The sequence below is a fragment of the Diaphorobacter aerolatus genome, assembly GCF_014489535.1.
Taxonomy (GTDB): domain Bacteria; phylum Pseudomonadota; class Gammaproteobacteria; order Burkholderiales; family Burkholderiaceae_C; genus Diaphorobacter_A; species Diaphorobacter_A aerolatus.
Genome location: NZ_CP060783.1, coordinates 288,358 through 346,028 on the forward strand (window position 1 = coordinate 288,358; position 57,671 = coordinate 346,028).

Sequence of the window (57,671 nt, forward strand, 5' to 3'; positions counted from 1 at the left end):
GATGCGGGGCCGATCATCATGCTTGCGGCGGGCGGCATCTGGGCCGAGATCATGAAGGATCGCAGCATCCGGCTCGCCCCGGTGACGGTCGAAGTCGCGCAAGAGATGATCGGCGAGGTGCGCATGCTGCAGACCGTCGCCGGTCTGCGTGGCACGAAGAAAGGTGACCTGCGGGCGCTGGCGCAGACGATTGCCAACCTGTCGAATCTGGCGGTCAGGCCGGAACTCAAGGTCAGCGAGGCCGAGGTGAATCCGCTCATGGTCATGCCCGAAGGCGAGGGCGTGCTCGCGGTGGACGCATTGATTCTTCAGGCCTGAAACCGGGACCGGCGCATGCACGAAGAAGATCAGGAAGTACGCACCATTCCCGATGAGGTGACTGCGCAGCTTGCGCGATCCCGCGAGCGCACCACGCAGTACGCAGGCCGCAGCGTGCATTGGCGCGAGTGGTGCCGAGAGCAGGACCAGGTGCCGCTCATTGCGCTGCACGGCGGTCATGGCTCATGGCTGCACTGGCTGCGCAACATCGAGGCATTCAGCGCCAATTACCGCGTGCTGCTGCCCGACATGCCGGGGTTTGGCGAGTCGGAGGACTTTGATCTTGCGGCACGCGATCCGGCACGCCTCGATCTGCTGACCGAGGCGCTGTGCCAGGGCATCCGCGATTTGGTGGGCACGTTGACGCCGTTTCACCTGATCGGATTCTCGTTCGGCGGCCTGATCGCGGGCATGGTCGCGGCGCGCATGCCGCAGATCCGCACGCTCACACTGCTGGGCACCGCAGGTCATGGCTTTCGCCGCGCAAGCGAGCCGCCGATGCGCAACTGGCGCGACTTCGATGGCGATCAGCGCAAAGAGGTGCTGCGCGACAATCTGCAAGCCTTCATGCTGGCCAGCCCAGCGGACGAGACCGCGTGCTGGATACACGCGCAGTCGTGCGAAAACACGCGTTTCTACAGCAAGAGCTATTCTCGCAAGGCCTCGCTCGCGGCGTCTCTTGGCGATGTGAAGGCGCCGGTGCTCATGCTCTGGGGCGAGAACGACGTGACCGCCGAGCCGGTGATGGCTGCCGAGCAGCTGGCTCAGAATCGCACGGAACGCGAATGGATGATCATTCCGAGCGCCGGCCATTGGGTGCAATACGAGGCCGCGGCCACCGTCAACGTGCTGCTCGCATACTGGTTATCCCAACGCTGAAATATGCAGGCCCAGGCCGTGCGCTTCTACAATCAGGCCATGTCGAAAAAGCTCCCTCCGCTCAACCCTCTGAAGGTTTTTGACGCCGTCGTGCGTACCCAGAACCTGACCAAGGCTGCGCAGGAGCTGCACATCAGCCAGTCCGCCGTGAGCAAGCAGCTCAACGTGCTGCAAACCTATCTGGGCATTGAACTCTTTCGGCGCGAGCGCCATGGCATCAGCCTCACGCAAGCCGGATTGCAATATGGCGAGGAAATCGCGCCCGCGTTCGAGGCGATCTCGAAGGCCACGGCCGAGATCATGCGCAGCGGCTCGGACAACACGCTGCGCATCCAGACCTACACCACCTTTGCCGCCAAGTGGCTGATTCCGCGCCTGTCGGATTTTCATGCGCGCTACAAGGATGTGTCGGTGGTTATCACCAACTCCGTCAAGCCGGTGGATTTTGATCGCGACAACGTCGATCTCGCCATCCAGATGGGAAACGGCGCATGGCAGGGGCAGGATGCCGACTTTCTGTTCGAGGACATCATCGAGCCCGTGTGCAGTCCGGATTTCTTCAAGAAATTCGCACCCGATCCGGCCTATCCGCGCGCGTTGCTGCGCACCTGTTTGCTCGTGTCGCATTACCGGCAGGACGACTGGCCCACCTGGACACGCCTGTGTCGCTATGGCGAGGACATTGCCGAGACCGAGCGCATGCGTTTCAGTACCTCGGTGCTGACCTGGCAGGCGGCAGTGGAGGGCCTCGGCATCGCCGTGGGACAGACTTCGTTGCTGGCCGATGACCTGCGCGCGCAGCGTCTGGTGCGGCCATTCAATCTGCCGGTGCGCACCGGCGCGTCGTATTATCTGGTGCGTCCACAACTACAGCGGCATGCGCGCAAGGTCATGCTGTTTAGGGAGTGGATCAAGGAGCAGATTGCGCAGTCGCTGGCAGCGGCCCATCCCCCAGGCTACTGACACCTCAGGCGATGCGGTGGATCGAGCTTCCGGGAATGTCGAGCCGCTCGAATCTCTCGCAAACCCGGGGATCGTGCCCGGGAATGATGTTAGCGTCGCCGTCCGCGAGCTGCCTGATCAGCCCATAGCCGGTCATCATGTCGGCCTTGCTGAAAATAGCGGGAAATGGATTCATGCGCGCAAGATTCTCGTAGTAGTGCGCCGCATCGGACGCGAGCACCACCCAGCCTTTTGTCGTCATCACCCGCACGATCTGCAGGCCATCGGTATGCCCGCCCACGCGGTGGAACTCGATACTCGGCGCAAACGCGTGCGCCCCGTCGATGAGACGCACCTCGCCCTCATAGAGGCGCTTGAGCACCACCGCAATGTCGTCGAGCGCGAAGAAATGATTCTGCTTCCTGTCGCACATGCATTTGCCTGTGGCATAGGCGATCTCGCGTTCCTGAAGCCAGACCGTGGCATCGGGAAACTGATTCACGTTACCCGCGTGGTCGTAGTGCAGATGGGTGAGCACCACATGCTTCACGTCGCTGGCCTGAACACCCAGGGCCGCAAGGGCAGCGACAGGCTCCTGAACAAACGAGCGATTGCGCGCGAGCGCGGAAACCCGGCTGAAGCCGGTATCGATCAGCAACAGTTGATCGCCGCCGCGCACCAGCCAGACGAAGAAATCGAGCGGCATCGGCGCGTCGGGATCACCATCGACCGGTTCGAGAAAATTGCTTTGCCGCGCGCGCTCGACGCTGGCGTACTTGATCGCATACACCTCGTAGCTGTCGATTGAGCCGCTTGCCATGCCGGGCCTACTTCTTCACCAGAGCGCACTTGCTCTGTGCAAGGCCCTCGAAGGCTTCGCTGCCGGGGACGGTCTCCTCGATGCTGTAGTAGTCCCAGGGTTTCCTGGACTCTGCAGGGGTCTTCACCTTCACGAGAAACATGTCGTGCACCATCTTGCCGTCGTCGCGCAGCTTGCCATTCTTGGCGAACGCATCGTTGATGCTCATGCGCTTCATGGCCTTGATGACTTCGGTGACGTCGTCGGTCTTCGCCTGTTCGACGGCCTTCAGATACGTGCGGATGGCGGAGTATTGACCGGCTTGGAGCGCGGTCGGCATGCGCTTCATCTTCTTCATGAATTTCTCGGCGAATTGGCGCGAGGCGTTGTCGTAGTCCCAGTAGAAGGACTCGGCAAACATCATGCCACCGGCGTTCTTGAGCCCGAGCCCATGCACGTCCATGATGCTCATGAGCATCGCAACGCTGGCCTGTCCGCCAGTGCCCAGGCCGAATTCGCGGCCCTGCTTGATCGCGTTCTGCAGATCGAGGCCCGCCGTGGCAATGGCCACCGCGCTGGCCTTGCTCTCGTTGGCCTTCACGATGTAGGAGGCAAAATCGTTGCCTGGGAACGGGTAGCGCGACGAACCCACGACCTTGCCGCCCGCATCCTCGATGAAACGCTTGCCATCGTTTTCCAGAGAATGGCCGAATGCATAGTCGGCGGTCACGTAGTACCAGGTCTTGAAGCCCTTCTTGACCAGCGACTTGGTGCCGACATTGGCGAGCGCGTAGGAGTCATAGACCCAGTGCACGTTGTTGGGAGAGCAGTCCTCGTTGCTGATGCGCTGCGCGCCCGCGCCGGTCACGATGGACATGCGGCCCTTTTCCTGCGCAATCTTCATGGCCGCAAGCGCCACGGCACTGTTGCCCAGCTCGGTCACGGCGTCCACCTTGTCGCGGTCCAGCCATTCGCGCGTCTTGGTCGAGGCGATGTCCGCCTTGTTCTGGTGATCGGCGGTCACGACTTCGATGGGCATGCCCAGCACCTTGCCGCCGAATTCTTCCACCGCGATTTCGGTCGCAACGATGGAGCCCTTGCCGACGTTGTCCATGAACGGGCCATTGATGTCGGTGAGCACGCCAATCTTGACGATGCCGTCGGAAATCTTTGCCGTGCCGGTTTGCGCATGAGCGGCACCGAACAGCACGCTGATCGCGGAAAGTACCGCTGCCGATGAGTATCTGAATTTCATGGTCTTGTGTCTCCTGAACGGGTATGTTTTTCTATTGAATCTGCGCGAGCACCGGAAGCAGGTGCTCGATGAATTGCGCAGGCGATTCGCTCATCGGGAAATGCCCGAGTCCCGGCATGATCGTGAGCCTTGCGCCTGCAATGTCCTTCGCCAGCGCCTTGGAGTCCTCGGGGTGCAGGAATAGTCGTATTCGCCGGTGAGCAGATAGAGCGGGCAGCGCGCCGTGTCGATCTTGCTGACCATCTCGCGCAGATCGCCTTCGGCCTTGTAGAAGTACAGATCGCCTTTGAACACACCGGGGCCGCCCTGCATGTAGTGCCACAGCGTTTCCCAGCGATCAACGGAGCTGGCATGCGGGCCGATCAGGCCCGAGACGATTCCCGCGCAGACTTCGCCACCGTGCACGTCGGGCCGATGCAGCCATTCGAGGTTGTAGTAGGGCGCGACATGCGCTCCCGATTGCAGCCCGATCAGCGCCTTGAACCGCTCCGGCGCCTTGAGCGCGAGGTGCAGCACCACGCGGCCGCCGATCGAGCAGCCCATGGCAACGGGGTTGCGCACGCCAAGCGCGTCCATCACGGCGAGTATGGTGTCTACGTAACGTTGCGACGTGAGCTGGTATTCGTGCGTTTCCCAGCCTTCGGGCGGCGACGACTTCCCGTGGTAGGGCAGATCGAAGCAGATCACCTGAAAGCGGTCGGTGATCCGCTGGCTGTTCATGATCGCGCGATACTGCCGTGAATCGCTGCCCGCAGTGTGAAGACACAGTAGCGGCTGTCCCTTGCCCGCCGTTTCAAAGTAGATGCGGTGGTTCTTGCCATCGATACCGACGTTGACGTATCCGCCGGTGATGGGTTCGATAGGGGAAGCGTTCATTGCACGACACCTCCGAGCGACTTGATGAGGTCCTTGAAGTAGAGAAGGTTGCTCATGAACGTGTGCTGATCGCCTTCGAGCTTCAGTTGTTTGAATTTGATCATCGCCATCAGGTCGTGAAAACCGGGCGTGGGTGTGGGCGCGTAGTATTTCTCCCAGGACTTCGCATCGGCGCTGAGCCGAAAAGTCCAGCGCGGCATCACGAACGGTCCGGTCTGCATGCTCTCGATTGCGCCGTCATGAATGCGGATGAGCCATTCCTTATCGCCACTTTGAAGCAAGAAAGTGACGTTCACGAAACGGCCCCGGTATACAAGCCAGTCATCCATAGAAAGGGGAGAATTGCTCATGACGCACCTCCGGATCTGGCGATGACGCGGTACATCACCGGGTAGTAGTTGTCGCCGAAACCTGCATTCACCGATTTCTGCAACTGGTCTGCGGTCAGTGCGGTGGCTGGATTTGCGAGTTCAACGGTCTCGGAGAGCGCGAGTGCGAGCTTCAGGTCCTTGAGCGCATAGGCCGTGGAGAACATCTTTTCGGGGAACACATTCTTGGCCAGATAGTTCGCGCCCGTCAGCTTGAGCGCGAACGAAGCCGCCGAGCCAAGCGACAGCGCATCGGCGAGCAGGTCTTTCGAGACCCCGGATTTTTCGGCCATGGCAAAGGCCTGCGCCAGGGTGTGCACCGTATTGAGCAGCACCATGTTGTTCAGGATCTTCACGACCTGACCGGCTCCGGTGGGGCCGCAATGCAGCACGTCACTTCCCATGCATTCGAGTTGCGGCTTGATGACCGAGAATTGCGCAGCGGTGCCGCCAACGGTGATCAGCAGCGTCCCATTGTTCGCGGCCTCGCGACTGCGCGCGACCGGCGCGTCGATGAATTCGATGCCGGATTGCGCGAGCGCCGCAGCGAGTACCCGGCTGCGTTCGACGTCGCTGGTGCTCATGTCGACGATGGTCTTGAGTGTCCTGGCCTGGGCAGCGAGACCGTCCGCGCCCGTGCAGACCGCTTCCACATGGTCGATTGCGGGCAACGAGAGAAATACGATGCTCGCGTTCTCCGCGATTTCCCGGATGCTGCTCGCGACCACGCCGTCGTCGGCAAGAGCGCGCACGTTGTCTAGGTTCAGGTCGGTGGCCAGCACCGTGCAGCCCGACTTCTGCGCGAGATTGCGGCACATGCCCATGCCCATCACGCCCACGCCGATGAATCCAAGTACGGGTTTGGTCATGCTGTCAGCCCTCCCTGGCGCACGCACTTGACCTTGAGGAATTCGCGAAGTCCTTCGATGCCGCCCTCGGAGCCGAGGCCGCTGTCCTTGTAGCCGCCAAACGGTGTCTCGGGCAGCGATGCCTGCAACTCGTTGATGCAGACGACGCCGCTTTCGATCTCGTTGGCGAAGCGGTGCGCAAGCCGCATGTCGTTGGTGAAGGCATAGGCCGCAAGTCCGAAAGGCAGGCTGTTGGCTTCGCGCAGCGCCTCGTCGGCGTCTTTCACCGGAATCAGCAGTGCCACGGGACCGAAAGGCTCGATCCGTGAGGCATCGGCCTTTTTGTCGCGCAGCGCGAGCACGGTGGGTTCGTAGAAAAAGCCCGGTCGGTCACTGATTGCCTTGCCACCGGCGAGCAGTCTCGCGCCGTTTTCCCTTGCGTTGCTCACCAGTTGCTCGATGGCCAGCAGGCGGCGCCGGTTCTTGAGCGGGCCCATTTGCGCATCGGCATCGAAGGGATCACGCACGCGCAGCTTCATCGCCTGTTCGGCAAATTTCTCGCAGAACGCGTCATAAATGCTTTCGTGCACCAGAAAGCGCGTCGGCGACGTGCAGACCTGCCCGGCGTTGCGGTACTTGGTGGCGGCGGTAGTCGCGGCCACTTTGTCGATGTCCACGTCCTTCCAGACGATCACTGGCGCATGGCCGCCGAGTTCCAGCGTGGCGCGCTTCATGTGCAAAGCCGCCTTGGCGCCGAGCTGTTTGCCGACCTCGGTGCCGCCGGTGAAGGTGATCATCGCGATGTCCGGCGCGCTGCAGAGCTGATCGGCAATCGCTGCCGGGTTGCCAAACACCATGTTGACGAGACCTGCGGCAGCGCCCGCGCGCTCGCAGGCCTGGGCGATCAGCAAGGCCACACCCGCCGTTTCTTCGGACGGCTTGATCACGATGGAGCAACCTGCGGCCAGCGCCGCGCTGATCTTGCGCGATGGCGTGATCGCAGGCGCGTTCCAGCCCGAAAATCCCGCGACCACGCCAATGGGTTCGAGCTGGGCAATCTGCTGGATGCCCGGCGAGCGCGCGGGGATCACGCGGCCATAGAGCCGCCGCGCCTCTTCGGCGGCCCACTCGAACATCTCGGCGGCGGTGTCCACTTCCTTTTGCGCCTCGCCGTAGGGCTTGCCGAGTTCGCTGGCGATCTGCGTGGCGAAGTTGTCCCGGTCGGCGCGCATTTCCATCGCAATCCCGCGCAGCAGTTCCAATCGCTGCGTCGCGCCGCTTTTTTTCCAGGCCGCGTGCGCCTGTTTCGCGCATTCGATGGCACGCGCGACATCGTTCGCGTCGGCCATCGCATAGCTTCCAATAGGCTTGCCGCTGGCTGGCGAGATCACCTCGAACTGCTCGGCCGACGAGCCCGCGCAGAACGCGCCGTTGATGTACTGTGAATATTGCATGTGCCTGTCTCCGTCCTGCCTGGATTACTCCAGCACGATGTTGGATTTCCTGATCACGTTGGCCCAATGCGTGGACTGCTTCTGGATGTAGTCCTTGAACTGCGCCGGCGTGCTGGTGAACGGGTATTGGTCGAGCGTCAGCAGCTTGGACTTGACCTCGGGACTCGCCATGATTTCGTTGACCGCGGTGTTCAGCTTGCTGACCACGTCGGCAGGCAGGCCCGCTGGGCCCATCAAACCGTTCCACGGCTCGGCCGCAAAGCCCGGAAGCTTTTGCTGGCCGATCACGAGCGTGTCCTTGAGGCCCTTGTCCGCTTCCGAACTGGCGGAGGCCAGGATGCGCAACTTGCCCGCCTGCACCTGGGGAATCGCAACCACACCGGCGAGAAACGCAAAGTCCACGCGCCCGGCGACCAGGTCGGTGATCGCGGCGGAGTCGCCCTTGTAGGGCACGTGCAGCGCGTTGATTCCGGTTTCGTTCCTGAACCATTCGCCCGCGAGGTGATTGACCGCGCCATTGCCCGCCGATGCGTAGGTCAACTGGTTGTCCTTCTGGCGCGCAAAGGCCACCAGTTCGTCATAGGTCTTGAACCGCGAGTTCGGTGGCACGGTCAGGTAGTACGGGTAGCTGGCGACCAGCGCGATTGGCGTGAAATCCTTGAGCGAGTCGTACTGCACGCCTTTTTGCACGAAGGGAATGATCGACAGGGTGCTGCTGCTTCCGATCATCAGCGTGTAGCCATCGGGTGCGGCCTTCTTCACGAGATTCGCGGCAACGGCGCCGCTGGCTCCGGCCTTGTTGTCGATGATGAAGCTCTGGCCGAATTTCTGCGAGAGCTTTTCGGCGAGAACGCGCGCGACGACATCGGTCGGCCCGCCCGCCGAAAAGCCGACCATGATGGTGACGGGCTTCTCGGGATAACCGGCGGCGGTGGCGAGCGATGCGCCTGTCATGGCGGCGATGGCAACGGCGTGGGCCAGCGTGCGGCGTGTGATATTCATTTTTGTCTCCTGATTTCTCAAAGGCGGTGCGTGGGGTCGAGGCGCTGCGTTCAGAGCCGGATTTTTTCCATGCCGTTGGCCTCGGCCCAGAAGTCGGTCAGGCACGACGTGTCCTGGCCGGCCTTGCCCGCAGCGAGCGCCATGCGGAAGATGTTCTTGGTGGTGTCGCAGACCGGAAGGGCGACCTGAGTGGATGCGCCCGCGCTGGAGGCCAGCGAGATGTCCTTGTAGCCCAGCGCGAGATCGAAACCCGGCGTGAGGTCTCCGGCGAGCACCTTCTTGGGCCACTTCTCCTTGAGTTGCCCGTTGCTGGCCGTCGTGTTGGTCAGCACATCGAAGGTCTTCCGCACGTCCAGGCCCAGCGCCTTCGCGAGCACCAGCGCTTCGGAATTGATCTGGCAGTAACTCAGCACCATCATGTTGTTGATGATCTTGGTGCGCGTGCCGCTGCCCGCGCAGCCGCAATGGTGGATCGTGGTGCCCATCTGGTAGAGCACCGGCTCGACGGTCGGCAGATGCTGCTCATCGATGCCGAGCATGAACAACGATTCGCCGCGATCCGCATGCATCGCCAGGCGACCCACGGGCGCATCGCCGAACGCGATGCCAGCGGCCGTGAACTCTTTGTTGAGCAGATCGACGGTATCCACGTCGATGGTGCTCATGTCGATGTAGATGGCTCCGGGTTTGAGGTGGCTGATGATGCCGTCGTCGCCCAGTGCCACTTCCTTGACCTGCGTGGGCCCGGGCAACATGGTGAACACGAGATCGGATTTCTGGCAGAGCGAGGCCACGTCCTGCGCCACTTGCGCGCCCTCGGCCTTGAGTTGCGCAGAAGCCGCCGCGTGGATGTCGAAAACGATGACGTTCTGTTTCTTCGTGACGAGCGAGCGCGCGAGCGAAAGGCCCATGCGGCCCAGGCCGATGAATCCGATTTGCATGAATTGTCCCCTGTTGATGGGGTCAATTTATCTAGATCACTGGAGCGCCTGCGAGAGATTTCATCGTTTTGATATGAATATTTCGCACATCTGAGAGCCCTCAGACGGTGGGAGGAGGCGCGCGGCAGGCATCATCAGGGTTATTTCTGACCCACCGACCGATCCCTGCGCCATTCCTGCGGAATGAATTCATAGAGCGGAGTCACGTCGCGCACATACAGCACCGGCGTGGGAGGTGAGGAGAAGTTCAGGATTGCGCCCTCGGCCGTCACGTCCATGCTGGCGAGCTGGCGCATCCACGCGACGTTGACCGAGCCACCGGGAGCGGGGCGCGAATAGATGAGTTCGAGCATGCGGCGTGCGGCGGCATTGCCCCCCGCTGCGGCCAACTGGTAGAGGCGGATGGCCTCGCTGTAGTTGGACGGGACACCATCGCCACGGTGATAGCGGCGCGCCTGTTCGTACCAATCATCCGGGCTTTTTTTCTTTGCGGCGGAGTTGATCGATGCGCCCGTTTGATTCTGCTCGATGCGAACGCTCAGCAGTTTGGCATTCGAGGCGGCGGCGGGCGAGCGCGCGGCGGCCTTGTTGAATTGCTGTAGCGCGAGGTCGTAGCGCGACGCGGTCACGTTGATCAGGCCAAGCTCATTGAAGGCCGATGCGTTGCCAGCCTGCGCGGCCTGCTGCAGCAATTGCAGCCGCTGCGCGTCGGGGTCGCTGAGCAGCGCCTGCGAGGCGTTGCCGCCGTGAACCGGCGCAAGGCGGTCCTGGATCTTCCAGTCCAGAAACAGCGCAAGGCCCGTGTTCGCGTTCCTCAGTGGCGCGAGATAGGGACGCGCCGCGCCCGGCGATGGCGCGCCGGTGCAACCATCGATCTCGCACCACGCGAGGCCCGCGTTCGACAGCGGTTCGTTGAGCGTTCGGGCGCGTTCGAACCAGGTTCTGGCGAGCGCGCGATCAACCGGCGCATGCTCTCCATGCAGATAGAGCAGGCCCAGCAACCAGGCGGTGCGTGCGGCGGTGCGTTCCGCGGCACTGCCGCGTTTGGGATTGCCTTGCGCCACGGATTGCAGCTTGCGGATGCGCTCGGCGTCCGTGTCGTTTTCGTCCGGCTCCATGAGCTTGGGTGCGGCCGTGCCCGGCGTGCCGGTGGGCTTGATCGCCGGTTGGCGAACGCTGGTTCCTGCCGGCTGGATCGCCGCGGGCCGGGAGACGCCTGCGGGCTGCACCGGCGCTTCGCCCACGTGTGACGGCTGAATGGGCGCTGGCGCGACGGCGCGCACCGTCGCGTCGGCGCGTCCGGACAGGCATGCCAGCGTGGCGACCGACAGGCAGACAACCGCAACACACGCGCGTTTCACGCCAAAGGCGACGGCATCCTCATGCATGAAATACCTCCTCTCGTGACTGCGATGGTTGTCGTCTGTGGCGCAGCGGGCGTGCTTCTTGTCTCGCGATGGCGCGCCCCGATCCCTGTACGCTCTTTTCTTGCTCAGACGTTGGGCGCGGGCTTTGCGGAGGTCGGCTGCTGCTGCACGGGCTGTGCCTTGCGCGGAATCACACGCCACTCTACTTCGGACTTGGAGTACGGTGCATCGCCGAGTGCATGACGGAACGCCTGCTCGACATCGTCGACGTTGCGGTAGCCGGGAATGTTGACCACGCCCGTGCCTTGCAGCGGTGCCGGCAGCTTGTCCAGCACGTCTTCAGCGGTCGCCAGACACGCGAGGCGCTCGATGCCGGGCTGGCTTGCATCCATGATGAAGGCCGGGTTCGGCACCAGCCAGTCGGGCAGTCGCAGCACGGTGTTGGCGGGCACGAGCGAGCTGCGGTTCGTATTGTTGGGCGTGAGGCGCATGACGTTGCCGACCGCATCGTTGAAATAGCAGTACACATGCGACGCCCGGGACACCGTGGCGGAGGCGAAGACCTGTTCGCCGACCTCAAACGTGGGCTTCTCGCCCGGCACGAGCGGGTTCTTGATCTGCACGTCGATTTCGCGCTCCGGCGCGGTCAGCGACGTCAACTGGATTTCCTTGGAACCCTTCACTGGCAGATAGGCCATGTACGACTTGCTCTCCGGCTCGCCGCCATTCGGGCCGGACGGCGTCCAGCCGATTTGCCGCAGGTGGCCGGAATTGTCCAGCGTGACGAAACGGTTCAGCGCCCGTTCGTAGGTGCGGAAGTCCATGGTGCCGGTCGGCACGATGCCGTTGTCGGTCTGAAAGCGGCCCAGCGCATCGCGCAATTCGCGCGACTCCTTGTCGAGCACGTCGATGCCCGGCGGCAGGTAGCCCTGCGCGATCAGCGAACTCTGGATCAGCTTGGCCTGGGCGACGCCGCCACTGTCCACATACCATTCGCGCATCTGGCGCTGGAAATCGGGGTGTGTCTGATCGAGCGTCAGGCACTGCCAGTAGGGCACGCGCGACCACTTGCCGATGAGTTCGATGGTGGCCAGATCGACCAGCGTGCGCAGCGCGCCGCCCGCGCCGATGGCATAGTCCCGGCCCACGTTGAAGGTGACGCCGTAAGTGCCGATGCGCCCGGCCAGATCCAGGCCCTGGCCGCTGCCACCGATCACCACTTCGTTGGCCGAGTCGAGCCCCGGAATCAGCGTGCGGGTGCGAAAGTCGCCGATATGCACCTCAAGACCGATCACGGTCGCGGTGCGGCTGGCACTCACGCCGAGATCGATGCGCGGCCCGAGAGACCTGCGTCGTTGCGGTTGCTCATGACGCTCTGGTCCACAAACGCAATCGCGCCCGACATGTACAGGGCAGGGCGCTGCAACTGCATCTGGTTGTTGTTGAGCAGGATCGTGGTGAGGTTCTGCACCGTGTCCTGCTGGACGATGTTGACCTCGTAGTCCACGTAGCGAAACGCATTGGAGCGCCGCGACATCTGCGACAGCGCCGTGATGATCATCTCCTTGATGCCCACCGGCACGCGCGTGGAGTAATCGGTGAACTGCTTGCTGGTGATGAGCGTGGTCGGCAACTGGGCCGCGCGCAGCATCTCGTCCATGCACATGAGCGAGTCGGAGAAGCTAGAAATCGAGCGCACCGGCCGCACCACGGGCCGGTCGGTGGTGTAGGCGGTCTCGTGGTAGCTCGCATCCTTGCGCGGATCCATGGGTGTCGAACAGGCGCCGAGAAAGAGCACGCTCGCTGCACACCCAAGCCATGACCAAAGCCGCAATGCACGCCTGCCCGACGTGCTTGCGCGTGAGGTTGATGTTGCAGAATTCATCGCAAGTCTCCCTTGTTGTTCGTGCAGCGGTGAGAGTGAAGGGCAAGAAATCCGGCCCGCGCGGCGAGACCCGAGGCGAGGCTGGTGCGACGTTCCGACATGCGGATCTCGTCGCAAAAGCCCCGGCTCACAAAACGTCCTGTCAGAAGCAGACGTTGACCATATCGCCGCGCAACACGACCACCTGATCCCCGTTCGGACTGACCTGTCCCTTCGCGGCACCCGTCGTCGCCGACGCCGCTGTCGTGCTGCCCACGGACTGTGCGCAGGTGACCTTGCCGCCCTGCGTCTTGACCGTCTGCACCACATCCTTTTCGGTGTAGATGCCGGTGGTGTCCGCAGAGAACGCCTTGGCCGTGTAACGCGACAACTTGGCCTGCTGCCAGGCCGGAATGCCGTTGGTGTAGTCGATAGGGTTCGACGTCCTGTTCTGGTTCAGGGGCAGCATCTGCACCTTCACCTCCTTGTTCAGGACAATCGGATCCTCACCCGGTGCCTGCGCCAGTGCACACACCGGTGCAGCCAGGCAGATAGCCGTTGCCATCAGCAAATAACCGCCAGTGCGGTGGTTCATGATGCGGCCTCCTTACAGTTGCGAAAAGTTGCGAAAACGGAAAGAAACGACACCGGGTCGCGAGGACCCGATGTCACCTTTGCCATCAGTGGCAGCGGCCACCTGGGCACGGATCTTCCGCGCAAGCGTCGTTGGAGGAGATGTTCTGCACAGCGACCGACAGCGATCCCTTGGCCGCGTTGATGGCAGCCGAGCGACCTGTCAGGCTGGCGTACTGGTACGAGCTGGCATTGGCCGCGACCGTCACGTTGCCGAAGTTGGAGGCAATGTTCTGGGTAGCCTTGGCGCCGTTGCCGTCAGCCAGGTTCGAGACGTTGGCGCGGTTGGCCATAACGGTCTGTGTGGAAGTGCCCTTGATGTCGACTTCACCGTTGTTGCTGGCCAGGTTCTGGCGAGCGACGGAGTAGTCACCCTTCGCCTCGTTGGTGACGGTTGTGTCCTTCAGGTTGGCGGTCTGGTAGGACTTGCCGCTAGAGAAAATTTCCACATCGGCCGCATTGCTGGCAATGTTTTGCAGTGCCTTGTTGTTGGTGCCCGACGTGTTCTTCGCCGTGCTGTCGTTCATGTAGGTCTTCTGTTCGCTCACGCCCGAAATCGTGATGGAACCGGGACGGACTGGGCCGGCTGCAAAAGCAGCGCTGGCAACGGCTGTCAAAGCGATAAATGCAATAGCTTTCATGACGGTCTCTCCTGTAACGTGCCAAGAAAACCGCGTATCCGGATTGATGAGGTGGCCCGGACACTGCGGCGGAATGGACAAATGCAGTTGTTTGTTCCCTCGTGCATTTGTCTGGCTTCAGTGTCTTTTGCAAACCGCAGGGCAGAAATCGCCAGAAATGAGTACGCCGAATGGCCGAGGCGACGAACTCTCAAGCGCCTTGTCAAGCCGTGTTTTCGATGTTTAACAATGTTCGGCGATGGGTAGGAGGGCGTCGAAAACGTGTTAGTTGCAACTTGTAAAAACCGAAATCCGATGAAAGAAACAGCGAAAGTTCCGTGTGGAGTGTTTCGGTTGCTCGAAAAGTGAATCAGAAAATTGAAAATTACAACCGTTTTAGCTCAGCAATTGTTTGGATTGCTGCGTGCTGTAACCTCAATTTGAGATATTTCACGTGCAGGCGGATGCTGTGGAGTGGGTTTACGTCTGATTGTGGGTAGTTTCTTTTTGTAAATTTAGCATCTATATATATAAATTACCCCGAGGCTGGATAATTGTTTGCAATTGCCTTAACGTGTAGGCACTTCATAGCAATCTTGAATTGTCATAAAAACATGGATAGTAAAAATCTTAAGACATTTCGATTGTTTTCTCGATACCAGCTGCAGAGGACGGAGGGGGAAACATGTCATATCCTGAATCGATTGATAGCCGCGGGGAGGCGCTCGTAACGCCCGGAGCATTCGCCGCCGCCCACGGACGAAACACCTTGACGGTCTGGCCCAATTTTCTGGTGGGCCAGGATGACAAGCCGGTGCGCGTCATCCTGATCGACGACGACGAACACATGCAGCGCGTGGTCGCGCAGGAACTCATGCTCGACGCGCGCACCTTGCTCGTGGGCATGGCGTCCAGCGTCAAGGAAGGGCGCAGGCTCATCAAGCAGCATGAATTCGACGTGATGCTCGTGGACGTGAACCTCAACGACGGGCTCGGGTATTCGCTGATCGAACTCATGAAGTTCCAGCGCCCCTCGGCCGAGGCCATCATGTTTTCCATCATGGAAAGCGATGAGCAGGTGCTGCGCGCATTCGAGGTCGGCGCGACCGGCTATCTGGTCAAGCACTCGTGGTTCGGCAACTATCCGCAGGCCGTGCTGCAGGTGGCCAATGGCGGGGCCTACATCACGCCACATCTGGCGCGTCGGCTCATTCAGAAGTTTGATGCGCGAAACGGTACGTCCTCGGCGAGATCCGAATCCAGCGGCTCGCGCGAATCCGAATTGCTTTCACAACGCGAAAAGGAAGTGCTGCGCAACGTAGCCAACGGCTACACCAGTGCGGAGATCGCAACGCGGCTCGAAATCAGCATGCTGACCGTGAACTCGCACATCAAGAACATCTACCGCAAGCTGCGCGTACGCACACGCGCGCAGGCCGTGCAGTTCGCGTCATTGCGAAAGCTGTTCTAGTTTCAGTCAGCCGGCGAGGCGTCCGCGTGCGCAGTTGCGCGCGCGAAGGTGAAGGGAGCCAAAAGCCACCGATCGATAGCAAAGGCAACAATGGTGCATGTCAGTCATCCGGCCATTCTTGTATTTGGCGTGCTTGCATGGCTGTTGCAGTTCGCGCTCAAACTGGTCTGGGTCACCCAAAATTCCGTCGCCGACTCCACCTGGCCCTGGCTCTGGGCGCTGGCCTTCGTCGTCGATCTGCTGGTCGCTGGCGCGCTCGTGGTCCAACTGATCCGCGCCCTGTACTGGCATCCACGCGGCAAGGCGCAGGTGGCCGCGGCCGTGCGAAAGGAACGCGACCGCATCGCACGCGAACTGCATGACCAGGTAGGCTCGCAGCTCGTCAACGCGATGATGCTGTTCGACGCCCAGCAACACGACAGCAGGATGAACCCGGTAATGCTGACGCTGGAGCAATGCATGCTCGATCTTCGCCTGCTGGTGGACGTGATGAGCGACAGCAAGGGCAACCTCGCCGAAAAACTGGCAACCCTGAGGCATCGCCTGCAACCCGTGCTCGACAAGCGCGGCATCCAGCTCCACTGGATGATCGACGCAGAACCCGACGACCAGCTACCCACCGGCAGACGTGCGCGCGAACTATGCCGCCTCGTCCAGGAAGCCGTGAGCAACGTGCTCCAACACTCGAAGGCCACGGAACTGAAGATCGAACTGCGCCCATTCACCGAAAGCGGCCACAACCGAGACTGGCTGCTGCGCGTCGCAGACAACGGCGTCGGCATCCACAACAGCGCGAATGATGGCTACGTGGGACGTGGACTCGAACACATGAAGCGACGCGCGCTTCGCGCGGGGGGGTTATGAAAATCGTCTCGCAGGCTGGGCCGGGTACGCAGATTGTTGTGGTGATTGGGGGGAGTGGTTGGGGGATTGGTTCGACATACGTTCTTCACCAAATCCGCGCGTTTGAAGATGTAGGTACGTATGCAAACGACAAAGCCCCTGAGGGTCACAGACTGGACAACGCGTGAATAAAGCTTGGAATTTGCGCCTGATGAGCCTGAGGGCTGGACTCTTCGTACCGCAATTCAGAAGGAGAAATTGAAATCTCCTGCTTGCGAGCAAGGCTCTTCACAAACTACCTCACCCACGGAAGTTTGGCTACGCCAAAATTCCGTACAAACCCTATAACCCCGGAAAATTATATATGAAAGAATTTTGCCGGAATTAGGAAGCCTCGGCAAAGCCGGATTTTCTGAAAATTCAATCTAAGCAGATCAACAAGCTACGAGTAGTGAGTGGCAGAAAATAAGGGTTTGCAGACTCTCCTTAGCGCTACTAATCATGCAGAATGAAAAAATGATAATAACTGAAAAAAATATAAGAGTCCTCACAAATTTGCAAATTTGAAAAATGAACATTACTGATTTTAAATTAATTTGATTATCGGCACTAAATTTTTAAAAAACATGAAACATATGTTGGTGTGCAAGCTCAGTTTGGCGATTTTATACCTCCATGCGACCCTTAAAATTTAAAAGTGGAATTTTTTGATTTTATCCTCATTCTACACATGGAATGTATTATTCGGAAGTGCATCTAATTGCTGCAAATTTTATTTAGGCTCCGCTGAATGTATTATCGCGAAATTATAAAAAGCCATAGGGTAGCTATCTTGAATATTTCCCTGTTTGAGCTTCTCGGTCTCATCTCCGAAAAATTAACACGTGCCTTGCGATCACTTTTTGCCGTCATATTATTTTTGAATATGTTTGGCACAGCGCAAGGGAGTCGATTCCAAATACGCCGAAAAATCTTTAGTAGCAGACAGGCTGGCTCGATCATGGTACACAGCCGCTGATTACTAATTATATTCAATTTTCCTATGCAATGATAATCACTGTACGGTGCGTAAAAATATTTTGCCAAGTGCATTTTTCTAATCTGTTGCAGCGACCCTGGTAATGATGCGATTTTCGCAAAAGGCGCTGATTTTTAATTGTATGCTGTATGAAAATTATTAATATTTTATTTCTTCTTCTTATGTTTTTTTGCAGCGTATCCAGGGCAAATTATTTGATGCCGGGCTGGATTAGCAATGGTGCACGAGGCACGGAGTTCGAGTCTCCAGAAAAAGCATGTCAGGCAGTAGCAATTGGTGCTGGTGCAGGGTATTCATTCGCTAATATTACACAAATCAACGGATCTACCGGGTACTATTGTAATCTAAGAAATCTAGCTAATTATCCAAATGTATTCACTTATGCACTCGTTGAGCAGGCTGTTTGCCCGGTTGATCCGAGATGGGTAACTTCCTATTATGCCAGTGGACTGAGATATTGTAAAATGTTTAAGATGGAAATTTTAGGAGCGAATACAACAAATGCGCTTCCCTCTATCCATGGTCCAGTTGAGCAAACTATAAGAACCTCGTCTATCGACGGACTTGAAAAAAATGTGCATATAGTTTTAAAAACAATGAGAGGGCAAACGAGCGCTGGGTACACAAATGAAAATGGTGAAATATCTTTTCTCCTTGTTCCTCCTGATATTGTAGGGGCTCAAATTGAAATTTCTGCGAGTTGCTTAAATTGTGAAAACTCCGTAAATAAAACCATCACTGTATTTCCCGTAAATTTGGAATCGCCTAAGCCACAAATGTGCCAACGTTGATAGTGTCTCGAATCGCCTCCCAACCGGTGCTGGCTAATACCATGAAGCAAATAATGATCAACCGTTCCCAGCTAAAGCCTGTTTCTTTCAAACATATTTGGCGCGTCTTGGCTGGAGGTGCCTTTGCCGTGTTGTTTGGCCCTGCCCAGGCCCAGAGCATCCCAAACGGCCCGAGAACTTCCAGACGCAGACAGACTGGCTCGATTCCAGTCCCCAGCCGCTGACTATTGGCCATATTTATCGCAGTTTTGGAGATTCTGGTGAGGATGCAGATATTGGCATGGGAAAGGGCTGGATGCATTCATGGATTGCCCGGCTCAAGTTGCCCAGGTACTACGACGGCAAATATCCGTCCAGCATTGCGGTGCAGATGCCTTCCGGGGTGTCGGCGCTGTTTCTTAAGGACAGCGGGGAAGGGGCGCCGTGGTTGCCCGCCACTGGCGCGGATATGCTCATTAAAACGATGGAAGGCAACTGGCAGTATTACCGCGCGAGTGATGATAGTTGGTGGAGCTTTGACCACAAGGGCTGGCTGACCAAGGTTGCCTTGCGCAATGGCTGGGCGTATGACATCTTCCAGATCAATGGCAGGGTGCAGTCGGTCACCAATTCCTTTGGCCGCAAATTGAATTTTGGTTATAGGCCCGATGGCAAACTCAACGCCGTCAGCTTGCCCGATGGCAACATGATCAATTATGACTACAACGCCAGCGGAAGCCTGAGTTCGGTCAAGGTCAACGACGATCCGAGCCGCATCTACAGCTATGGCAATGCGACTTTCCCCAGTCTGTTGACGGGGATCGGTACCGGCCAGGGCAACCAGATTATGGGCTTTGCGTACAACGCCGACGGGTCACTCAAGGAGACGTCACGGGCCGGTGTTGGCGGCACCTACCGAGTCTCCTATTCAGGCGCGGCGGGCGTGGGCTCCGCCGGCATGCTGGTAGCCGCCGGTACAGACAATCCCGACTGGTACAAGGCATCAGTCACCACGACCGACCCCAATGGCAATAGCACTACCCGCCAATACCAAGGCACGGCTGCCGGTGTGCGTCTGGTGGGGCAGAACAATGCCCGCTTCTGGGATAAATTCAAGGAGCAGCTCAATGCTGATCTTCTGCCCGCCTCCAAAGAGGACTTCAAGGGCAACAAAACCACCTACCAATGGAATGTCGAGCGACAACTGATCACCCAGATAGTCGCTGCCTCCAACCGGGCAGAGGCGCAGAGCACGCAGATCGAGTGGCATGACACTCTGTCCTTGCCCACAAAGATCACCGAGGCAGGTCGCACCACGAAGCTGAGCTATAACAACGGCGGTGATCTGTCAGGGTCTTTGGTCACGGATACCGTCAGCGGCAAGTCCTACTCGAGCGCCTGGGCTTATAACCCCAATGGATTGCCTTATTCCTACACCGATGCGGCGGGCCAGACTGTGTTTGGGTATGACACGAAGGGCAACCTCAACAAGATCACCGATCCACAAGGGCGCATCAGTCAGTACACCCACGATGGTGCGGGCCGCATCCTGACTGCCACCGATCCCTCAGGCCGAAAGCGCGCATACAGCTACAACCCGCGCGGACAACTGACAAGCTACAGCGATGGCAGTCTGCTGACTACGCTCACGTACCTGCCCAATGACAAACTGGGCACCATCACATTCGCCAATGGCTATGCCATTGCTTACCAGTACGATGGTGCCCGGCGCATCAGCAACTGGACGGACAACCGCGGCAACTCTGGTCAATACACATTGGATCAATGGGACAACCGCACCAATGAATCCATCAGGGACAGTGCAGCCAATGTAGCCCTGCTGGTGCAGCGCTCCATCAATAGCATCAACCGCGTCAGCAGCGAAACCCTGGGTGGTATCCAAAGCACCACCTTGACCTATGACGCCAATGGTGACTTGGCCACGGCCAGCAATGGCCTGGGCCAGACCACTGCGGTGGCTGTCGATGGCCTGCGCCGCTTGACCAAAATCACTAACCCGTTGAGCAATTCGGCCGTCCTCAGTTATGACCAGCTCAATGCCGTCACCCAGGCCAAGGACTTCAAAGGCCTTGCCACCAACTACACCCGCGATGCGCTGGGTAATGTCGGCCAGGAAGTCACACCGGACGCAGGCGTAGCGAACGCAACCCATGATGCACGCGGTCTTCTGAAATCGACCACCGATGCGACGGGGCGCACCGTTGACATGGAGCGCGATGCCCTGGGCAGAATCACCCAATTCAACTACAACAACGGCACCCGTTCGCTGCTCAAGTACGACCAGACAGGCACCAGCTACAACACCCCCGAGGCCCGAACGCCAGCATCGGATCCTTGAGCGAAGTACAAGACCCAGGCGTCACCACGCAATACCAGCGCGACGCCCTGAGCCGTATCGCGCGCAAGACGCAGAGCCTCAGCGGAGGAGAGACCCGCTCCACCAGTTATTCCTATGTACCAGCGGGTCAGGGCGGCGCTGGCAGTTTGCAATCCATCACCTATCCCAGCGGCAAGACGCTCACCTATACCTACGATGCGACGGGGCTGATCACTGGTATGTCGTGGAACGGAGTTCCATTGGTGTCCAGCCTGCAATGGAATCCCATGGGCATGCCCAACCGCTGGAACTGGCCCGGTATCAAGATATCGCCAACGGATTCCTCCCCGCTTCTGGAGAATCGACAGTACAACACCGCCGGTCAGCTCATCCACAGCGGCTTGCTCGATCTCAGTTGGGACGCCGCGGGGCGCGTGACGGCGATTGCCCAGAGCCACATGATCCCCGCCAATGGCAGCGCAGCAGAAAAAAAACCTGCGCAACGCGGCATGATCTCCAGCAGCTTCACCTACAACGCCGTCGGCAATCTCACGGCCAGCGCTCATGCGCTCATGAGCAGCCCCGCAGTGACCTTGCCGACCGGTGTGACCTTGCCGGATCTGATCGGCTACACCAGCCTTGGCTACAGCTACGATGCCAACGGCAACCGCACGAGCGGCGTCTTCACAAAGAACACCGGAAGCGGAACCCCCGCTGCGATCACGCGCACCTACACGACCACGCCCGGCACCAACCGTCTGGCCAGCGTGACGAGCACCAGCAACGCTGGCGCAACGATCCCCGCCAAGAACTACCAGTACGACGCCAGCGGCTCGCTCATCAGTGCGGCAGGGCAATACCTGCACTACGGCCCCAACGGCAGGGTCGCCAAACTGACGGGCACGGCCAGCAGCGCCGACCCGCAAGCGGTGAGCTACCTGTACAACAGCGCGAGCCAGCGCGTCCTCAAGACGGACGCCCGTGCGGCAGCAGCAACAGCAGCAACAGCAGCAGTCACCGAGCATGCCTTCTACTCGGACGAGGACGGCACCAGCCCGCTGGGTTTCTACAGCAACCAGCGCAGCAGCGACTCAGTCGCCCCCGCGGGAGAAAACGACTCCACAGAAATCCTGTACCTGCCCACCGCCAACGGCCTGATGCCCATTGCCGCACAGATCAACGGACGAATCCATGCGATCGATACCGACCACCTGAACACCCCGCGCCGACTCACGAACGCCGACGGGCAAGTGGCCTGGCAATGGCTGATCACCGGCTTCGGCGAAGTCGCACCGACCACGGGAGCCAACGGCTATCTGCAACCCGGCAGCGCCGCACCTGTTGCGCCGAGCTATGCACCGGCGGTGACATTCAACCTGCGATACCCCGGCCAGCAGTGGGATCAAGAGACAGGGCTCGCCTACAACATCAACCGGTACTACGATGCGAGCAGCGGGCGGTATATTCAGGCGGATCCGATTGGGTTGGATGGGGGGTGGAATCGGTTTGCTTATGTTGGTGGCAACCCTTTGAAAACTACGGACCCCTCTGGTTTAGCTCCGAATTGCAGATTCGTTGGTCCGGTTTACCAGTGCGACTTTACTCCACCCCCAACCAATCCTGATTGGTCACCGGGCCCGCCTGTTGCTTCAGGCTCTCCAGCGCTCAACCTACCACCAGTGGAGTCCACGCTTTGCAAAATTTCTCCACTCATGTGCGCAGGCCTGACTGGTGGGCGCGGTCTTGTCGACTTGTGCACGAATAGCGAGAGTGATCGCTGCAAAAAGGCTGTAGAAACCTGCGCGAGTTCTTGCGCCGAAAAATACGCAACCGGCACGCTTCCCGGAAGTGGACGGGATATAGCGAGCCGAATTCGAGTTTGCATCCGCAATTGCATGCGAGACAATGGCTGTAATGACTATTAATCCAAAATTAATATCTAACGAGAAAATAACATGAATTTCCAAGAAGCCAAAGAATTAATAGGTTCTGCACAAAATATTAATGATCACCTGAATAATATGGCAGATATGATAAATTCCATTCAAGATTATGAACTTCAAAAAAATATCAAGTTGGAATTGGGTCAAGTTATGGGAAAGGTTTATCTGGGTTTTATACATCCAGTCATTGTCCAATTTCCTGAGCTTGATCCTGATACCCCAGTGGAAAATTCTTGAGACTCAAATCCACTTATTTCATTTAGATGAATTCCCTCTTCCATTTAGAGTGGCTCACACCACCGATCCACGAAGCGTTTGCAGACGGAGATATGTGTGAGTCATAATAATTTGCAAAGTGCCTTCAAACTCATATCAGATTACAAACGAGGAAAACTGGAACCCGATAGTGATATTAGTGATGAGCAAATTTCTCTTCTGGATTTACTCTGTGTAGATCTTCTACCAGATGAGAAATTTTCTTTAACGGAGTTGGGTGTTCTTGTAGAGAAGATTGCACAAGCCGACACTAGGTGGAATAGAGAGTGTCAGTTCACTATTAATGAGTTCTATGCTTTGAAGGAAGCGGGGAAAATAGCTGAGGCTCATCAAATTCGATGTGCTTTTGTTAAGGCATGTCCTTCTTCTTGGTACAGGGAAATTGTTGAAAATATTTAAAACACAGGTGTCGCGATAGTTTCAATAAAACAGCAGCGACTCGGTCGCTCCAATATGAGAAAACGACTCCACAGAAATCCTGTACCTGCCCACCGCCAACGGCCTGATGCCCATGGCCGCGCAGATCAACGGACGAATCCATGCGATCGATACCGACCACCTGAACACCCGCGCCGACTCACGAACGCCGACGGGCAAGTGGCCTGGCAATGGCTGATCACCGGCTTCGGCGAAGTCGCACCGACCACGGGGCCAGCGGCTATCTGCAACCCGGCAGCGCCGCACCTGTTGCGCCGAGCTATGCACCGGCGGTGACATTCAACCTGCGATACCCCGGCCAGCAGTGGGATCAAGAGACAGGGCTCGCCTACAACATCAACCGGTACTACGATGCGAGCAGCGGTCGGTACATTCAGGCGGATCCGATTGGGTTGGATGGGGGGTGGAATCGGTTTGGTTATGTGGAGGGGAATCCGCTCAAGTACACCGACCCTACGGGGCTCGTAATACCTGCTCCGATCATTGCTTGCGCAGCGAACCCTGTGTGTGCGGCAACGATGGGTGGTATTGTGGTTACTGCCGCAAATGCATGCAAACAGACATTCGACTGGATGTTCTCCAGGCGCCCAGATAAAGACACGCGAGACCAAGCGGATGAACAAGCTACGGACGAAAATGGGAGACTGAGGTGCCAGTACTGCGGTGATGTCTTGACTACAGAGCCAGGCCAAGGCAATTCCCGCGAATTCGACCATGAAAAACCTTGGTCGCGAGGTGGAGGTTCTGAAATAGATAATATCTTAGACAGTTGCCGAACTTGCAACCGGGGAAAGGGTAATCGATTATTTCCAAGCGAGTGGACTCCAAAATAATGAAAGATATACATATAAAATGTTATGTTTGCGTTCATGTTTTTGAAGATACGCGACCCGTTTTGTTAGTAAGTCGTCCAGATGGTGATTGGTGTTTTTTGTGTGGTGCTGATCATGCTAATAATGCCAATGCTTATCGAGTTGTTGGTATCGGGCATGTTCTTGAAAATGATATTAGTATTGATGATGTAATGGATTTAAAGCCCGATTGGGAGGCAGAGAGGAAAGATATTAAATCTGATTGGATACGAACTCCAATCATAGATTAAATAACAGAAAATTTAATAATCAAAATGCGATCTGCTGTCGGGAAATTTCGGTGGCGAAGCGAATGGCGAGGTGCTTTGGGGATGGGAAATTTAGACCCCGACTCTCCGATACCAGACCAAGGGCCTGGTCGAGATATGGGGCGGGGAGCAGGACGAACACCTCACGATACAGGAGAACGAAATGTCAATAGTCATGAAGAGCATTCAAGACGTCCCAAAGGGAATCCAAATGGTGCACCGCGCCGATAAGCATTCATCACAATGGTCCATGCCTGCTTCTAGCGGAAGATCGGCGTTTTTCTGCACATTTTTGATGCATGCGGAAAAATCTGAAAATATAGTATGCACATTAAATATAAAAAGCGATTTTTGGAAACGAGGAATTATAAACCATGAATCAGTGATGGTAAATGACATTAATGTTGAGTTGTCTCAAGTTTTATTAAATCCAAAAGCAATTCAAATGCTTCAAATAAAAATGAATAAATGGCTTGAAGGTGGGGTCTTTTTGAGATTGAGATTGGCGCAATTGGAGAGAGCGATCAGAAGTTGAGAGTCGGTCTTGAGTCGGATGTAAATTTGCTGTGCACAGCATCCAAACCTGCTTTTGTTGTCCATTATTCAAGTGGCTCCGTAATGCAGGCACGTTGGTCATTCTTGGTTGATCAATCGTGCATTCGGATTTGTTCAGATGAAATCAAAATCTCATTGGAATCAATATGCGTATAAAAAAATGGTCACCGAGGATTACATAGTCGAGTATGAGCTATTTTGCCAAAATGGTGATTTTGGGGGCAAAAGATACGACTTTAGTCCAAGGTTGGAAAAATATCTGTCTCCCTCGGGTAGTTCACTTCCCGCACTGCGCAAAGCTATCCACCGGCGGCGACATTCAACCTGCGATACCCCGGCCAGCAGTGGGACCAGGAGACAGGACTCGCGTACAACATCAACCGGTACTACGATGCAAGCAGCGGGCGGTACATTCAGGCGGATCCGATTGGGTTGGATGGGGGTGGAATCGATTTGCTTATGTGGAGGGGAATCCGCTCAAGTACACCGACCCTACGGGTCTTGTGATACCTGCTCCGATCATTGCGTGCGCAGCGAACCCTCTGTGTGCTGCAACGATGGGCGGTATTGTGGTTACAGCCGCAAATGCTTGTAAACAAACTTGGGATTGGGTTTTCAACCAACAGCAACCTGATCCTCTAGCACCAGCAGGGAATGCTGGACACTCCACTGGTACAAGTGAGTCGACACGAGGCAAGCATGAAGCGGGAGATGCGCGTCGCGGTAGAGATCGCGGAGGAGAAAGTGGAGACTTGAACCGAGACTTGCCTAGAAGAAAACCCGACGGATGGAAAGGTCCTTGGCCTCCCAAGTAATTGGACTCAATTTGATGAATAAAAGAACTCTTTGCATTCAAATTCAAGATGTCTCGTTAGATAGCGAGATGTTATACATCGATTATTTGGCTCACTGTTTCTTCGCTTTTAGTGATTCAAGCATTGAGGACTTTCAAATGAAATTTGATAAAAAAAACAATGTCTTAAATTTGAATTTTTCATCAAATGATATTATTGAAACATGGAGGCTAGTATCTAATAATTTCAATCCTGAAAAAAATGGATGCATTGCAGCTTTAAAAAGAAAATGGATTGTAGTTGCTCAAGGTGATAAAGAGTGGGATGACTACGTTCTTTTAGATTCTTACCAGCAATCTATATAAAAGCTGGTAATATACATGTCGGGTGAAATCTCTGGGTACGTGGATAGCTATATTAAAATCAACGGTGTGAAAATTTATTGTGATTAATAAGTTGAAGTGCAACTCCTGAATCTCAAGATTATCGCCATTTTTATGGGAAATCTGTACTCGATGAGCCGAATTTACCAAGACATTGGCGGGGAAGGCAGATGATGGGCAGTATTACCGATTCAGCAACACCAATGATGGCTCTGCTCATTTCTCAGGAAGCTTTCCATCAAACAGTAACTTGATCCCTCCTTATACAAGAAGTCGGTTAGATTAATGATCTTTGGTAATAAAAAAATATTTGCTGTGGAGTGCGAGAAAAGCGGCACATTTAGTGGTACGAAAATTGTGCAAGCGTGTCTCTATATTAATAACCAGAAGATCGGGGTTTTTGAGGAAACGGCCATTTCTGGAACTATATTACTAGCAATTGCCTCATTTTTAAAATTCTCGAATCTCCGATGTAGTGAAGAAAATACCGATCATACCGCTTTTGATATGATTTACAAATCAATGTATGGGAGGGATTGGAGAATCGGTATTGAGAAAAATTATAGAGATAAATACTCAATTCATGACATATTCGAAATTGCAGTCGCAGATCAAGGTTATGTCGTATATCTTACGACCTTCTCTCAGGAAAATTCTCGTATTTTAATAGGAAGCAGAGAGGGAAAGTATTTTGGTTCCGTCGATGTTTGTGAAAAATATGTAAACCATATGTTCTTGAAAATCTTTGACTGGATCGAGGAGGAGGAGTAAGTTTTGCAGACGTGAATGGCAATTCACCCCTCAATTTCACAGGCGGACTGATGTGCTGTCGTTGTGTTAAGGATAAGTTATGGCCTGGCAACCAATTGATTGTAACGCGATCCGGAAGATTATTAAAAAAGAATTTAGTGAATTGCCGTATGGTCTGAAAACAAAGTTTTCTGAATTATTTGATGAACTGGAGGAAATTTCTTGCAATAGAAACGACGGCGTCAGTAGTGAGAAGGTGTTCATCATAATTCGCTCGTCGACTCATGTATTAATTTTTGATGATGTTGAGTAGGAATTCGGCGTTGCAAGACTAACTAGTCATGAAAGACTCATTCAAAACTGGGCGTTATTTCCGAATTTCGGGAGTGCAATTAGAAATTTTCTAAATGAAACGCCATAATCCAACTTTAAGCTTCCGGGTTTTCCTTCGTCTAAGGCGAAAGCTAAATGTCATTCGCCTCGATTAAGGGGTATGGAGCTTTTTTACTCACATCGGTTTTGGAAATGATATCGCAATTGGCACCTACAGCGTGGCTATGACATCAATTAAATTTCCAAGAGTGATATATGATGACTGAATTTGAAAACAAAGCTCATGCATTCATAGTCTTGAATGTCTTCGAGCAAATGCTAGAACTTGGGAGAATAATTCACAATCTTTCAATGGCTGCTCGGGATACCTATGAAATTGGCTCTGGTGGCGTCACAAATCCTGGTAAGCTGCGCAGAATTAACGAAGTCATTCAACGAATATCTTCTTTGCAATTAAGCGTCGCATCGGACAACAAAGAAGATCTCGATTCTTTCATTCAGTCCTCATTTGAAATGTTGGAGCTAGAAATAGAGGATTTAAAGATTCCTGGGAAGTTTTTTAGATAACGAAAATAGGATCTTATTGAATATAAAAAGCCATCTGTAACCTTTCGTCAGCCGCGACGGCTGGGAGTTCAGGTGGCTTTATCGTTGGTGCCCACGTTGTTTGTTCGCTGCGAACTGGGCTGCGCCAATATCGCCTCAATCACTTCGATCACCATACGCTGGCGAGGCTTGCGCAGCGTGGTGATGCGCTCCAGCTAAGACTCCAAATCAAATACAAGAATGCGCTTTCTTTGATCGCTCGATCTGAAACCGTAGACATTGGAAACGCGCTCGCGTCTCAGAAACCCACAATCACTGAACCTGCGCCAGCAACGCCTTGCAATTGGCATCATCCTGCGCCGCAGGCACGGTGACGGGCACCAGCGCCAGCGCTACGGGCGCGGCCACGGCGGCGATGACGGCTGCGCCGGCGCGCAGGATGAGGGGCCTTTTTCCAGGCCTGCCTGGGGATCGGCGAAGGTGCCCTTGACGTAGAGGGGCGTGCGCAGCGAGAAGAATTTCCATTTCAGGGATTCCGGCTTGATGCGCAGGTCGAGCACTTCGTTCTTGAGATCGATGGTGCCGGTCGCCTCGACTATCGCCTCTTCGGTGTTGAGCTTGGCGATGCGGGTGGTGGCGATGCCGTCGCGAACGGCGAGGTCGGCGACGGCGCAGCGCAGTTGGACTTCCTTGTTTTCGCCGAACAGTTTGGTGACGATCACGCTGCCGAGGTTGAGAGCCGCCAAATCGAGCATTTCCTTGCTGAGCGTGCCGTCGCGAACGTAGAGCTTGATTTCGCCGGTGCTGCCTCCGAGCATCGCGGCGACCGAGTTGCCGCGCGTGACGAGCGAGAAGCCGCCGTCCATGCGACCAAAGCTTTTTTTCATGAGTTCGATCTTGGGGAACAGCGCGCCAAGTTCCAGGCCTTCCACGTTGCCGTGGGCGCTGACCTTCATCGGCTTGGCGCGGCTGTCGAGTGTCAGGTCGGTATTGATCTTGCCGCGCGCTACGCCGAAGCGCAGGGGTGACAGCGTGAGTTGTTCGTTCTTGAGGACCGCGCGGGTACTCAGGTTTTCGATGGGTAGGGCGCTCGGGCGGATGATGCGCTCGCCGGTGAATGCGATGTCCATGTCCATTGCGCTCCAGCGGCCAGTATTGAAGGGGGTTTCTGGCAAAACCCGGCCCTTGCGTTTGACCGCGGCCTCCTGTGCGGGTGCGCCGCCGATCAGCGGGCCGAGATCGACGAGCCTGAGTTTCTTCGAGAGCATGCGGCCCTCTAGGCGCGGGCGGGGCGCTGCCGAGGTGTAGGTCAGGCTGCCATGCAGGTCGCTCGCGCCGACCACGCCGTCAAAGTCGCGATACTCCCACACCGCCTTGCCGGGGCTCAGATCGCCCAGCAGGCGGCCGCGTGTCTTGAAGGCCGGCGTGCTCGGCAGTACCACGCCGGTCAGTTCATACAGGTCGGCCATGCTGGCGCCGCGCAGCGCTACTTGCAGGTCGAGGCCCGCAAGCTCGCGCGGATTGGTCAGTGATCCTTCGGCCTCGGCCTGTAGCGAACCGGCGCTCAGCTTGAAATGAACCGGATAGTCGAGCGTGGTTCGGCGCAGCGAGAGTATCGAGCCGGCGAGTCCTTCACCTTCGACGCGGGCCTTGCCGTAGCGCCCGAACAGCATCATGTGCACGCCGTATTGCGCGCCGTCATCGGCATCCTGATCGTTGTCGTCGGCGTTCACGGTGTCGATGCGCGCGCGCACCGAGAGATCCTTCACGCCATCGGCATAGCCCAGCCAGCCGCCGCGCACCATCAGTTGTCCGATGCTCAGGTTCCATGGCGAATCCGTGGTGTCCTTGCGCGGCGCGAAGGTCCAGTTGTTGATTTCCTTTTTGTTTCTGGCGAGCGCTACATCGGGCCCGGTCAACACGATGGTGTCGAGCGCAATCGTTCGGCTCAGCAGAGGCAGCAGCCGCAGCGTCGCGGTCGCGCGTGCCACCGTTGCCATGGTCTGCGGGCTGCGCGGCCAGGACTCGACATCGACATGCGCGCGGTCACGGGCGAGGAGGCGTTTGGCGTCCGCTGCGTCCGCGCTTTTGCTGCGTTGCGACGTGCCGCTCATTTCGGCGCTGAAGTCGGGGGCGCTGTCGTCAGCATCGGCAGAGGGCTCGGCGTTCTGCGCCTTGGCAGACGACGCGGGTGACTGGGCTTCGGACGCCTTGCGTTTGGCCTCCTGCTTGGTTTCTTCGCTCGGCGTTTTGGGCTTCAGGGTGGTTCGCAGCTTGTCCAGTTGCGTTTTCGCGGGGAGGGCGGGAATGCCGTCCGAGCCTTTGGTGGGTTCTTCTTCGACCGTGAATTCGGGAGGATTGCCGATGCTGATGTTCTGAGCCTCCACGGTGACACCCGGAATCCAGTGCCTCCAGCCGCTTTCCAGCGGTTGCGGCCAATGCCAGTCGGCGGACAGGTCGCCATCGATGCGAAACTCGCGCCCCGTCGATTCGCTGACCTTCTGCGCAAGCCAGGGGCGCGCGCTGTTCCAGTCCCAGTTCGTGATGACTACCACGGCGGTGATCAGCAACAAGGCCACCACGGCCAGAAAGCCCAACAGCCACCGCAACGCGCTGAAGCCGCGTTGTGTCGCGGCGAGGCGTGCGAGAAGCGGGCGATGATCTGCGGTCGATGGCCTGGAAGATGATGATGATGATGTCGTTGTCATTGCCGATTCAGTAGGTGTCTCGATGGATTCTCGGGATCGTCGTGAACTTGTCTCTTGCCTGTCTGTCTGTCTTGTCTCGTCTTGATGCCGAACCGCCAGTGCCTGGGTCAGCGGTGCTTGCGTGGACTACAAGCGCCGGAGTTGCATGACTGCGGGTCCAAACGGGCCGCATGACACACATGCTATGCGGTGGGCGCTCCTCTTTTATCCAATGCGTAACCGAGGGAATTCTTGTCGCAAATCAATACCTCGCTCTCAAAACGGGTGCAGAGCTTGTCATGCAAGCGTCTTTTGGTGCATCCAGGGCACCGCGAGCGAGTGTTGGATTCCGCACCAACCGCACAAACATTTCAGCTCGAAAGCTATTTTTACGTAACTGTGACAGATTAGGATGATTAATAATGTCTATTAATCTTGGATAATGGTAGAGATCATGATTCCCATCACCAGTGAAAAAGTACACGGCGTCCTCGACGATGCTACGTATACCGCGACCCTCTGCATGGCGCGTGACGGGAAGCATTTTTTCTTCACGGCAGTGGCCGTGGACGGCAATGTCGTCGATGTTCCCAACAAGCGCTGGAACAGCCGCCGCGCGGCAATGCACGCGCTCGCGGAAATCGCGTCGGCCAATCGCAGGCCCGAGGGATCGCCTCCCGCGTCACCGTTTCTCGGTCTGACCGAAGACCTGTTGCTGCTGGCGGACGACGCGCTGACGATAGATCCGGCACCCCTGGAGGACGCACCCCAGCCGCCGGAGGCCGAATTGCCGGGCAGCGCCGCGAAAGGCAAGCCCAAGAGCAAGGCCAAGCCCAAGGCGCGGCCATTGACCGAGACCTGAAGGGCGCGCGCACCGTTCGCGGCTGGCTCACTGACGTCGGGCCGCCTCGTTCGGCGAAGCTGCTCCTTGGCGGCTCTACAATCGTCGCCCATGCACAATTCCCACGATCCGCGCGTGCTGCCCATGCGCGATGGAATCAACCCCAGTTGCGTGGTGTTGCCGTCGGTGGGAGAGGGCAATCTGCTGGATTTTTTCGCGCAGCGTCTGCCTGCGGTGTCGCGCGACGAGTGGTTGCGGCGCATGCGGCGCGGCGAAGTCGTCGATGAGTTCGGCGAGCCCGCATCGCCCGAGCGGGCTTTCGCGCCCGGCGTGCGCTTTTATTACTACCGTGAACTCGAGCGCGAAACCGAGATTCCGTTTCACGCCGAAATCCTCTTTCAGGACGAACACCTGCTCGTCGCCGACAAGCCGCACTTTCTGCCCGTGGTGCCCACGGGCCGGTTTCTCCAGCAAACACTGCTGGTGCGACTCAAGCGCGAGACCGGTCTGCAGGAGCTATCGCCCGTGCATCGCATCGACCGGGACACGGCGGGCCTCGTTCTGTTTTCCGTGCAACGTTCGTCACGCGGCGCGTACCAGGCCTTGTTTCGTGATCGCGCGGTGGACAAGGAGTACGAAGCCGTGGCGCGCCACCGCGCCGATCTGACCTTCCCGCGCGAGCACCTGAGCCGCATGCAGGAGTGCCCTGAGCAGTTCTTTCGCATGCAGGAGGTGCCGGGCGATCCCAACAGCCGCACGCAGATGGAAATCATCGAAGAGCAGGGTGGCTTTGCGCGCTATCTGCTCAAACCGGTGACGGGCAAGCGCCATCAGTTGCGCGTGCACATGGCGGCGCTGGGCCTGCCGCTGATGGGCGACGGCTTCTATCCGGTGGTGAACGATCCGCAGGAGGGCGACTGGTCGAATCCGCTGCAACTGCTGGCGCGCAGGCTGGAATTCACCGATCCCGTGACAGGCCGGCAGCGTCGGTTTGAGAGCACACGCCGCTTGCGTGCGTTGGATGATTTCGCTTGACCGTGCCCGAGGCATACCTGCCGCGTGATGGAATCCCGCGTCCATTTCGTTGGACGAGCGCTTGGAGTCTCGGATATCGTGGCACCATCAAATGTGCCTGACGCCATCTGCACGCCAACGACAGATTCGGATTGGCGCGGTGTTGATCACTCCATCCATCTCCCAACTAAAAGGGCTCAGCATGTCCGCTCACACCAACGAACACGGTCAACCCGTCGGTCACGCCATGCCCGGCTGGACGCCACGCCCTCAGCCATCGGGCGTCACGCTCAAGGGGCGGTTTTGCGAGTTGGAGCCCATCGATCCCGCAAGGCATGCGGCCGACCTGTACGCCGCCTACAGCAGCGCGCCGCGCGGCTGGACTTATATGGCGGCGGGGCCGTTTGCGAGCGAGGCCGACTACCGCGCCTATACGGAAAATATTGCGAAGAGCACCGATCCGCGCCACTACGCGGTGGTGGATCTGAAAACCGGCAAGGCGGTCGGCACGCTCTCGCTCATGCGCATCGATCCGGCCAACGGCGTGATCGAAGTGGGCAACGTGATGTTTTCGCCGCTGCTTCAGCAGACGCCGATCTCGACCGAGGCGCAGTATCTGCTGATGGCCTATGCGTTCGACGAGCTGGGTTACCGCCGCTATGAATGGAAGTGCGATGCGCTGAATGCACCGTCACGCACCACGGCCGATCGCCTTGGCTTTGCCTTTGAAGGCGTCTTCCGGCAGGCCGTGATCTACAAGGGGCGCAGCCGCGACACGGCCTGGTTTTCGATCATCGATTCGGAATGGCCGAAGGTGAAGGCGGGATTTGAGGCGTGGCTTTCGCCAGAGAATTTTGCGCAGGACGGCCAGCAGCGGCAATCGCTGAAGGCGCTGCGTGGTTGACCGCTCTTTTGCCCGATGCGCTGCTTGATTGACTGATGCGCGCACCGCATTCGCCGTCAAGAAAACTGGCGCTGCTCGTGCTGACGGGAGCCTACGTTCTGAGCCAGTTCTATCGCAGCTATGTGGCGGTGATCGCGACGCAACTGATTGACGATTTCCGGCTGTCGCCGCAAATGTTCGGTCTGTTTGCGGGTGCCTTGTATTTCACGTTCGCGATTGCCCAATTGCCGATCGGGCTTGCGTTCGACCGCTTTGGAGTGCGCAGGCCCGTGCTGTTCTGTCTGTGCGTGGGCAGCGTTGGCGCGCTGTTGCTGCCGCTCACGCGCAGCGTCCCGGTCGCGATCATTGCGCATGTGTGTGTGGGCATAGGCTGCGCGCCGCTGTACATGGGTCTTTTGAACTTTGTTCTCAAATCCGGCAATGGGGCAGAGCAGGTGCGAACCATCACGCGCGCAAGCGCACTGGGTTATGTCGGCGCGATTGCGGCCGGCCTGCCGCTGGCGTTGGGTGTGGAACTGATGGGCTGGCGCTGGTCGCTCGCCATCGTCGGATTGCTGATGGTGCTTGCTGCGGTGGGCGTGGCGCTCACCTTGCGTGAGGACGCTGGCACGCCGCGAAACCCCGGGATCGATGGCGCAGTGGCCGGCCAGCGCAGTGCCATGACATCCTGGGTCGCATTCAGCGGGCTGGTGCTCGCGAGCTTTGCGCTGATTGCGGGTGGCACGTTTCGCATGTCCTGGGGCGGGCCGTATTTTGCCGACATCTTCCAATTCGACGTGGTGCAGCGCGGATATGCGATGACCGCGGCAAGTGTGCTCGCCATCGGCTGGGCGCTGTCGATTCCGCGTGTATTGCGATTCATGGACACCAGGACCCTGGTGCGCTGCGCGTTTGCGGTCGGTGTGGTTTCGGCGCTGATCCTCGCCCAATGGCCCGCGCGCAGTCCATGGCTCGGCGTCGCGCTGGTGTGCGTGCTGTTCTGCGTGGGATCGATCCACCCGCTGGTGATGTCGCAGGCCCGCTCGGTGGTTCCGCAGCGCCGTCTCGGTTTGTGGCTGGGCGTGCTCAACAGCATGGTGTTTCTCGGTGTGGCGGTGAGCAACAGCGCATTTGGCTGGATCGCCGAACACTCGGAGCGCCACGGCATCTTGGGCGGGCCGATGTACTCGCGCCTATTCTTCTTCACCGCGACGGTGATGCTGATCGGCTGGCTGGGCGCAACGCTGAGCCCGCGCGTGGCGGGTGGAGGGCGGTAGGAATAATTGTCTGCGTGAACAGGCCCTAATTTGGAGCGTTCTTCATTGTTCTGGACAAAACGATAGCATGGAGGGAGAAAAAAATGAACGCAAAGAAAGCCCGCCATGACAGCCGAAGTCAAGCCAGATCCGCTCCCGGCAGATGTTCCGTCCCTGCCCATCTCGCCATCGTTTCGCCGTCCATGGGCGATTGCGCTCGCGCTGTCGCTTGGCGCTGCCGTAGCCTTGGGCATATCGCGCTTTTCTTACGGACTCCTGTTGCTGCCCATGCGCGACGATCTGGGCTGGTCGTACCTGACGGCGGGCAGCATGAACACCGCGAATGCTCTGGGTTATTTTCTGGGAGCGATCGGCACGCCGTGGCTGATGCGGCGCTGCGGTGCGTGGGTCCTATTGATGGCAGGAACCGTGCTGGCGGGTTTGTTCATGCTGGCGTCGGGAGCCACTACGGACACGGCGACTTTGATGCTGCTGCGTGTGCTGGCAGGTGCTGCAAGCGCGCTCGGTTTTGTGGCAGGCGGGGTTCTGGTGGCGCGCCTGGCGTCCCTGCACCCGCACAACGTCGGCTTTCTGATCGGGCTTTTTTACAGCGGCACCGGCTTCGGGATTGCGCTGTCGGCACTGCTGGTGCCCGCTGCTCTCGGCGCTGCTCATGGCAACGGTATCGCACACGCGTGGCAATGGCCTTGGCTGGGTTTGGGGTTGGCGTGTCTGTTGGCGGCGGCCGTGATGGCCTGGCCCGCGCGGCTGATCGGTGATTCCGCCCGTTCGTCAACTGATCGCGGCCAGTTTGTGCTGCGCGATTTTGGCTTCGGCCTGGGCAGTTACTTCATGTTTGGCGCGGGGTATATCGGCTACATGACCTTTGTCGTCGCCCTGCTCAAACAGCAGGGCATGTCGCCTGCACGCGTCACCATCTTTTATGTGCTGCTCGGAGTCGCCGTGCTGGCCAGCTCGCGTATCTGGGCGCGCATGCTGAATTATTTCAAGGGCGGCGAATCGCTGGCCATCCTGAACTTGTTGCTCGCCGTGGTGACGGCTCTGCCCGCGCTCACTTCTTCGGTACCGATGGTGTTTGCCTCTGGAATCGTATTTGGCGCGGCGTTTTTGTCGGTCGTTGCAGCCACCACGACCCTGGTGCGACACAACCTCCCGCAAGCCGCGTGGACCGCAGGCATCAGCGCCTTCACCACGGTGTTTGCGTTGGGCCAGATCGCCGGCCCCATCTTGGTCGGCTGGATCGCCGACACATCCAGAGGCCTCGAAGGCGGACTGATGGTTTCAGCGGCATGCCTATTGCTCGGCGCGGGCCTCGCCATGCGGCAAAAGCCGCTGGGGACAAATGCCTGAGATGATGGCAAATAGAGCTGGAGCGGGCGATGGGAATCGAACCCAATCCGTAGAGGAGTGTAGAGGCACTCAGAGGCATGTTCCCCTCTGAAGAGTTCCTTTGAATGCCTTCCTGTTGCTCCAATTTATCCCAGCTTTATCCCCGAGAGTTCAGGGATTGTTCGAGACGTCGCATCTCCAAGTCATCCCGTTGTCCATCGATCCACTTGAAGTAGGTACGAAGGAAAATTTCAACGGAGTGGCCGAGCTGCTTGGTGATCTCATGGATGCCTACGCAGACTTCAAGCTGATGGTTGATAAATCGCAAAAGAAGTTGGACAGGGCCTACGATCTTCTTGAACAGAATACACATGAGCCCTGTGACAATCTTCGGAGAGTCACCGTCTGACTTCTACATGAGGACGGTTCACTCGGGAACGTTGGTGCTCTTGGCTTCTAGGCCATCTCGTCCTATGTCGAGACAGCTCTGACGTTGCCCAAGCTGAATGACTCGGTAGGGGATACCCTGAGCTTCTCCTGATCAAGCCAGTCAGGATGCGTCCGGGATGCATAGCCCAATGGCATACTGACATCTTTTGTTACCGCGTTTGAATAGGGTGCTTGCCATGAATTTGTTTTCAGGAGGGAACAAGGGTTCAAAAGTTATATAGTGGCATTCGTTTCCTATGAGCCAGGCGGAAGAGAATATCCAACAGCTTGTCTGCGAAGTGATCTTGTGGTGGGAGATTCTGTATTAATTCAAAGCACTACCGGAACCATAAAACGCGGAGTCATCGGGCAGTTGAAGTTCCTTAACTGGTGGTGTCTATCGCGTATATATTGCAAGGTTTCGGAGGCTGTTAAGTCTAATAACGGTTGCTGGGAACTACCCAGTTCAATAAAAATCAGCAGCCTATTGTCAGGCGACTCTTTGGCGTATAACTTAAAGAAAATGTGTTGGATTCCTATGCGTACCACACATATTTTTAGGCATGCTTTGACGTATACAAATATGACGTTGACTGCAAATATATTGGTTCGTACAAATGGGATTCATTTTCAAGTTTTGCCAAAAAGGAATTTTGCGCAGATCAAACCATTTGAACAGCAGCAGGAACATCCATTAGAAGGGCGAGTTGTTGAGCATTGGTTACCACACACAAAATTCAATTTGTACGAAGGTGCAATTAGGTTTGCCAAAGCCATAGTTAATAATGATGAAAACCTAGAAAGATTTTTTAAGCCTGTAGGTGTGAACGATAAGCGAACCCCTCAATTAATAAAAAAAGCTTCGGAAAGTATGAGACGCCTTGAGCTGTCGAACCGTGCGGGAACCTCATATGAGGATGATGAAGCTTCATATTCCTTCAGTGACTATGCAAGTGATATGGGTGGGGGTGATGTTTATATAGGTGACGGCATTTCATATTCCTGTGGGAGGATTGTGGATGATGGTAGATAGGTTTTGTAGTGAGTCTTTGATGAAATATTTTGTATTACTTATATCTTGTGGGCTAGTTGGTTGCGCTTCTTCCCCGGTGGCTAAGCCAGAACTAGATCCGGCGGGCTATGCCGGCATAGCTAGTAGTTATGTGGCAATTCCTCGATGCGAGACATCGCTAAAAATTACTGCGGAGCAAGGTTCGCTTGCTAGAAGTGCGGTCAATGAACAGCTCAGTACCTATACATACGATCCTATTCGATTGCAAACCCACATCGACTCTATTAGCAAGAGTTCGCCTGGTGTTCCTGAATGGAAATGTTCTGAGTTGGCTGCGAAGGCAGCAGCATATAGCCAGCATAAGAACTCAGAAGCGGTCAGAATAAAGGCCCAACGCAATAATAATAATAATCAGCCTGACTATTCAATTCCAAGAGCCCAAAGCACCTATTGCAATAAAATAGGTACTCAGGTATTTTGTAATACCTTTTAGTGGGGTATTGGTGAATGCCCCTTTGTGTTTAAAGGAGGTATTCATATGGGTGACGACTATTTGGGCATGGGAAGTTATGGCATGCCCTATTTTTTTACGGGCAGCAGCCGCAAGCTACGCAGTTGTACCAGACATCTGGGACGGGGATTGGGCCTACTGCGGGTTTTAAGCCTGATTTGCCATATGCCCGAACACAACTGTCGCTGGGCAGAATCCGTCCTTCTGGTCTAAAGACGGTGGTGCAGGTATGACACTTGGTTTGGCCCAAGGCCTCGGCAATCTCTTTATGGGGATGCAGCAATATGGCCTTGCCAAGAAGACGCTAGCCGAGAATCAGCGGCAGTTCGATATGAACTGGGGTGCTCAAAAATCCACTACCAACGCTGCTCTTGAAGATCGTCAGCGTGCTCGCATTGCTTCCAATCCCGGTGATACAGCATGTCCAGCAGCATGTGACTCCATGTCCCAAGGAATGCCCCGTAGACGTATGCCAACCTGTTTTTGCTGAACAGGAATGGAAGACTCAGGAGACCGGCTGCTACCGTTGATCCAAGAAATGAATGGAGCACCGGGTCATGCCACGGCCCGATGTGAATGCCCGTGATCACCTCAAAAATCGCAGCGTTGTCGATCCAGACGTTAATGAGTCGCACCTGAATAACCTCAGGAACCCGCAAGCACACAGCCTCTCGGGGCAACTCTCGATCCCCAAAACTCCCAGTTTGTTATCCAATAGCACCAGTTTTCTGGGAGTTTTGCCGTGATGTTTGCCTGCCCCGCCACCGATGATTTCTTCCGCTCGCGCATTGATCACATGATCGATGTGCGCCATCCGCTGGCTGTGCTGGCCTCGCGCATGCCCTGGCAGGAGATCGAGGCGCAGGTCGCCCAGGTCTTTTCTCGCAAGGCGCGCACAGGTGCGGCTCTGCCCGATCTGGATCTCTTCGGCGAGCAGGTGCAGCGTGCTGCTCGCGCGAGCCATGCGGGGCGACCGCGCGTGCCGCTGCGCATCATGATCTCGCTGCTGTACCTCAAGCACGCGTTCAATGAATCGGATGAGGCAGTGGTGGCCCGCTGGGCGGACACGCCGCGCTGGCAGTTCTTCTCGGGCTGCGCCTACTACGAGGATCGCCCGCCCTGCGACGCCACCACCCTGGTCAAATTCCGCCGACTGCTGGGCGAAGAAGGCGTGGAGGAATTGCTGGCGCAGACGATTCGGGTGGCCGTGCAGCTCAAGCTGGTCTCCCTCAGCAACTCAGCCAGGTGATCGTGGACAGCACCGTGCAATCCAAGGCGATTGCCCACCCCATCGACAGCCGCCTGCTGGAGACGGCACGCGCCAGGCTGGTGCAGGCCGCCAGGGACAATGGCATCGAGCTCAAGCAGACCTTTGCCAAGGAAGGCAAGGAACTCAGCCGCAAGGCCGGACGCTACGCCCATGCCCGCCAGTTCAAGCGCATGCGCCGGGCCATCAAGCGCCAGCGCACCATCGTGGGCAGGCTGGTGCGCGAGATCGGGCGCAAGGCCAGCGCCCTTGGTCACGCGGTGCGCCAGGCATTGCAAGAGACCCTGGACAAAGCCGCACGCATCGCCACCCAAAGCCGCCAGCGCAAACCCGTTGAGGGGCATCCCAAGCTCTACGCATGGCATGCCCCGGAGGTCAGCTGCATCAGCAAGGGCAAGGCCAGACAGCCCTACGAGTTTGGCGTGAAGGTGGGCATCGCCAGCACGCTCAGGGGCAACCTGATCGTGGGCGCCCGGGCGTTTGCGGGCAATCCGTATGACGGACACACGCTGAGCGAACAACTGGAGCAGTGCCGCATCCTGATGCAGGACTGTCAGGCCCGGCCCACGAGAGCCGTTGTCGATCTGGGCTACCGGGGTGTGGATGCGGACAACCCGGATGTGCGCATCGTGCACCGGGGAAAGAGCAAACGGCTCAGCGCACAGGAGCGGCAACAACTCAAGCGCCGCCAGGCCATCGAGCCGATCATCGGGCACCTCAAGGCTGATCACCGCATGAACCGCTGCCCTCTCAAGGGCGAGCAGGGCGACAGCGTGCATGCGGTGTTGTGTGCGGCGGGCTACAACCTCAGGTGGCTGCTGCGCATGATCGCGAGGAAGGGGATTGCCTTTTTGTGGGCGATTTTTTTGTGGCTGCACGCCGTATGCACGCTGGCGTCAGAAGGGCTGCGTCGCGTTGAGAGAACAACCCTCGCCGGACTTGAGCGAGCCAGTTCGGGCTGGCTGCGAGTCATGGGCTGCGAGCGCTGGCAACCCTTGGGCGGGGGTAGAGTCGCTTGAAATGAATATTTCAGGGACGACTAATGAGCACGAAGGTCAGATTGCTGACCGTCATTGGCTTGGCTTTGTTGATGGGCGCAAGCAGTCCGAAGTGAAGGGGGGTGACTGGCATGAGTGTGTTCTTTCAGGCAAGACTATCCCACACCGTCACTAATATTTGAACGGTTGCAGGTCGTGAGACGTGAGGGAAGTTGCGGGGGTATGAAGCCAGTTATCCCTGACTTATCCCCGACTGTCGATCAAGCGTGTGTAAGTGCTTGTCGTAGTTGATATTTGTTGGAGCGGGCGATGGGAATCGAACCCACGTTATTTGCTTGGGAAGCAAGAGTCCTGCCATTGAACGACGCCCGCAGTTCGGAGGAGCCTGCGATTCTAGCGCAGTCCGTCGCTGATGAGATCAGAGAAGCCTTGGCAAAAAGCCGCTGCGCATGCGCAAGCGGCTTTGGCTTTTGTGGTGATCCGCGATGGATCACTTCATCACGTCGCCGATGCACATGTATTTGATTTCCACATAGTCGTCGATGCCGAAGTGCGATCCCTCGCGGCCGATGCCTGATTGTTTGACGCCGCCGAATGGGACGTGTTCGGTCGCGAGAATGCCGACGTTGATGCCGACCATGCCGTATTCGAGCGCTTCGCCGACGCGGAAGATGCGGCCTACGTCTCGGGTGTAGAAATAGCTGGCGAGACCGAATTCCGTGTCGTTGGCGGCTGCGATGGCTTCCTGTTCGGTCTTGAACTTGAACACTGGCGCGAGCGGGCCGAAGGTTTCCTGTTTGGCGACGAGCATGTCGGCCGAGGCGTCGGCGAGCACGGTGGGTTCGAAGAATTGTCCCGAGCCGAGCTGCTTGAGCTGGTGTCCGCCGGTGACCACGCGACCGCCCTTGGAGACGGCGTCGTCCAGATGACGCTGCACCTTGGCGATGGCCGCGTCTTCGATCAGCGGGCCCTGGGTGACGTCGGCGTCGAAACCATTGCCGACCTTGGTCGCCTGTACCTTGGCCGCAAATTTGGTGACGAACTCGTCATACACGCCTTCCTGCACGTAGAAGCGGTTGGTACACACGCAGGTCTGTCCGGCGTTGCGGTATTTGCTCGCAAATGCGCCTTCGACGGCGGAATCGATGTCGGCGTCGTCGAACACGAGAAACGGCGCATTGCCGCCGAGTTCGAGCGAGAGCTTCTTGACCGTGGGTGCGCTTTGCGCCATCAGGATGCGGCCGACTTCGGTGGAGCCGGTGAATGAGAGGTGGCGCACAACATCGCTCGCGCACAACACCTTGCCAACCGCGACGGAGTTTTCCGCATCGGCCGTGATGATATTGATGACGCCTGCGGGGATGCCCGCGCGGATCGCCAGTTCCACGGCGGCGAGTGCCGTGAGCGGCGTGAGTTCAGCAGGTTTGATCACGACGGTGCAGCCTGCGGCGAGCGCGGGCGCGACCTTGCGGGTGATCATGGCCAGTGGAAAGTTCCACGGCGTGATCGCTGCGCACACGCCGACCGGAGCCTTCATGACGAGCAGGCGGCGGTTGTTGTCGAACTGCGGAAGCACTTCGCCATTCACGCGCTTGGCTTCTTCCGCAAACCATTCCACAAAGCTCGCCGCGTAGGCCACTTCGCCCTTGGCCTCGGCCAGCGGCTTGCCTTGCTCGGCGGTCATGATGCGGCCAAGGTCGTCCTGATGGGCCATGAGCAGGTCGTACCACTTGCGCAGGACGATGCTGCGCTCCTTGGCGGTCTGGGTGCGCCACTGTGGCCAGGCCTGATTGGCGGCGGCAATGGCTGTTTCGGTGTCCTTTGCGCCGAGGTCGGCTACGTCGGCAAGATGAGCGCCAGTGGCCGGATCCGTCACCGCAAATCGCGTCTTTCCTCCTACCCACTTGCCGCCGATATAGGCGTCGGTCTTGAGCAGGGTCGGGTCCTTGAGTCCGGAAAGCGGTGATGTCTTGGTGTCCATGGCGGTGTCTCCTGGGGTTTTTGGCGATCGATGTGTCGTTGGCGGCGAGGCTGCCGCGTTGATCGCAAAGGATACTGGCAGAAAGGAATCTTCAATGCGTTTGGGGTTTGAAATTTCTCCAAACGAGATGCGCACTCTGATATGCAAAATCATTCAGGCCGAAAATCGTGTCGGGCGTCGATCTGGTTTATGCAGGGGATCCGTGACGGTATGCGCAAAAACCTATAATGCCAGGTTCACTACTGAGGCGGTCAACCGGCACTCAGAACCCAAGACACCACCATGAGCACACCCACTTTTTCCGTTGCAGATATTCGCAAGACGTTCCTGGACTTTTTCGCATCCAAGGGTCACACCGTGGTGGCGTCCAGCTCGCTCGTGCCGGGCAACGATCCGACGCTGATGTTCACCAACTCGGGCATGGTGCAGTTCAAGGACGTGTTCCTGGGCGAGGACAAGCGCCCCTACACGCGCGCCACGTCGGTGCAGGCTTGCCTGCGCGCCGGCGGCAAGCACAACGATCTGGAAAACGTGGGCTACACCGCGCGCCACCACACGTTTTTCGAGATGCTTGGCAACTGGTCGTTTGGCGATTATTTCAAGCAGGAATCCATCCAGTGGGGTTGGGAACTGTTGACCAAGGTGTTCGGTCTGCCCGCCGAAAAGCTGCTCGCCACCGTCTATGAAGAGGACGACGAGGCCTACGACATCTGGACCAAGGTCATCGGCCTGCCGCCCGAGCGCGTGATCCGCATCGGCGACAACAAGGGCGGGCGCTACAAGAGCGACAACTTCTGGATGATGGCCGACACCGGCCCGTGCGGCCCGTGCTCGGAAATCTTCTACGACCACGGCGCGCACATCGCAGGCGGCCCTCCGGGGAGCCCGGACGAAGATGGTGACCGCTTCATCGAAATCTGGAACCACGTGTTCATGCAGTTCGACATGAAGGAAGACGGCTCGGTCGTGCGTCTGCCCGCGCCATGCGTCGATACCGGCATGGGCCTGGAGCGCCTGGCAGCGATTCTTCAGCATGTGCACAGCAATTACGAGATCGACCTGTTCCAGGCGCTCATCAAGGCTGCGGCGCGCGAGACGCACATCCAAGACCTGAACACGCCGTCGCTCAAGGTGATCGCCGATCACATCCGCGCGACTTCGTTCCTCGTCGCCGACGGCGTGATTCCGTCGAATGAAGGCCGTGGCTACGTGCAGCGCCGCATCATCCGCCGCGCCATTCGTCACGGCTACAAGCTCGGCCAGAAGACGCCGTTCTTTCACAAGCTGGTGCACGACCTCGTGTTGCAGATGGGCGATGCCTACCCCAAGCTCCAGGAGCAGGAAGCGCACATCACCAGCGTGCTCAAGGCCGAGGAAGAGCGCTTCTTCGAGACGCTTGCGAACGGCATGGAAATTCTCGATGGCGCGCTGTCCGGTGGCGTCAAGGTGCTGCCCGGCGACGTGGCCTTCAAGCTGCACGACACCTATGGCTTCCCGCTCGATCTCTCGAACGACGTGGCACGCGAGCGCGGCCTGACCGTCGATGAGGCGGGCTTCAACGCCGCGATGGAACACCAGAAGACCACGGCCCGCGCGGCCGGTAAGTTCAAGATGGACCGCGCGCTCGAATACGCGGGCGATGTCAACACCTTCACCGGCTACGAAAAGCTGGCCGAATCGGCCAAGGTGCTCGCGCTGTATCGCGAAGGTGAGAGCGTGAACGAACTCAAGGTCGGCGAGAGCGGTGTCGTGGTGCTCGACACCACGCCGTTCTATGCGGAGTCCGGCGGTCAGGTGGGTGACCAGGGCAAGATCACGGCGGGCACGACGGTGTTCAAGGTGGAAGACACCCTGAAGGTCAAGGCCGAGGTGTTCGGCCATCACGGCACGCTTGAATCGGGCGCGCTCAAGGTGGGCGATGCGGTGCAGGCCGAGGTGGACACGCAATTGCGCGCTGCGACGATGCGCAACCACTCGGTCACGCACATCATGCACAAGGCGCTGCGCGAAGTGCTGGGCGGCCACGTCCAGCAAAAGGGTTCGCTGGTCAACGCCGATCGCACGCGTTTCGATTTTGCGCAGAACGCACCGGTCACGCCCGCGCAGATTCGCGAGATCGAGAAACGGGTGAATGCCGAGATCCTCGCCAACACCGACACGCAGGCCCGCGTGATGGACATCGAGAGCGCCCAGAAGACCGGCGCGATGATGCTGTTCGGCGAGAAATATGGCGACACCGTTCGCGTGCTCGATATCGGCTCCAGTCGCGAACTCTGCGGTGGCACACACGTTCATCGCACCGGTGACATCGGCCTCTTCAAGGTGGTCGGCGAATCCGGCGTGGCCGCTGGCGTGCGCCGTGTGGAGGCAGTGACCGGCGAGAACGCGCTGGCCTATCTGCAATCGCTCGAATCCACCGTGGACGAAGCGGCTGCGACGCTCAAGACACCGGCGGCTGAGCTGAATCACCGCATCGGCTCGGCGCTCGAGCAGATCAGGGCGCTTGAAAAGGAAGTCGCGGCGCTCAAGGGCAAGCTGGCCTCCAATCAGGGCGACGAATTGGTCGGCCAGGCGGTGGATGTCAAGGGCATCAAGGTGCTTGCCGCGAGGCTCGAAGGCGCGGACGCCAAGACCCTGCGCGAGACCATGGACAAGCTCAAGGACAAGCTCGGCGCGGCCGCAATCGTTCTGGCGGCGGTCGATGGTGACAAGGTACAACTCGCCGCCGGCGTGACCAAGGCCGAAACCGCCAGGGTCAAGGCCGGTGAACTCGTGAACTTCGTCGCTCAGCAAGTGGGCGGCAAGGGCGGCGGCAAGCCCGACATGGCGATGGCGGGTGGCACGGACGCATCGGGCGTGGCGGCTGCACTGGCGTCGGTTCAGGCGTGGGTCACTGAACGCGTGTAAACCACGCGAGCGCGGTTGCGCACAAAAAATGTCGGGATCAAGCCCGGCATTTTTTGCGTCTGGTGTATCGATAGGGCCTGTTCGCACAACCCAGGGGGTCGCGTTTTATGAACAGGCCCTGGCCTCATTTGGCGAGCAGTGCATCGACCTTGGCGACGTCCTCTTCGCCCAGGATGCCGGCCGCCTGGCGCAGCTTGAGTTCACCCATCAGCACGTCATAGCGCGCCTTCGCCAGATCACGCTTGGTCTGGTAGAGCTGGCTTTGCGCGTTGAGAATGTCGATGTTGATGCGCACACCTACCTGATAGCCGAGCAGGTTGGCGTCCAGCGCGCTCTGGCTCGATTCGACTGCGGCCTCGAGCGCCTTCACCTGTCCCATGCCGGACTGCACACCCAGATAGGCCGCGCGCGAGGCCTGCGCCACGCTGCGCCGCGCGTTGTCGAGATCAGCCTGGGCCTTCTCTTCGAGAGACAGCGTTTCCTTGACGCGGTTTTGCACGGCAAATCCCGCGAACAGCGGCACGTTGAGCGCCACGCCGACGCTTGCGCTGGTGGCGCGCGAATGCACGAACGGCTGGGACGTCATGCCATTGGGATTGCGCTGAATGCCGTAGCTGGCCTGCAGATCGACGGTCGGCAGATGACCGGTTTCGGCTTTTTTGGTTTCGAGCCGCGCAATGTCGAGCGCGATCATCGCCTGCCGCACGACCGGCTGCGTGGATTCTGCGGTGTCCACCCATTGGTTCAGATCGGCTGGCTGCACTTCGGGCAGTCGCACCGGCTGCGCGAGCGGCAGCGGCGCAATGCCGGCACGCCCGACGATCTGATCGAGTGCGAGCCGCTTGACCTGTAGATCATTGGTCGCCGCAATCTCCTGCGCGCTGGCAAGATCGTGGCGTGCCTGAGCTTCGCGTGAATCGGTGATCGTCGCGTTGCCGAGTTCGAAGTTGCTCTTGGCCGACGCCAGTTGCTCGGAAATCGCCTTCTTCTGGGCCTGCACGACGGTGAGGGTGTCCTGCGCCGCAAGCACGTCGAAATAGGCCTGGCTCACACGGATCAGCAGGTCCTGCTCGGCCGCATCCATCTGCGCCATCGCGATCTCCACGCTGCGCTTGCCTTGCTGGAACGTGATGCGATTGGCCGGACGATACAGCGGCTGGCTCGCCACGATGGCCGCTTGCTGCGACGGGCCATGCAGATCGAAATTCTGCGCCAGAGGCGTCGGCGTCTTGACGCGATATTGGGTGTGGGCCGTGCTGACCGCCGCCTGCGCTCCCACGGTGGGCAGCAACCCGGCGCGGGCCTGTTCACTGCGGCTCACGGTGGCGTCGTACTGCGCCCGCGAGGACTGCCACGGGCATCGTAGCCGCGCGCCTGCTCCACCAATTCAAGCAGGCTTTGCGCCCGGGCCGGGTGAATTGCAACCGCGCCAAGCAGCGACGCGACCGTCACAGCGAGCGGAAATTTGCGCAATGAAACGGAGTAGGGCATGTGGTGTCCTTCCTGCAAATCGGCATGACTGAACCACCTGCGCGGCGCGTGCAGGGCGCCGATGCAGGAGGATGGTTGAAGTGATCTGACGGCTTTTCGAACCTGCGCGTGGTGACTCAGTAGCGGGGTACCGATGGCGCCACTTCCTGTGACCACGCATCGATTCCGCCAGTGATGTTGGCGACATGTTCGAACCCCTGACGTTCAAGAAAGTCTGCGACGCGCAAACTGCGCATGCCGTGGTGACACAGGCACGCCATCGGGCGTGTCGGGTCGAGTTCGGCAATGCGGGCGGGAATCTCGCCCATCGGGATCGTGACCAGTTCAAAGTCTGCGGGCGCGACACTCGCGGTCTGCAGCTCCCACGCTTCGCGCACGTCCAGCACCAGTGGGCGGGCACCTTCGGGCGCGGCGGCAATCCACTCGGCGAGCTGTGCGGGGCGAATGTGGGCAATCATGCGTATTTCCTGGAAGGATGAAAAACGGCTCAGAACCTGAACGGCGAAGGTTCCGTGAAATTCACGAGGCGCGGTGCAACGATGTCCCACGGTTGCTTAACTTCGAAGCTGTTGCCGTTGCGTGTCACGACGGTGGCGCGCATCATCGGCTCTTGCCCGACGATGGCGACAAGGCGACCACCCTCGGTGAGCAGCGACAGCAGGTTTTGCGGCACTTCGGCCACCGAGCCGCTGACCATGACGATGTCGAACGGGCCTTCGGCGCTCAGATCGCGCGAGCCGTCGCCCATGCGGACTTCCACGTTGATAATGCCGGACGAACGCAGGTTTTCCTTGGCGAATTCGACCAGATCGGCATTGATTTCCAGCGTCAGCACCTGCGATGCGCTGCGGCCCAGCAAAGCGGCCATATAACCCGAGCCAGCGCCGATTTCGAGCACGCGGTCGGTGGTTTTCACGGCGGCATCCTGGAGCATGCGGGCTTCCACGCGCGGGGGCAGCATCATCTGGCCGGTGCGCTCGGCCTCTTCGACGGAATCATTGAGCGGAATCTCGATGTCCATGAACGCCATGGAGCGGTAGGCGATCGGCACGAATTCCTCGCGACGCACCTGGGTCATGAGATCGAGCACGTCCTCGGCCAACACGCGCCACGGGCGAATCTGCTGCTCAATCATGTTGAAGCGGGCCTGTTCGACAAGATTGCTGGTGTCGGCGGACGTGTTCAAGGGCATGTTCATGGGTTACTCCGAATGCGGGCTCAGGGATCAGACAAACCGCCGATTTTAGGCGGCTCGCGGGCGCAAGCCCACCAATAAGTTGTCTGCGTGCATTTGCAGGTATTTCAGGGCGTCGAATTCTTCCGGGTTGGCGATGCAGAAGGACTTGGAAGACATCATCAGATCGAGTTGCATCAGCGGTGCCTCCACGAGATAGATCGCGTAATCGAGATCGAGCTTGCGGAACTCGCCCGAAGCCATGCCCAGCGTGAGAATCTTGCGGATCAGACCCTGCGCGGGTAGCACCACTTCCGTGCGATAGAAGAGGGCGAGATCGGGAAAATTGCCGGCCTCGGACATCATCAGGCGGCCCAGACCGTTGGCCTTGGTCGAGCCGATGCGCTCCCACCAGGCATTGAGGGCGTACTCCACCATTTCGCTGCAACTGCCGCAAAAGGTGGTCAGCTCCGCTTCCCACTCGGCAAAGCGGCCCGAGATGTTCTCGCGCACGACGGCCTTGAACAGTTCTTCCTTGCTCGGAAAATACAGAAACAGAGTTCCCTTGGAGACCCCGGCACGCGCGGCGACTTCCTCGACCTTGGTGGCCGCAAAGCCTTTTTCGACGAACAGATCGAGCGCCGCGTCCAGCAACTCACCGGGACGAGCCTCCTTGCGGCGGCCGCGTTTGGTGGATGAACTGTCGGAAGATGGAAGCATGGATGCGCAATAAAATTAATGACTGACTGGTTAGTAATATAACAACCTCATTTTCCGCCGTCAAACGGTTGAGTCACATAATTCGCATAAACGGATATGTTCAAAACAAAGGAGCGGCAATCATGGACAAGGAACCAACGATCTATCTGGGCGGCGGCTGCTTCTGGTGCACCGAGGCCGTGTTCGATCGCGTGAATGGCGTGACGGATGTGCAGAGCGGCTACGCGAACGGGCACGTCGATCATCCGACCTACGAGCAGATCTGCGATGGCAACACAGGGCACGCCGAGGTGGTCAAGCTGACGTTCGATCCGGCGGTGATCAGCCTGCGCCAGATTCTGGAGATCTTTTTTGCAACGCACGATCCGACCACGCTCAACCGGCAGGGCAACGACGTGGGAACGCAGTACCGCAGTGCGATCTACTACACGAGCGACGAGCAGAAGCAGGTGATCGATCAGCTGCTGCGCGAGATCGGGCAGGACAAGCTGTTCGGCGTGCCGGTGGTCACCGAGGTCGAGCCGCTCAAGAGCTACTGGCCTGCCGAGGACTACCATCAGGACTATTTTCTTCAGCACCCCAATCAGGGCTACTGCGCGTTCGTCGTGGGCCCCAAGGTCGATAAGTTTCGCAAGACTTTTGCAGGACTTCTGAAGCCTGGAGCCTGATTTACCGGCTATGCTTGCGGCCTTCGCATCATCTCCCCTGATGTGATTTTCTGTTTGCGCACCTGCTGCGCCCCTTCGCAATGCAAACCCGTCTGACCCTGCGACAACGACTCGGCATGTGCTGGCTGATGCTGGCACTCGTGCTGTCGCCTGCGCTCGGGCTGGTGCATCAGGTGGCGCATGGCGCGGGATCGTCGTCGCACGCCAGCATGGGCGGGACGTCACCGGCAGCGCTGGAGCAGGGCCTTGAGACGCCGCACGCATCGGCATCGATTGCCGATCAGACGCTTGGCGCCATGCAGCAATTGTTTGGCGCGCATACCAAGGCGGAGTGCGTTCTGCTCGACCAGATTGCGCTCGGTCACGCGCTGGTGGCGCATGTGCCGGTGCTGGCCGAGCCGCTGCCCGAGGCGACGCCGCTTGCCGAACTATCCGCTGAGCCTCTGGGCCAGCATGCCGCGCCATTTCGCGCCCGCGGCCCTCCGGTATTGCTGTCGGCCTGAGTTCATTCAAACTCCGTTTTCCATGCGGGCTTTTCTTTTACGGGGTGCCGCGCCGTTGTCGCGCGCTCGCTGAACCAGGTCCATTCATTCGTTTTTCTCGCCGTGTGATGTCGGCGTTGGCCGGTGGGCCGCGCTCCAGAAACACCGTCTGAATCCTTTGGCGCGCCCTGCGTTGTGATGCCGGGTGCGACCGCATAGCTTGTATACAGCAATGAAAAAATCTTCCTCTATCCGGCGAGCGCATGCGCTGCCCGTGAGCGGACCGCGTCCGTTATCCCTCGCCATTTTTCTGATCTTTGCATCCGGGCACGGTGCCACCATGGCGCAGGATGCACCCCAGGCGCTGCCCGAGGTCACGGTGTCGTCGAGCGGGCTGGCGCTTGGCGCTTCCGAGATGACCACGCCCGTCACGGTGCTGGAAGGCGACGCGCTGGTGCGCACTCGCGCGGCCACGCTCGGCGAAACGCTGGAGGGAGAACCTGGCATCACCGGCAGCCACTTTGGCGCAGGCGCGAGTCGCCCGGTGATCCGCGGCATGGACGGGCCGCGCGTGAAGGTGCTCTCGGACGGCTCCGAGATTCAGGATGCATCGACCGTCAGCCCGGACCATGCCGTGGCCTCCGAGCCCTTGCTGGCCTCGCAGATCGAGGTGCTGCGTGGACCATCGGCGCTGATTTATGGTGCCGGCGCGATTGGTGGCGCGGTCAATGTGCTGGACAACAAGATTCCCACCGCGATTCCCCAAAAGGGCTACGAAGGCAGCGCCGAATTGCGCTATGGCAGCGGCGCGAGGGAAAAGGCGTGTGCCGTGTCGCTGACCGGTGGCTCGGGCAATCTGGCTGCGCACGTGGAAGCCTCGGGCCGCAATGCCGGTGACTATGGCGTCGGCAGCGGCTGGAGCGGCGGCTCGAGCGTCCCGGGCAGCTTCAACCGCACGAGTGGCGCGAGCGTCGGCCTGTCATGGGTCGGCTCGCGCGGCTATCTGGGGCTTGCGCTCACCCAGCAGAACGCGAAGTACGGTCTGCCCGGCCACAACCACGACATCGAAGGTTGCCACCCGCATGGCGATCACCTGCATTGCGGCGGTCACGGCGACCATGGCCACGGTGATGATCATGATCATGGGGACGATCACGACCATGAGCACGAAGCCCATGCACCCGGCGACGTGCCGGTGGTCGACATGCGCAGCAATCGACTCGACGTGCGCGGTGAACTGCGCAATCCCTTTGCGGGTTTCAGCGCGATCCGCCTGCGCGGCGGCCTCACGGACTACCGTCACGACGAGATCGAGGATGGGGCGATTGGCACCACGTTCAAGAACAAGGCCTACGACCTGCGCGTGGAGGCGCAGCACGAGCCCATCGCGGGATGGCGAGGCGTGATGGGTTTGCAGACCTCGCAGCGCAAGTTCAGCGCCGTGGGAGAAGAGGCCTACGTGCAGCCGACGATCACGCGCCGAACCGGTCTGTTTCTGCTGGAGGAATATCGCATCGACAACTGGCGTTTTGAAGCCGCGCTGCGCCACGACCGGCAAACGGCGGAAGCCGAGGACAGCGGCATCGAGCGCAGCCACAACGGCACGTCGCTGTCGCTGGGCAGTGTCTGGCGCTTTCAACCGGGTTACTCGGCCGGCCTGACGTATAGCCGCGCCAGCCGCGCCCCGGCGGCGGAGGAACTGTATGCGCGCGGCCTGCACATGGCGACGGCAACCTACGAAGTCGGCAACGCGGATCTGCGCAGCGAGACGTCGAACAACTTCGATCTCACGCTCAAGAAGACCAGCGGTCCGACCACGTTCGACGTGACCGCCTATCGCAACCGCATCAAGGGCTACATCTATGGCAAGACGCTTGACGCGGTCGATGGCCTTCAGTTGCTTGAATACAGCCAGCGCAACGCGACCTTCACGGGCGTGGAAGCCAAGGTGCGCCAGCAGTTGAATCAGGCCCTGGGATTGAGTGTCTTCGGCGACGTGGTGCGCGCCAAGCTGGATGACGGCAGCCATCTGCCGCGCATCGCACCGGCGCGAGTCGGTGTGCGGCTCGACACCCGCTGGCGCGAGTGGGACGGCAACATCGAATGGGTGCAGGTGTCGCGCCAGAATCGTACCGCCGAGTTTGAAACGCGTACGCCGGGCTACGGCATGCTGAATCTGGGCGTGGCCTACAACGGGGGTCGTGGCACGCCGCATGAATGGCAGGTGTACGTCAAGGCGCGCAATCTGACGGACCGTCTTGCGTACTCGGCCACCTCGTTCATCAAGGACGCCGCGCCGCTCATGGGGCGCAACATCACCGTGGGGATGCGCGTGGCCTTCTGACGGGCGAAGCGGGGCATTCTGCAAAGCCATTGCAAGCGCGCCGGTGTGTGAACGGACCTAGAATCACCGGTTTTCGTCGCCACTGCCGCGGCGCTCGCGATCCGGCCTGTCGGAGCGTGGTGCGCCTCTTGTTTGTCCATGCTTGCCTCGCTGATTCCCGTCCTGTTTTGCATCGCCCTTGGCTGGGTGGTCGCACGCATTGGCTGGGTGCGCGACGCGGCGATCAAGGACCTGAGCAATCTGGTCTTTCTGGTGCTCACTCCCGCGCTGCTGTTTCGCACCATGGGCAACGTGCGGATTCAGGAACTCGACTTCAAACCGGTCGTTCTGTACTTCGCGGCGGTGGCCATTCTGTTTGTCGGCACGCTGCTGCTGCGCGGGCTGTCCAAGCGCGCCGCAGCGCAGGCGCTGGCTTGCGTGTTCGGCAACACGGTGATGATCGGCGTGCCCATCGTCCAGTTCGTATTCGGCAATGACGCATTGATCGTGCTGTTCACGCTGGTGTCGCTGCACTCGCTGATCCTGTTGACCTCGGCCACGCTGATCTTCGAGCTGGCCGAAACACGGGAGGCGCGGGAGCGCGGCGAGGGCGCTCCCGTTCCGCTGTGGCGCACGCTGCTGCAGGCCGCGCGCAAGAGCATCATTCACCCAGTGCCGCTGCCGATCCTGATCGGCTTGATCTTCGCGCAGACGGGCCTGAAGCTGCCCGACGGTATCGACAAGGGATTGCAGATGATCGGCAATGCACTCAGCCCGATGGCCTTGCTGCTGGTCGGCATTTCGCTGGCCTACACGCGCATCGGCGCGAATCTGCGCATGGCCACCGTCATCACGCTGGTCAAGAACGTCGCGATGCCCGCGCTGGTGCTTGCGATTGCGCCGCTGCTCGGAGTCTCCGGCCTGCCGCTTGCGGTGATGTTCGTGATCGCGGCAATGCCGGTCGGTGCCAACGTGTTCTATTTCACGCAGCGCTATGGCGTGATGCAGCAGGAGGTCTCGGCGAGCATTGCGGCCTCGACGGCGTTTGCGTTGGTCAGCTTGCCGCTCGTGATCTGGATCGCCCATCACTTCGAGGCTTGAGGCCCGAGCCTTGGAGTCTCAGGGCGCCAGTCTTTCGCGCAGCCACTGGCCGTCATCGAGCCGGTACGAGAGACGATCATGCAGGCGGCTCTTGCGGCCTTGCCAGAACTCCCAGCGATCAGGCACCAGCCGAAATCCTCCCCAGTGCGGTGGCCGCGGTGGGCTCAGCATGAACTTCGCGCTGTATCTGGCGGCATTGGCAACGAGCACGCTGCGCCCGGCGATCACCTGGCTTTGCGGACTGGCCCAGGCGCCGATGCGTGAATCGAGCGGGCGGCTTTTGAAATAGGCATCGCTTTCCTCGTCGCTGACCTTTTCCACGCGGCCTTCGATGCGTACCACGCGCTCAAGCTCCACCCAGTGAAACTGCAGCGCGGCGAACGGATTGCCCGCAATCTGCCGCCCCTTGCGGCTGTCGTAGTTGGTGAACCAGACGATGCCGCGCTCGTCGTATCCCTTGATCAGCACGATGCGCGTGCTCGGGCGCATGTCGCCGCCGACGGTTGCGAGCGTCATGGCGTTGGGCTCGGGCACCGCGCCCGCGATGGCCTCGTTGAGCCACTGGTCGAATTGCTGCAGCGGATCGCTGCGGGACGCGTCTTCGCTGAGTTCCGCGCGCTCGTAACTCTTGCGCAGATCGGCGATATGAGAGGTGAGGGGAGGGGTCGTCATGCGGCTATTGTGCATCGCGCGACCACCCCTGCCGACCGAATGAACCGCGCCTTACTTGATCACCGCGCAGGCCATGCGCGCGCCGGCGTTGCCCGTCGGCTGGGTCTTGAAATCATCGGGATCGGCGTGCACGATCAGGCCACGGCCCACGATGTTGTTGTCCGCGCCGGCCTTCAGATTGATACCGCGAATTTCCTCATTGACGCGGGCGACGCCATTGGCGTCCGCGCGCAGGCTTGGAAGATCACCGCCATGGTGCGGATCGCGGCCGTATTTGCCGTGGGCCGCGCCCGAGGGGTTGAAGTGGCCGCCAGCGCTCATGCCGTCGCCGCTGGAGCAATCACCCTTTTCATGGATATGGAAGCCGTGCTCCATGTTGGGCTTGAGACCGGTGATCTGACCCGTCACCAGCACGGCGTTGTCGCCGGTCTGCATGAAGCGCACAGTGCCCTTGACCTCATTGCCGCGCGTGGCTTCGAGCGCTGCGGCGGCCTGTGGCTTGACCGGCGATGTGGACGAAGATGCACAGCCCGCAAGGGTGATGACCGCAGCAGCGGCAGCAAGAGAAAGACCGGAACGCATGAACATGTGACTAAACCTCTGGTTGGTGGTTGACGATGGTGACTCGGCCGAGAGCGGCAAAAATACGGCAAATGCGGCTCGGTTCATCCATGCAGTCTATCCGCCAGCGCGCAGTGTTGTATCGCAGGACTCGAAAATCCTCGCATCAGTTCCGCTGCTTGGGAAGGTTCAGCAGGCGCGCGAGCGCGCGATCCTCGATGCCCATTTGCAGCAACTGCTCGTGCGTGGCGCGCGCGTAGTCATGCGTCGTGCCGAATTTTCCCGTGGCCTCGGCAAAGATGCGGCGGTATTCGTCATCGCTCAATATCCCCGTATGGCTCGGGCTTTTGCGCGACAGCGTGAATGCGAGGCCCGTACCGAGCCCTGCGCGGTACGGCAATCGAGCCAGCGCGGGTCATACACGCCCAACACCATTTCCCGCTGCCACAGATTGATCATCACCTCGCGGCCATGCGCCTTGTCCACGCGAAAGATCACGCCCTTGCAACAGCCGCCCGAGAGCATGCCGAAGACCAGCCCGGGGCGCTCGGGTGTGCCACGGTTCACCCGGCTCCACATCTTAAGCGCGCGATGCCAGCCATGGACCATGGCGTCGCGACGCTCGACGTAATCGAAATCCGGTCGCCAGATCAGCGAACCGTAGCCAAATACCCACAAATCATCGCGACCACCCCATTCATCGAGTGCTCTTTCAAGCATCGGAGCGGGGTCGCGGATGGGCACGGGGTCGTCGACATGTCAGGCACTCTACAATCGATGGGTTTGTCTGACCAACATATCACGAATTATTTATCAACGGAGTCCCAACTCATGTCCTTCAATTCTTCCGACGACGACAGCCAAGAACGCTTTGCCCTTGGTTTCCTGTTTGCCCTGATCGCGCTGGTGGTTTCGACCGTCGTCGGCGTGGTGGTCTACAAGCGCGGCATCGTGCACGCGCCCGCCCAGCCCGTGGCCGTCAGGACCGTGGATAGAACCGTCCTCAGCCCGTCGGGCAATGTGATTGCTGAAGACGCGGCTTCGGTGATCGTCATGGACAACGGTCTGGTGAAATTCTTCTTCGCATCCGGCAAGGCGGATGTCGCTTCCGGCGCCAACACGGCACTGGCGGAAGTCGTCAAGGGTGTGGTCGCAGGTGGCAAGCGCGCGCAGATCTCGGGCTACCACGACATCACCGGCGACCTGACCAAGAACCAGGAACTCGCTAAGCAGCGCGCCCTGGCCGTGGCCGATGCGCTCAAGTCGCTCGGCGTTCCGGAAGACAGGCTCGATCTGAGAAAGCCCGAGCAATCGCTGGCCTCGGACACCAATGCCGAAGCGCGCCGCGTCGAAGTGATCCTGGTGCCCTGATGCACCGCTTGCGCGCCTGACTTCCGCGTCTGGAGGTCAGCCAATGAAAACCCGGCACCGGTTTGCCGGGTTTTTTATTGCCCGACGTTGTTGTATCTGCGGCAGCGCTGCCTGCGCTTTTCCGAAGCGGCGAACTGTCTTGTTGGCGCCGAATTACTATTGATATGATTGATGCAATTATTCACAATGGGACGGAACGAATGCGGCGCGACAAGAATTTCTGGAATCTGGGCTGGGCTGGCAAAGCCTCTCTGGCGCTTGCGCTGATGGCGGGATTGGCGCCGGGATGGGCGCAGTCGGCGGGTGTGGTTTCGGACGGTTTGAAGGTCGGCGCGCATACGCAGCCGCTGAACACACCGGAAGAATTCGTCAAACTCAAGCGCTCGGCGATTTCGCCCGTGGTGCCTGCGCTCGTCGATCTCGGTGAGTGGGGCGGTTTGAAATCCCAGGATCTGCACGGCGGGAATGGCGCGTTTCAGGTCGCTGCGAAACGCCAGAGCGCCGCATCGTCGAGCGTCATAGCGACGAACAAGCTGCTCAAGTGGCAGGCGTCGGCGAGCGGCGGCGAAATCGCCGCCATCAGTTTTGAATCCGCAGATGCATTTGGTCTGCGTCTCGGCGTTCAAATCGACTCGCTGCCCGGCAGTGCGTTGCTGCGCGTCTATGCTCAGGGACGTCGCGATGAGGCGTTCGAGATCGCGGGCCAGCGCGTGCTTCAGACGCTGGAAGCCAACCTCAAGGCCGGTGACGACTCGGCCGAAGGGCGGACCTGGTGGACGCCGGGTGCAGACGGCGAAGAGCTGACCCTGGAAATCGAGCTGCCTGCTGGCACGCCCGGCAGCCTCGTGCAGATCTCGGTGCCAAGCATCGTCCACGTGTACCACGACCTTTCGCTGCCGCTCGAATCCGACGTGACGCCGAACACAGGCAAGGCCGAAGTCATCGGCAATTCGGGTGCCTGCAATCTGGATTCGACCTGCTACGAAGAGTACCGTTCGCAGCGTGATGCCGTGGCGCGCATGGTGTACATCACTCCCGCAGGCGGCTATCTCTGCACCGGCACCTTGCTCAACGACAAGTCCAGCAGCGGCACGCCTTATTTCGTCACCGCCAACCACTGCATCAGCTCGCAGACCGTGGCATCGACGCTTCAGACGTTCTGGTTTTTCCGCACGCCGACCTGCAATGCGCGCACGCTTTCGTCGGCCACGAAGACGCTGCAAAACGGCGCGACGCTGCTCTACACCAGCGTGTCACCGGACGCGACACTGCTGCGCCTGAACGACACGCCTCCTGCGGGCGCGGTGTTCGCCGGTTGGGACGCGAGTGCGCAACGGGCCAATGCTTCGGTGGTGGCCTTGCATCATCCCGCTGGCGATCTGCAGAAAATCAGCTTCGGCGCGATTTCCACAACCTCCACCTGCGGTCCCGTGGATGTGACCGTGATGTGCGCGCCCATGAACGACATGAGCGGCGACTACTACCGCGTGAAGTGGTCCCAGGGCACCACGCAGGGCGGCAGTAGCGGTTCGGGTCTGTTTGTGGGGGGCTATCTCACCGCCACGTTGTCGAGCGGCACGGCAACCTGCTCCAACCGCGCGGGCCACGACGACTATGCGCGCTTCGATCGCGTCTATCCGGCGATGAAACCCTGGCTCAATCCGGTGATCGACACCGGCGCAGGCACGGGCACGGGCGGCACCGGCGATGGAAAACGCGCCGCAGTCTATCGCTTCTACAACACGCAGACCGGAGCCCATTTCTACACCGCCAATGCGGGCGAGCGCGACTACGTGATCGGCAACTATCCCGCGTTCCAGTATGAAAACGTGGCTTTCTATGCCTATCCCGCAGCGACGACCGACCAAAGCCCGATTTTCCGCTTCTTCAACACCAAAACCGGCGCCCACTTCTACACCGCCAACGCCGCCGAGCGCGACTACGTGATCAGCGAATATCCGGTCTTCAAATACGAAGGCCCGGTATGGTTCGCGCAGACACAGACCGGCAACAGTTCCGTGCCGATCTATCGCTTCTTCAACACGAAGACCGGAGCGCACTTCTACACGGTCAACGCAGCAGAGCGCGATTTCGTGATTGCCGCGTACCCGGTGTTCAAGTACGAAGGGCCTGTGTATTACGTCTGGACGACGCAGTGATGCAGTAGTTCATTGGCTCGTGCTCTCGTAGGGCGGGAGACGAGCCCC

General features: G+C 58.8%; 50 protein-coding genes, 1 tRNA gene and 5 pseudogenes (1 of these 56 running past the window's edge). 33 read left to right on the forward strand and 23 right to left on the reverse strand.

Translation table 11 applies throughout. The annotated features are described in order from the left end of the window. From H9K75_RS01390 to H9K75_RS01400, 3 genes and pseudogenes are all read left to right on the forward strand, one after another. A pseudogene (locus H9K75_RS01390) lies at positions 1 to 318 on the forward strand (acetate--CoA ligase family protein); it begins 1,757 nt to the left of the window's first position. 15 nt (positions 319 to 333) lie between these two features. Continuing rightward, entirely contained in the window at positions 334 to 1,197 is an 864-nt protein-coding gene (locus H9K75_RS01395) for an alpha/beta fold hydrolase (protein WP_187724479.1), read from the forward strand. A 39-nt stretch (positions 1,198 to 1,236) separates the two neighbouring features. Further along, entirely contained in the window at positions 1,237 to 2,160 is a 924-nt protein-coding gene (locus H9K75_RS01400; protein ID WP_187724480.1) for a LysR substrate-binding domain-containing protein, read from the forward strand. 4 nt (positions 2,161 to 2,164) lie between these two features. On the opposite strand, the gene H9K75_RS01405 is transcribed toward H9K75_RS01400, so the two are convergent. The 13 genes and pseudogenes from H9K75_RS01405 to H9K75_RS01460 all read right to left on the reverse strand — a co-directional run bounded on the left by H9K75_RS01405 (position 2,165) and on the right by H9K75_RS01460 (position 14,094). Further along, positions 2,165 to 2,959, reverse strand: coding sequence for an N-acyl homoserine lactonase family protein (locus H9K75_RS01405; protein ID WP_187724481.1), 795 nt, complete (start codon positions 2,957 to 2,959; stop codon positions 2,165 to 2,167). Between the two features lie 7 nt (positions 2,960 to 2,966). Further along, positions 2,967 to 4,193, reverse strand: a complete 1,227-nt coding sequence (locus H9K75_RS01410) for an ABC transporter substrate-binding protein (protein ID WP_187724482.1) — start codon at positions 4,191 to 4,193, stop codon at positions 2,967 to 2,969. A gap of 31 nt (positions 4,194 to 4,224) precedes the next feature. Further along, positions 4,225 to 5,069: pseudogene (locus tag H9K75_RS01415) on the reverse strand (alpha/beta fold hydrolase). Beyond that, the gene (locus tag H9K75_RS01420; protein ID WP_187724483.1) at positions 5,066 to 5,419 is read right to left on the reverse strand and encodes a hypothetical protein; all 354 of its coding nucleotides are present in this window, start codon (positions 5,417 to 5,419) and stop codon (positions 5,066 to 5,068) included. The pseudogene H9K75_RS01415 and the gene H9K75_RS01420 overlap by 4 nt, the downstream one beginning before the upstream one ends. Further along, the gene (locus H9K75_RS01425) at positions 5,416 to 6,306 is read right to left on the reverse strand and encodes an NAD(P)-dependent oxidoreductase (RefSeq protein ID WP_187724484.1); all 891 of its coding nucleotides are present in this window, start codon (positions 6,304 to 6,306) and stop codon (positions 5,416 to 5,418) included. The genes H9K75_RS01420 and H9K75_RS01425 overlap by 4 nt, the downstream gene beginning before the upstream one ends. Continuing rightward, on the reverse strand, positions 6,303 to 7,739 hold the full coding sequence (locus H9K75_RS01430) for an NAD-dependent succinate-semialdehyde dehydrogenase (RefSeq protein WP_187724485.1): 1,437 nt from the start codon (positions 7,737 to 7,739) through the stop codon (positions 6,303 to 6,305). The genes H9K75_RS01425 and H9K75_RS01430 overlap by 4 nt, the downstream gene beginning before the upstream one ends. A gap of 24 nt (positions 7,740 to 7,763) precedes the next feature. Then, entirely contained in the window at positions 7,764 to 8,741 is a 978-nt protein-coding gene (locus H9K75_RS01435; protein WP_187724486.1) for a Bug family tripartite tricarboxylate transporter substrate binding protein, read from the reverse strand. Positions 8,742 to 8,791: 50 nt separating this feature from the next. Further along, complete coding sequence (locus H9K75_RS01440) at positions 8,792 to 9,682, reverse strand: NAD(P)-dependent oxidoreductase (RefSeq protein WP_187724487.1); 891 nt, start codon at positions 9,680 to 9,682, stop codon at positions 8,792 to 8,794. Positions 9,683 to 9,822: 140 nt separating this feature from the next. Then, positions 9,823 to 11,070, reverse strand: coding sequence for an SEL1-like repeat protein (locus H9K75_RS01445; protein ID WP_187724488.1), 1,248 nt, complete (start codon positions 11,068 to 11,070; stop codon positions 9,823 to 9,825). A 104-nt stretch (positions 11,071 to 11,174) separates the two neighbouring features. Then, entirely contained in the window at positions 11,175 to 12,368 is a 1,194-nt protein-coding gene (locus H9K75_RS01450) for a DUF4384 domain-containing protein (RefSeq protein ID WP_226858449.1), read from the reverse strand. Then, positions 12,365 to 12,934 carry a hypothetical protein gene (locus tag H9K75_RS23285; protein ID WP_226858450.1) on the reverse strand — a complete coding sequence of 190 codons (570 nt, stop codon included), beginning with the start codon at positions 12,932 to 12,934 and terminating at the stop codon, positions 12,365 to 12,367. The genes H9K75_RS01450 and H9K75_RS23285 overlap by 4 nt, the downstream gene beginning before the upstream one ends. A gap of 142 nt (positions 12,935 to 13,076) precedes the next feature. Continuing rightward, on the reverse strand, positions 13,077 to 13,508 hold the full coding sequence (locus tag H9K75_RS01455; RefSeq protein ID WP_187724489.1) for a hypothetical protein: 432 nt from the start codon (positions 13,506 to 13,508) through the stop codon (positions 13,077 to 13,079). Between the two features lie 85 nt (positions 13,509 to 13,593). Continuing rightward, a complete protein-coding gene (locus H9K75_RS01460) occupies positions 13,594 to 14,094 on the reverse strand; it encodes a hypothetical protein (protein ID WP_226858451.1) in 501 nt (166 codons plus the stop codon). A 757-nt stretch (positions 14,095 to 14,851) separates the two neighbouring features. On the opposite strand from H9K75_RS01460, the gene H9K75_RS01465 reads away from it, so the two are divergent. The 14 genes from H9K75_RS01465 (at position 14,852) to H9K75_RS01530 (ending at position 27,786) form a co-directional block, all read left to right on the forward strand. Continuing rightward, positions 14,852 to 15,637, forward strand: a complete 786-nt coding sequence (locus H9K75_RS01465; RefSeq protein ID WP_187724491.1) for a LuxR C-terminal-related transcriptional regulator — start codon at positions 14,852 to 14,854, stop codon at positions 15,635 to 15,637. A gap of 90 nt (positions 15,638 to 15,727) precedes the next feature. Beyond that, positions 15,728 to 16,501 (forward strand): sensor histidine kinase, encoded by a 774-nt coding sequence (locus tag H9K75_RS01470; protein ID WP_187724492.1) that lies wholly within the window; start codon positions 15,728 to 15,730, stop codon positions 16,499 to 16,501. A 1,146-nt stretch (positions 16,502 to 17,647) separates the two neighbouring features. Further along, complete coding sequence (locus H9K75_RS01475) at positions 17,648 to 18,310, forward strand: hypothetical protein (protein WP_187724493.1); 663 nt, start codon at positions 17,648 to 17,650, stop codon at positions 18,308 to 18,310. A 280-nt stretch (positions 18,311 to 18,590) separates the two neighbouring features. Then, a complete protein-coding gene (locus tag H9K75_RS01480; protein ID WP_187724494.1) occupies positions 18,591 to 20,648 on the forward strand; it encodes an RHS repeat protein in 2,058 nt (685 codons plus the stop codon). Then, positions 20,645 to 22,552, forward strand: coding sequence for an RHS repeat-associated core domain-containing protein (locus H9K75_RS01485; protein ID WP_187724495.1), 1,908 nt, complete (start codon positions 20,645 to 20,647; stop codon positions 22,550 to 22,552). The genes H9K75_RS01480 and H9K75_RS01485 overlap by 4 nt, the downstream gene beginning before the upstream one ends. A gap of 30 nt (positions 22,553 to 22,582) precedes the next feature. Continuing rightward, positions 22,583 to 22,807 (forward strand): hypothetical protein, encoded by a 225-nt coding sequence (locus H9K75_RS01490; RefSeq protein WP_187724496.1) that lies wholly within the window; start codon positions 22,583 to 22,585, stop codon positions 22,805 to 22,807. A 96-nt stretch (positions 22,808 to 22,903) separates the two neighbouring features. Beyond that, a complete protein-coding gene (locus H9K75_RS01495; protein WP_187724497.1) occupies positions 22,904 to 23,245 on the forward strand; it encodes a hypothetical protein in 342 nt (113 codons plus the stop codon). 209 nt (positions 23,246 to 23,454) lie between these two features. Next, entirely contained in the window at positions 23,455 to 24,117 is a 663-nt protein-coding gene (locus H9K75_RS24990; protein WP_187724498.1) for an RHS repeat-associated core domain-containing protein, read from the forward strand. After that, positions 24,117 to 24,386 (forward strand): hypothetical protein, encoded by a 270-nt coding sequence (locus tag H9K75_RS01505; protein WP_187724499.1) that lies wholly within the window; start codon positions 24,117 to 24,119, stop codon positions 24,384 to 24,386. Before H9K75_RS24990 ends, H9K75_RS01505 begins: the two co-directional genes overlap by 1 nt. A 181-nt stretch (positions 24,387 to 24,567) precedes the next feature. Then, the gene (locus H9K75_RS01510) at positions 24,568 to 24,939 is read left to right on the forward strand and encodes a hypothetical protein (RefSeq protein WP_187724500.1); all 372 of its coding nucleotides are present in this window, start codon (positions 24,568 to 24,570) and stop codon (positions 24,937 to 24,939) included. A 344-nt stretch (positions 24,940 to 25,283) separates the two neighbouring features. Further along, on the forward strand, positions 25,284 to 25,466 hold the full coding sequence (locus H9K75_RS23300; protein WP_226858667.1) for an RHS repeat-associated core domain-containing protein: 183 nt from the start codon (positions 25,284 to 25,286) through the stop codon (positions 25,464 to 25,466). Between the two features lie 292 nt (positions 25,467 to 25,758). After that, the gene (locus H9K75_RS01520) at positions 25,759 to 26,118 is read left to right on the forward strand and encodes a hypothetical protein (RefSeq protein ID WP_187724501.1); all 360 of its coding nucleotides are present in this window, start codon (positions 25,759 to 25,761) and stop codon (positions 26,116 to 26,118) included. Between the two features lie 303 nt (positions 26,119 to 26,421). Then, positions 26,422 to 26,907: a hypothetical protein gene (locus tag H9K75_RS01525; protein WP_187724502.1), complete on the forward strand. Its 486-nt coding sequence runs from the start codon at positions 26,422 to 26,424 to the stop codon at positions 26,905 to 26,907. Positions 26,908 to 27,477: 570 nt separating this feature from the next. Then, positions 27,478 to 27,786, forward strand: a complete 309-nt coding sequence (locus H9K75_RS01530; RefSeq protein ID WP_187724503.1) for a hypothetical protein — start codon at positions 27,478 to 27,480, stop codon at positions 27,784 to 27,786. 371 nt (positions 27,787 to 28,157) lie between these two features. Here H9K75_RS01530 and H9K75_RS01535 read toward each other — a convergent pair whose 3' ends face one another. After that, positions 28,158 to 30,473: an AsmA family protein gene (locus tag H9K75_RS01535; RefSeq protein WP_226858452.1), complete on the reverse strand. Its 2,316-nt coding sequence runs from the start codon at positions 30,471 to 30,473 to the stop codon at positions 28,158 to 28,160. Between the two features lie 433 nt (positions 30,474 to 30,906). Here H9K75_RS01535 and H9K75_RS01540 point away from each other — a divergent pair, with 433 nt between their 5' ends. The 9 genes and pseudogenes from H9K75_RS01540 to H9K75_RS01580 all read left to right on the forward strand — a co-directional run bounded on the left by H9K75_RS01540 (position 30,907) and on the right by H9K75_RS01580 (position 40,034). Beyond that, complete coding sequence (locus H9K75_RS01540; RefSeq protein ID WP_187724504.1) at positions 30,907 to 31,314, forward strand: hypothetical protein; 408 nt, start codon at positions 30,907 to 30,909, stop codon at positions 31,312 to 31,314. Positions 31,315 to 31,404: 90 nt separating this feature from the next. Further along, entirely contained in the window at positions 31,405 to 32,328 is a 924-nt protein-coding gene (locus H9K75_RS01545; protein ID WP_187724505.1) for a pseudouridine synthase, read from the forward strand. 181 nt (positions 32,329 to 32,509) lie between these two features. Further along, complete coding sequence (locus H9K75_RS01550) at positions 32,510 to 33,211, forward strand: GNAT family N-acetyltransferase (RefSeq protein ID WP_187724506.1); 702 nt, start codon at positions 32,510 to 32,512, stop codon at positions 33,209 to 33,211. 35 nt (positions 33,212 to 33,246) lie between these two features. Continuing rightward, positions 33,247 to 34,467, forward strand: a complete 1,221-nt coding sequence (locus H9K75_RS01555; RefSeq protein ID WP_187724507.1) for an MFS transporter — start codon at positions 33,247 to 33,249, stop codon at positions 34,465 to 34,467. A 105-nt stretch (positions 34,468 to 34,572) separates the two neighbouring features. Further along, positions 34,573 to 35,817 carry a YbfB/YjiJ family MFS transporter gene (locus H9K75_RS01560; RefSeq protein WP_187724508.1) on the forward strand — a complete coding sequence of 415 codons (1,245 nt, stop codon included), beginning with the start codon at positions 34,573 to 34,575 and terminating at the stop codon, positions 35,815 to 35,817. A gap of 100 nt (positions 35,818 to 35,917) precedes the next feature. Continuing rightward, positions 35,918 to 36,205, forward strand: a complete 288-nt coding sequence (locus H9K75_RS01565; RefSeq protein ID WP_226858453.1) for a hypothetical protein — start codon at positions 35,918 to 35,920, stop codon at positions 36,203 to 36,205. A 261-nt stretch (positions 36,206 to 36,466) separates the two neighbouring features. Then, positions 36,467 to 37,258, forward strand: coding sequence for a hypothetical protein (locus tag H9K75_RS01570; RefSeq protein WP_187724510.1), 792 nt, complete (start codon positions 36,467 to 36,469; stop codon positions 37,256 to 37,258). A 19-nt stretch (positions 37,259 to 37,277) separates the two neighbouring features. Continuing rightward, positions 37,278 to 37,730, forward strand: coding sequence for a hypothetical protein (locus H9K75_RS01575; protein ID WP_187724511.1), 453 nt, complete (start codon positions 37,278 to 37,280; stop codon positions 37,728 to 37,730). A gap of 763 nt (positions 37,731 to 38,493) precedes the next feature. After that, positions 38,494 to 40,034 (forward strand): annotated as a pseudogene (locus tag H9K75_RS01580) (IS5 family transposase). Positions 40,035 to 40,311: 277 nt separating this feature from the next. Here the strand turns inward: H9K75_RS01580 and H9K75_RS01585 are convergent. Together H9K75_RS01585 and H9K75_RS01590 are read right to left on the reverse strand one after the other, a co-directional pair. Then, positions 40,312 to 40,385, reverse strand: a tRNA-Gly gene (locus H9K75_RS01585). A gap of 118 nt (positions 40,386 to 40,503) precedes the next feature. After that, a complete protein-coding gene (locus H9K75_RS01590) occupies positions 40,504 to 41,994 on the reverse strand; it encodes an NAD-dependent succinate-semialdehyde dehydrogenase (protein ID WP_187724512.1) in 1,491 nt (496 codons plus the stop codon). A 282-nt stretch (positions 41,995 to 42,276) separates the two neighbouring features. Between H9K75_RS01590 and alaS the strand changes: the two genes are divergently transcribed. After that, complete coding sequence (alaS, locus tag H9K75_RS01595; protein ID WP_187724513.1) at positions 42,277 to 44,901, forward strand: alanine--tRNA ligase; 2,625 nt, start codon at positions 42,277 to 42,279, stop codon at positions 44,899 to 44,901. A 124-nt stretch (positions 44,902 to 45,025) separates the two neighbouring features. Here alaS and H9K75_RS01600 read toward each other — a convergent pair. The 4 genes and pseudogenes from H9K75_RS01600 to H9K75_RS01615 form a co-directional block, all read right to left on the reverse strand. After that, positions 45,026 to 46,392 (reverse strand): annotated as a pseudogene (locus tag H9K75_RS01600) (TolC family outer membrane protein). 116 nt (positions 46,393 to 46,508) lie between these two features. After that, positions 46,509 to 46,850, reverse strand: a complete 342-nt coding sequence (locus H9K75_RS01605; RefSeq protein WP_187724514.1) for a rhodanese-like domain-containing protein — start codon at positions 46,848 to 46,850, stop codon at positions 46,509 to 46,511. Positions 46,851 to 46,879: 29 nt separating this feature from the next. Beyond that, a complete protein-coding gene (locus H9K75_RS01610) occupies positions 46,880 to 47,590 on the reverse strand; it encodes a protein-L-isoaspartate O-methyltransferase family protein (protein WP_187724515.1) in 711 nt (236 codons plus the stop codon). Between the two features lie 45 nt (positions 47,591 to 47,635). Further along, a complete protein-coding gene (locus H9K75_RS01615; protein WP_187724516.1) occupies positions 47,636 to 48,286 on the reverse strand; it encodes a TetR/AcrR family transcriptional regulator in 651 nt (216 codons plus the stop codon). 122 nt (positions 48,287 to 48,408) lie between these two features. Between H9K75_RS01615 and msrA the strand changes: the two genes are divergently transcribed. From msrA to H9K75_RS01635, 4 genes are all read left to right on the forward strand, one after another. After that, positions 48,409 to 48,954, forward strand: a complete 546-nt coding sequence (gene msrA, locus H9K75_RS01620; protein ID WP_187724517.1) for a peptide-methionine (S)-S-oxide reductase MsrA — start codon at positions 48,409 to 48,411, stop codon at positions 48,952 to 48,954. Positions 48,955 to 49,034: 80 nt separating this feature from the next. Beyond that, entirely contained in the window at positions 49,035 to 49,457 is a 423-nt protein-coding gene (locus H9K75_RS01625; protein WP_187724518.1) for a hypothetical protein, read from the forward strand. A 319-nt stretch (positions 49,458 to 49,776) separates the two neighbouring features. Next, the gene (locus H9K75_RS01630; RefSeq protein ID WP_226858454.1) at positions 49,777 to 51,780 is read left to right on the forward strand and encodes a TonB-dependent receptor domain-containing protein; all 2,004 of its coding nucleotides are present in this window, start codon (positions 49,777 to 49,779) and stop codon (positions 51,778 to 51,780) included. A gap of 138 nt (positions 51,781 to 51,918) precedes the next feature. After that, positions 51,919 to 52,860, forward strand: coding sequence for an AEC family transporter (locus H9K75_RS01635; RefSeq protein WP_187724520.1), 942 nt, complete (start codon positions 51,919 to 51,921; stop codon positions 52,858 to 52,860). A gap of 18 nt (positions 52,861 to 52,878) precedes the next feature. On the opposite strand, the gene pdxH is transcribed toward H9K75_RS01635, so the two are convergent. The 3 genes and pseudogenes from pdxH to H9K75_RS01650 form a co-directional block, all read right to left on the reverse strand. Beyond that, positions 52,879 to 53,547: a pyridoxamine 5'-phosphate oxidase gene (pdxH, locus tag H9K75_RS01640; RefSeq protein WP_187724521.1), complete on the reverse strand. Its 669-nt coding sequence runs from the start codon at positions 53,545 to 53,547 to the stop codon at positions 52,879 to 52,881. A 36-nt stretch (positions 53,548 to 53,583) separates the two neighbouring features. Next, positions 53,584 to 54,120: a superoxide dismutase family protein gene (locus H9K75_RS01645; RefSeq protein ID WP_187724522.1), complete on the reverse strand. Its 537-nt coding sequence runs from the start codon at positions 54,118 to 54,120 to the stop codon at positions 53,584 to 53,586. A 139-nt stretch (positions 54,121 to 54,259) separates the two neighbouring features. Next, positions 54,260 to 54,813 (reverse strand): annotated as a pseudogene (locus H9K75_RS01650) (gamma-glutamylcyclotransferase). Between the two features lie 111 nt (positions 54,814 to 54,924). On the opposite strand from H9K75_RS01650, the gene H9K75_RS01655 reads away from it, so the two are divergent. Then, complete coding sequence (locus H9K75_RS01655; protein WP_187724523.1) at positions 54,925 to 55,464, forward strand: OmpA family protein; 540 nt, start codon at positions 54,925 to 54,927, stop codon at positions 55,462 to 55,464. 200 nt (positions 55,465 to 55,664) lie between these two features. Beyond that, a complete protein-coding gene (locus H9K75_RS01660; RefSeq protein ID WP_187724524.1) occupies positions 55,665 to 57,623 on the forward strand; it encodes a trypsin-like peptidase domain-containing protein in 1,959 nt (652 codons plus the stop codon). Positions 57,624 to 57,671 lie beyond the last annotated feature (48 nt).

Excerpts from the sequence above, each read along its gene's own strand:
- H9K75_RS01420 (WP_187724483.1), bottom strand. The coding sequence starts at position 5,419 with ATGAGCAATTCTCCCCTTTCTATGGATGACTGGCTTGTATACCGGGGC.
- H9K75_RS01655 (WP_187724523.1), top strand. The coding sequence starts at position 54,925 with ATGTCCTTCAATTCTTCCGACGACGACAGCCAAGAACGCTTTGCCCTT.
- H9K75_RS01560 (WP_187724508.1), top strand. The coding sequence starts at position 34,573 with ATGACAGCCGAAGTCAAGCCAGATCCGCTCCCGGCAGATGTTCCGTCC.
- H9K75_RS01555 (WP_187724507.1), top strand. The coding sequence starts at position 33,247 with ATGCGCGCACCGCATTCGCCGTCAAGAAAACTGGCGCTGCTCGTGCTG.
- H9K75_RS01405 (WP_187724481.1), bottom strand. The coding sequence starts at position 2,959 with ATGGCAAGCGGCTCAATCGACAGCTACGAGGTGTATGCGATCAAGTAC.
- pdxH (WP_187724521.1), bottom strand. The coding sequence starts at position 53,547 with ATGCACAATAGCCGCATGACGACCCCTCCCCTCACCTCTCATATCGCC.
- H9K75_RS01610 (WP_187724515.1), bottom strand. The coding sequence starts at position 47,590 with ATGAACATGCCCTTGAACACGTCCGCCGACACCAGCAATCTTGTCGAA.
- H9K75_RS01630 (WP_226858454.1), top strand. The coding sequence starts at position 49,777 with ATGGCGCAGGATGCACCCCAGGCGCTGCCCGAGGTCACGGTGTCGTCG.
- H9K75_RS01475 (WP_187724493.1), top strand. The coding sequence starts at position 17,648 with ATGAAAATTATTAATATTTTATTTCTTCTTCTTATGTTTTTTTGCAGC.
- H9K75_RS01615 (WP_187724516.1), bottom strand. The coding sequence starts at position 48,286 with ATGCTTCCATCTTCCGACAGTTCATCCACCAAACGCGGCCGCCGCAAG.
- H9K75_RS23285 (WP_226858450.1), bottom strand. The coding sequence starts at position 12,934 with ATGAATTCTGCAACATCAACCTCACGCGCAAGCACGTCGGGCAGGCGT.
- H9K75_RS01525 (WP_187724502.1), top strand. The coding sequence starts at position 26,422 with ATGATCTTTGGTAATAAAAAAATATTTGCTGTGGAGTGCGAGAAAAGC.
- H9K75_RS01480 (WP_187724494.1), top strand. The coding sequence starts at position 18,591 with ATGGGAAAGGGCTGGATGCATTCATGGATTGCCCGGCTCAAGTTGCCC.
- H9K75_RS01425 (WP_187724484.1), bottom strand. The coding sequence starts at position 6,306 with ATGACCAAACCCGTACTTGGATTCATCGGCGTGGGCGTGATGGGCATG.
- H9K75_RS01635 (WP_187724520.1), top strand. The coding sequence starts at position 51,919 with ATGCTTGCCTCGCTGATTCCCGTCCTGTTTTGCATCGCCCTTGGCTGG.
- H9K75_RS01445 (WP_187724488.1), bottom strand. The coding sequence starts at position 11,070 with ATGCATGAGGATGCCGTCGCCTTTGGCGTGAAACGCGCGTGTGTTGCG.
- H9K75_RS01590 (WP_187724512.1), bottom strand. The coding sequence starts at position 41,994 with ATGGACACCAAGACATCACCGCTTTCCGGACTCAAGGACCCGACCCTG.
- H9K75_RS01435 (WP_187724486.1), bottom strand. The coding sequence starts at position 8,741 with ATGAATATCACACGCCGCACGCTGGCCCACGCCGTTGCCATCGCCGCC.
- H9K75_RS01455 (WP_187724489.1), bottom strand. The coding sequence starts at position 13,508 with ATGAACCACCGCACTGGCGGTTATTTGCTGATGGCAACGGCTATCTGC.
- H9K75_RS01645 (WP_187724522.1), bottom strand. The coding sequence starts at position 54,120 with ATGTTCATGCGTTCCGGTCTTTCTCTTGCTGCCGCTGCTGCGGTCATC.
- H9K75_RS01660 (WP_187724524.1), top strand. The coding sequence starts at position 55,665 with ATGCGGCGCGACAAGAATTTCTGGAATCTGGGCTGGGCTGGCAAAGCC.
- H9K75_RS01535 (WP_226858452.1), bottom strand. The coding sequence starts at position 30,473 with ATGACAACGACATCATCATCATCATCTTCCAGGCCATCGACCGCAGAT.
- H9K75_RS01545 (WP_187724505.1), top strand. The coding sequence starts at position 31,405 with ATGCACAATTCCCACGATCCGCGCGTGCTGCCCATGCGCGATGGAATC.
- H9K75_RS01395 (WP_187724479.1), top strand. The coding sequence starts at position 334 with ATGCACGAAGAAGATCAGGAAGTACGCACCATTCCCGATGAGGTGACT.
- H9K75_RS24990 (WP_187724498.1), top strand. The coding sequence starts at position 23,455 with ATGGCTGATCACCGGCTTCGGCGAAGTCGCACCGACCACGGGGCCAGC.
- H9K75_RS01440 (WP_187724487.1), bottom strand. The coding sequence starts at position 9,682 with ATGCAAATCGGATTCATCGGCCTGGGCCGCATGGGCCTTTCGCTCGCG.
- H9K75_RS01550 (WP_187724506.1), top strand. The coding sequence starts at position 32,510 with ATGTCCGCTCACACCAACGAACACGGTCAACCCGTCGGTCACGCCATG.
- msrA (WP_187724517.1), top strand. The coding sequence starts at position 48,409 with ATGGACAAGGAACCAACGATCTATCTGGGCGGCGGCTGCTTCTGGTGC.
- H9K75_RS01410 (WP_187724482.1), bottom strand. The coding sequence starts at position 4,193 with ATGAAATTCAGATACTCATCGGCAGCGGTACTTTCCGCGATCAGCGTG.
- alaS (WP_187724513.1), top strand. The coding sequence starts at position 42,277 with ATGAGCACACCCACTTTTTCCGTTGCAGATATTCGCAAGACGTTCCTG.
- H9K75_RS01490 (WP_187724496.1), top strand. The coding sequence starts at position 22,583 with ATGAATTTCCAAGAAGCCAAAGAATTAATAGGTTCTGCACAAAATATT.
- H9K75_RS01605 (WP_187724514.1), bottom strand. The coding sequence starts at position 46,850 with ATGATTGCCCACATTCGCCCCGCACAGCTCGCCGAGTGGATTGCCGCC.
- H9K75_RS01470 (WP_187724492.1), top strand. The coding sequence starts at position 15,728 with ATGGTGCATGTCAGTCATCCGGCCATTCTTGTATTTGGCGTGCTTGCA.
- H9K75_RS01625 (WP_187724518.1), top strand. The coding sequence starts at position 49,035 with ATGCAAACCCGTCTGACCCTGCGACAACGACTCGGCATGTGCTGGCTG.
- H9K75_RS01465 (WP_187724491.1), top strand. The coding sequence starts at position 14,852 with ATGTCATATCCTGAATCGATTGATAGCCGCGGGGAGGCGCTCGTAACG.
- H9K75_RS01510 (WP_187724500.1), top strand. The coding sequence starts at position 24,568 with ATGTCAATAGTCATGAAGAGCATTCAAGACGTCCCAAAGGGAATCCAA.
- H9K75_RS01505 (WP_187724499.1), top strand. The coding sequence starts at position 24,117 with ATGAAAGATATACATATAAAATGTTATGTTTGCGTTCATGTTTTTGAA.
- H9K75_RS01400 (WP_187724480.1), top strand. The coding sequence starts at position 1,237 with ATGTCGAAAAAGCTCCCTCCGCTCAACCCTCTGAAGGTTTTTGACGCC.
- H9K75_RS01430 (WP_187724485.1), bottom strand. The coding sequence starts at position 7,739 with ATGCAATATTCACAGTACATCAACGGCGCGTTCTGCGCGGGCTCGTCG.
- H9K75_RS01530 (WP_187724503.1), top strand. The coding sequence starts at position 27,478 with ATGACTGAATTTGAAAACAAAGCTCATGCATTCATAGTCTTGAATGTC.
- H9K75_RS01540 (WP_187724504.1), top strand. The coding sequence starts at position 30,907 with ATGATTCCCATCACCAGTGAAAAAGTACACGGCGTCCTCGACGATGCT.
- H9K75_RS01575 (WP_187724511.1), top strand. The coding sequence starts at position 37,278 with ATGAAATATTTTGTATTACTTATATCTTGTGGGCTAGTTGGTTGCGCT.